Annotated in this window: 39 protein-coding genes (1 of these 39 only partly in view); 18 read left to right on the top strand and 21 right to left on the bottom strand. The window is 58.0% G+C overall.

The features are described 5' to 3' along the window. Positions 1-50 carry the 3' end of a glycoside hydrolase family 18 protein gene (locus VNL17_04060; protein HXI83248.1) on the top strand. 1111 nt of this gene lie to the left of the window's left edge, so the window shows 50 of its 1161 coding nt (coding positions 1112-1161); its start codon lies beyond the left edge, outside the window; it ends in the stop codon at positions 48-50. Here the strand turns inward: VNL17_04060 and bshA are convergent. The 7 genes from bshA to VNL17_04095 are packed head-to-tail and all read right to left on the bottom strand — an operon-like array spanning position 43 to position 7819. Continuing rightward, positions 43-1182 (bottom strand): N-acetyl-alpha-D-glucosaminyl L-malate synthase BshA, encoded by a 1140-nt coding sequence (gene bshA / locus VNL17_04065; GenBank protein ID HXI83249.1) that lies wholly within the window; start codon positions 1180-1182, stop codon positions 43-45. The genes VNL17_04060 and bshA overlap by 8 nt on opposite strands. Before the next feature lie 6 nt (positions 1183-1188). Then, positions 1189-1965, bottom strand: coding sequence for a hypothetical protein (locus VNL17_04070; protein HXI83250.1), 777 nt, complete (start codon positions 1963-1965; stop codon positions 1189-1191). After that, positions 1962-3677 (bottom strand): sodium:solute symporter, encoded by a 1716-nt coding sequence (locus VNL17_04075; GenBank protein ID HXI83251.1) that lies wholly within the window; start codon positions 3675-3677, stop codon positions 1962-1964. Before VNL17_04075 ends, VNL17_04070 begins: the two co-directional genes overlap by 4 nt. Then, entirely contained in the window at positions 3674-3805 is a 132-nt protein-coding gene (locus VNL17_04080) for a hypothetical protein (GenBank protein HXI83252.1), read from the bottom strand. Before VNL17_04080 ends, VNL17_04075 begins: the two co-directional genes overlap by 4 nt. After that, on the bottom strand, positions 3802-6294 hold the full coding sequence (locus tag VNL17_04085) for a PIG-L family deacetylase (GenBank protein ID HXI83253.1): 2493 nt from the start codon (positions 6292-6294) through the stop codon (positions 3802-3804). Before VNL17_04085 ends, VNL17_04080 begins: the two co-directional genes overlap by 4 nt. A gap of 37 nt (positions 6295-6331) precedes the next feature. Further along, complete coding sequence (locus VNL17_04090) at positions 6332-6901, bottom strand: DUF2911 domain-containing protein (GenBank protein HXI83254.1); 570 nt, start codon at positions 6899-6901, stop codon at positions 6332-6334. 30 nt (positions 6902-6931) lie between these two features. Further along, positions 6932-7819, bottom strand: coding sequence for a DUF2911 domain-containing protein (locus VNL17_04095; GenBank protein HXI83255.1), 888 nt, complete (start codon positions 7817-7819; stop codon positions 6932-6934). 172 nt (positions 7820-7991) lie between these two features. Between VNL17_04095 and VNL17_04100 the strand changes: the two genes are divergently transcribed. From VNL17_04100 to VNL17_04125, 6 genes are all read left to right on the top strand, one after another. Beyond that, a complete protein-coding gene (locus tag VNL17_04100; GenBank protein ID HXI83256.1) occupies positions 7992-8450 on the top strand; it encodes a VOC family protein in 459 nt (152 codons plus the stop codon). 107 nt (positions 8451-8557) lie between these two features. After that, a complete protein-coding gene (locus tag VNL17_04105; GenBank protein ID HXI83257.1) occupies positions 8558-10054 on the top strand; it encodes a choice-of-anchor tandem repeat GloVer-containing protein in 1497 nt (498 codons plus the stop codon). 853 nt (positions 10055-10907) lie between these two features. Next, positions 10908-13700, top strand: a complete 2793-nt coding sequence (gene ileS, locus VNL17_04110) for an isoleucine--tRNA ligase (protein HXI83258.1) — start codon at positions 10908-10910, stop codon at positions 13698-13700. A gap of 26 nt (positions 13701-13726) precedes the next feature. Then, a complete protein-coding gene (locus VNL17_04115; GenBank protein HXI83259.1) occupies positions 13727-14365 on the top strand; it encodes a TraR/DksA C4-type zinc finger protein in 639 nt (212 codons plus the stop codon). A 14-nt stretch (positions 14366-14379) separates the two neighbouring features. Then, the gene (gene lspA / locus VNL17_04120) at positions 14380-14862 is read left to right on the top strand and encodes a signal peptidase II (protein ID HXI83260.1); all 483 of its coding nucleotides are present in this window, start codon (positions 14380-14382) and stop codon (positions 14860-14862) included. Between the two features lie 16 nt (positions 14863-14878). Beyond that, positions 14879-15247, top strand: a complete 369-nt coding sequence (locus tag VNL17_04125; GenBank protein HXI83261.1) for a hypothetical protein — start codon at positions 14879-14881, stop codon at positions 15245-15247. A gap of 3 nt (positions 15248-15250) precedes the next feature. Here VNL17_04125 and VNL17_04130 read toward each other — a convergent pair whose 3' ends face one another. Then, entirely contained in the window at positions 15251-16054 is an 804-nt protein-coding gene (locus VNL17_04130; GenBank protein HXI83262.1) for a histidinol-phosphatase, read from the bottom strand. A 67-nt stretch (positions 16055-16121) separates the two neighbouring features. Between VNL17_04130 and VNL17_04135 the strand changes: the two genes are divergently transcribed. Next, positions 16122-16895: an alpha/beta fold hydrolase gene (locus VNL17_04135; GenBank protein ID HXI83263.1), complete on the top strand. Its 774-nt coding sequence runs from the start codon at positions 16122-16124 to the stop codon at positions 16893-16895. Positions 16896-16919: 24 nt separating this feature from the next. On the opposite strand, the gene VNL17_04140 is transcribed toward VNL17_04135, so the two are convergent. After that, entirely contained in the window at positions 16920-18350 is a 1431-nt protein-coding gene (locus VNL17_04140) for a glycoside hydrolase family 30 beta sandwich domain-containing protein (GenBank protein ID HXI83264.1), read from the bottom strand. A 155-nt stretch (positions 18351-18505) separates the two neighbouring features. Here VNL17_04140 and uvrB point away from each other — a divergent pair, with 155 nt between their 5' ends. Further along, the gene (gene uvrB / locus VNL17_04145; GenBank protein ID HXI83265.1) at positions 18506-20575 is read left to right on the top strand and encodes an excinuclease ABC subunit UvrB; all 2070 of its coding nucleotides are present in this window, start codon (positions 18506-18508) and stop codon (positions 20573-20575) included. Continuing rightward, positions 20572-21438 carry a carboxylating nicotinate-nucleotide diphosphorylase gene (nadC, locus tag VNL17_04150; GenBank protein ID HXI83266.1) on the top strand — a complete coding sequence of 289 codons (867 nt, stop codon included), beginning with the start codon at positions 20572-20574 and terminating at the stop codon, positions 21436-21438. Before uvrB ends, nadC begins: the two co-directional genes overlap by 4 nt. 209 nt (positions 21439-21647) lie before the next feature. Here nadC and VNL17_04155 read toward each other — a convergent pair whose 3' ends face one another. Continuing rightward, the gene (locus tag VNL17_04155) at positions 21648-22439 is read right to left on the bottom strand and encodes a hypothetical protein (GenBank protein HXI83267.1); all 792 of its coding nucleotides are present in this window, start codon (positions 22437-22439) and stop codon (positions 21648-21650) included. 151 nt (positions 22440-22590) lie between these two features. Here VNL17_04155 and VNL17_04160 point away from each other — a divergent pair, with 151 nt between their 5' ends. Genes VNL17_04160 through truA form a run of 6 tightly spaced genes read left to right on the top strand, consistent with a single transcriptional unit; the run spans position 22591 to position 27378 of the window. Continuing rightward, on the top strand, positions 22591-23568 hold the full coding sequence (locus VNL17_04160) for a biotin--[acetyl-CoA-carboxylase] ligase (protein ID HXI83268.1): 978 nt from the start codon (positions 22591-22593) through the stop codon (positions 23566-23568). Next, entirely contained in the window at positions 23565-24299 is a 735-nt protein-coding gene (locus tag VNL17_04165) for a type III pantothenate kinase (GenBank protein ID HXI83269.1), read from the top strand. The genes VNL17_04160 and VNL17_04165 overlap by 4 nt, the downstream gene beginning before the upstream one ends. A gap of 22 nt (positions 24300-24321) precedes the next feature. Beyond that, positions 24322-25131 (top strand): tryptophan synthase subunit alpha, encoded by an 810-nt coding sequence (gene trpA, locus VNL17_04170; protein ID HXI83270.1) that lies wholly within the window; start codon positions 24322-24324, stop codon positions 25129-25131. Position 25132: 1 nt separating this feature from the next. Continuing rightward, entirely contained in the window at positions 25133-26206 is a 1074-nt protein-coding gene (locus VNL17_04175; GenBank protein ID HXI83271.1) for a mannose-1-phosphate guanylyltransferase, read from the top strand. Positions 26207-26210: 4 nt separating this feature from the next. Continuing rightward, positions 26211-26648: a Holliday junction resolvase RuvX gene (gene ruvX / locus VNL17_04180; GenBank protein ID HXI83272.1), complete on the top strand. Its 438-nt coding sequence runs from the start codon at positions 26211-26213 to the stop codon at positions 26646-26648. Further along, positions 26608-27378 carry a tRNA pseudouridine(38-40) synthase TruA gene (gene truA / locus VNL17_04185; protein ID HXI83273.1) on the top strand — a complete coding sequence of 257 codons (771 nt, stop codon included), beginning with the start codon at positions 26608-26610 and terminating at the stop codon, positions 27376-27378. The genes ruvX and truA overlap by 41 nt, the downstream gene beginning before the upstream one ends. 54 nt (positions 27379-27432) lie before the next feature. Here truA and VNL17_04190 read toward each other — a convergent pair whose 3' ends face one another. After that, positions 27433-27759, bottom strand: coding sequence for a hypothetical protein (locus VNL17_04190; GenBank protein ID HXI83274.1), 327 nt, complete (start codon positions 27757-27759; stop codon positions 27433-27435). A 187-nt stretch (positions 27760-27946) separates the two neighbouring features. Between VNL17_04190 and VNL17_04195 the strand changes: the two genes are divergently transcribed. Both VNL17_04195 and VNL17_04200 read left to right on the top strand, forming a co-directional pair. Then, positions 27947-28429, top strand: a complete 483-nt coding sequence (locus VNL17_04195; GenBank protein ID HXI83275.1) for a tRNA (cytidine(34)-2'-O)-methyltransferase — start codon at positions 27947-27949, stop codon at positions 28427-28429. Beyond that, positions 28410-29390, top strand: a complete 981-nt coding sequence (locus VNL17_04200; GenBank protein ID HXI83276.1) for a nucleotidyltransferase domain-containing protein — start codon at positions 28410-28412, stop codon at positions 29388-29390. The genes VNL17_04195 and VNL17_04200 overlap by 20 nt, the downstream gene beginning before the upstream one ends. 417 nt (positions 29391-29807) lie before the next feature. On the opposite strand, the gene VNL17_04205 is transcribed toward VNL17_04200, so the two are convergent. From VNL17_04205 to VNL17_04250, 10 genes are all read right to left on the bottom strand, one after another. Next, complete coding sequence (locus VNL17_04205; protein HXI83277.1) at positions 29808-30113, bottom strand: hypothetical protein; 306 nt, start codon at positions 30111-30113, stop codon at positions 29808-29810. 7 nt (positions 30114-30120) lie between these two features. Continuing rightward, positions 30121-31719 (bottom strand): tetratricopeptide repeat protein, encoded by a 1599-nt coding sequence (locus VNL17_04210; GenBank protein HXI83278.1) that lies wholly within the window; start codon positions 31717-31719, stop codon positions 30121-30123. 598 nt (positions 31720-32317) lie between these two features. Continuing rightward, a complete protein-coding gene (locus VNL17_04215) occupies positions 32318-33742 on the bottom strand; it encodes a choice-of-anchor tandem repeat GloVer-containing protein (protein ID HXI83279.1) in 1425 nt (474 codons plus the stop codon). A 182-nt stretch (positions 33743-33924) separates the two neighbouring features. Beyond that, entirely contained in the window at positions 33925-35154 is a 1230-nt protein-coding gene (locus tag VNL17_04220; GenBank protein ID HXI83280.1) for a tetratricopeptide repeat protein, read from the bottom strand. Positions 35155-35252: 98 nt separating this feature from the next. Beyond that, positions 35253-35990 carry a hypothetical protein gene (locus VNL17_04225; GenBank protein ID HXI83281.1) on the bottom strand — a complete coding sequence of 246 codons (738 nt, stop codon included), beginning with the start codon at positions 35988-35990 and terminating at the stop codon, positions 35253-35255. Positions 35991-36105: 115 nt separating this feature from the next. Then, positions 36106-38484 carry a BACON domain-containing protein gene (locus VNL17_04230; GenBank protein ID HXI83282.1) on the bottom strand — a complete coding sequence of 793 codons (2379 nt, stop codon included), beginning with the start codon at positions 38482-38484 and terminating at the stop codon, positions 36106-36108. Positions 38485-38707: 223 nt separating this feature from the next. Then, positions 38708-39535 carry a 3-deoxy-8-phosphooctulonate synthase gene (kdsA, locus tag VNL17_04235; protein ID HXI83283.1) on the bottom strand — a complete coding sequence of 276 codons (828 nt, stop codon included), beginning with the start codon at positions 39533-39535 and terminating at the stop codon, positions 38708-38710. Continuing rightward, a complete protein-coding gene (locus VNL17_04240; protein HXI83284.1) occupies positions 39529-41133 on the bottom strand; it encodes a CTP synthase in 1605 nt (534 codons plus the stop codon). Before VNL17_04240 ends, kdsA begins: the two co-directional genes overlap by 7 nt. Continuing rightward, positions 41130-41891 (bottom strand): 3-deoxy-manno-octulosonate cytidylyltransferase, encoded by a 762-nt coding sequence (gene kdsB / locus VNL17_04245; GenBank protein HXI83285.1) that lies wholly within the window; start codon positions 41889-41891, stop codon positions 41130-41132. The genes VNL17_04240 and kdsB overlap by 4 nt, the downstream gene beginning before the upstream one ends. A 46-nt stretch (positions 41892-41937) precedes the next feature. Beyond that, positions 41938-42176 (bottom strand): DNA-3-methyladenine glycosylase I (locus VNL17_04250; GenBank protein ID HXI83286.1); only part of this gene is annotated, 239 nt, incomplete at its 5' end.

Here is a 42176-nt window from a genome sequence, read left to right on the forward strand (position 1 = left end):
CCGGTAAGCGTGACTTGCTCTTACAATCGGTGAAGCAAGGCGTCAGGTAGCCGTGCAGACGCGGCGATAGAGCGCTTCGTAGCGCGGCACGATGACTTCCGCGGAAAATTGCTTCCGGGCACGATCTTGCGCGGCGCGGCCCAACGCGGTACGGCGGGTCGAGTCTTTGATCAAACTCTCAACAGCCCCGGCGAAGGCCTCGGTGTCCAGTGAAGGCAGCAACAATCCCGAAACGCCATCTTCGACCACCTCCGGAACACCGCCGGCGCGTCGGGCTACGCTCGGGCAGGCAAAGCACATCGCTTCCAGAATGCTCAGGCAAAAGCTCTCCGATTCGGACGTGATCAATCCGATATCGGCGGCCTGTAGGTAGTCTTCGATGTCGTTGACGTTTTCGCGCACGACGACGCGATTTTCAAGGCCGAGTCGTCGGACGTCTTTGAGGAACGGTGTGAAATCCCCGCCGGCGAGGATGACCAACTTGAACGAATCTTGCGGACGTATGCGCGCAACGGTTTCGAGCAATAGATCGATGCGTTTCAATGGGCGAAGATTCGAGGAATGCAGGATGAGCGTTTCATCTTTCACGCCGAGTTCGCGGCGCACTTCTTCCCGCGATCGGCGGGGTGGGCGAGGCGAGAAGAAATTATGGATCACTTCGATAGGCTTTTTCACTGCGAGCAACTGCCGAGTTTCTTGCTGCAGGAAAGCAGACACCGTCGTGATGGCGTCCGAACAGGCGAGGGCGTGGCGGATCGCGGGACCGTAACCTGGATCGCGACCCAGTAGCGTGGTGTCGGTGCCGTGCAACGTGGTGACCACGCGCGGCTGTTCTTCGGGTGGCAACATCGACCGCGCAAGAATAGCGGCCGTCGCGTGGGGCACGGCGTAGTGAACATGCAGGACGTCCAACTGATGATCGCGGCTGACTTCCGCCATCTTGACGGAAAGCGGTAGCGTGTAGTCGGGGTACTTGAAGAGATCGTAGTCGTTGATAAGTACCGGATGGAAATGCAGACGGGGCGCGTCCACTGGCAAACGGAAGGGACGCTCGTAGCTGATGAAATGCACTTCGTGCCCACGCTGCGCCAACTCCTCGCCCAGGGCGCTGGCAAGGATGCCGCTACCGCCCACCGACGGATAACAGGTAATGCCGATTCTCAGTGGGCAGCCGGTCGTCATGGCAAATTACGATGGGATTTCGGTGTAGGCTTCATCGGAACGGTCAATATTATCACGTTTCACGAAGGTAATCTCCGGCGTTTCATCCGTGTGCAGATAGTCCTGTTCGCCGGCACCGGAGATGTAATGGGTGCAGTGGACAACGGATTGCATCCAGCGGAGACGGGTATCGCGCGTCGGACTGACTTGCTCCTTGGTGAAACTTGTCGCCGGTAGCGTTACGAAACGATCTCCACCCTCGTGAAGTTGGAAGGCGCCATCGTTGCAACGAGCGCGCACGATTTCACCCTCGTGGGGCACATCGACGAAGAACTCTTCGACGTCACGCGCCGCGCGCCGTAGCATGGAGTCGCTTGAGCGCACCACGCGGAGGCCGTCGAGCAGTTTCAATTGGCGGTACATCTCCAGACAAAAGTCAGCCGCATTGCCGGCGGAAGTTTCCCGGAAGATTTCGATGAAGCGGCGCTCAACGTAATTGGGTAGTTGAAGCACAGTGTGCGCGTGCCAGTCGACGGGAATGCGTTTGAGGTAGAGCGGGGAGAATTTACGTTGGAGTCTGTTCTCGAAGGTGAAATTGAGTTGGGCCGGTTCACCAGTTTTACGATGACGCAGTAGAGTCTTCGTCTCGCGCGGGTCGTGGTCGCTGTCGTGGTAGAAGAACACGATTTCGCCGCCGATCTCGGCTTGCAGTCGCCGGGCGGTCTGGATTTTCGCAACGAGGAATCGTTTCGGGAAGAACCCGCACGGCTGCTGGCCGAAGCAAATGATGGGCGACGCGCTCATGACGTGGCCAGTGCTTTTGCCGGCGGATTTGTGGGACCGAGCGCGGCCTGGAGGAGCAGGCTGAACAGCACGCAGGCGGCGCAGCCAATAAAGTTGTACCAGAGATAGCTGATGCCGAGCGAAAAATAGAGGATGAAAACCAGCGTTTGGGCCGCCAGCGCCGCCCAAAAGATCGCGGTGCCGCCGACCCATCGGAGAAAGAACGCCACCAGGAACAGCGCGAGGACCACGCCATAAAAGACCGACCCTACGATGTTGACGGCTTGAATCAGGTTCTCCGCCAGGTTTGCGAAAAGCGCAAAGGCGAGGGCAACCAGACCCCAAAGGAGGGTGAACCATTTCGAGGCGGTCACATAATGAGCGTCGGTCGCTTCCCGCTTGATGACGTGTCGATAAAAATCGATGGTGGTCGTCGACCCGAGCGCATTGAGTTCGGCGGCTTTCGACGACAAGGCGGCGGCGAAGAAGGCGGCCACCAACAACCCGATCACACCGTGCGGCAGCTGATGCAGGACAAAGGTGATGAACACGTAATCGGCGTCGTTGCTTTTCGCCTGTGGATCCACGGCCAGCAGGGTTGTCCTGGCCTCGGTGCGCAGGGCTTCGCTGCGATCAAGCGCCGCCAGCGCCTGCCCGCGAGCCTCGGCTTCGGCTTTGAGGTTGCCGGCGTGCCGGGCATCTAGCCAGGTGTGAATCAGTCGCTCTTTTTCGACGTGGATCGCGGCAAATCTTTGTTCCAGGGAATGCAGATGGTCTCCCGAGTCATCCTTGATGCCCGAGTTCCAGGCAGCCTGGTTGAAAAAAACCGGCGGACGCTCGAACTGGTAAAAGACAAAGACCAGGACGCCCAATAGCAGGATGAAAAACTGCATAGGGATTTTGAACACGGCATTGAACATCAGGCCGAGCCGGCTCTCGCGCAACGACGCGCCCGAAAGATAGCGCTGCACCTGGGATTGGTCGGTGCCGAAGTACGACAGGGACAGGAAGAGGCCGCCGAGCAACCCGGACCAGAACGTGTAGCGTTGTTTGACATTGAGCGAGAAATCCACCGCGTGAAGTTTGTTGAAGCCGCCGGCCACGGTGAGGGCATCGGTCAGCGAGAGGTTCGCAGGCAATCTTGCCAGCAAGACGACAAAGGCTGTCACCATTCCGCCGAAGATCACGGCCAACTGGTATTTCTGGGTGAGGGTGACCGCCTCGCTGCCACCGGAGACGGTATAAATGATAACGAGCAGCCCGCTGAGGACAATGGTGAGGTCCAATCGCCAACCCAGCATGGTGGAGAGGATGATGGCGGGCGCGTAGATGGTAATTCCAGCGGCGAGCCCGCGCTGTAAGAGGAAGAGAGCTGCCCCCAGCAGACGGGTCTTGGTGTCAAAGCGGTGGCCGAGAAATTCATAGGCGGTATAAACATTCAAGCGTCGGTACATCGGCAGGAATACCGCTGCGATGATGATGAGGGCGAGAGGCATCCCGAAGTAGTTTTGCACGAAACCCAGGCCGTCCTGAAAGCCCTGACCGGGAGTGGAGATGAACGTGATGGCGCTGGCCTGGGTGGCCATGACTGAGATGCCGATGGCAGTCCAGCGCACGTTCGGGTCACCCTTCAGGTAGGCACTCAGGTTCTGGCGACCGCGCGTGCGCCACATGCCATAGACGGCGATTCCCACCATGCTGCCGATGAGGACTACGAAATCGAGCGGGCTCATGAGAATGTGACCGTCAGCGCGACGAGGAGCCCCACCCAAATGACGAAGGAGACGAAAACGAAGATGTAAACAGCGCGCCAGGAGTTGAAACAGGGGAGGCCGGTCGCTTTGTCGTCCAGCGGCTTCATTTCCCGAGTGAGATCAGATTGGCGAAGAGACGGTAGGCGCCGGGCACGCCCTCCGGCAACTCACGGAACCAGGACAGCCCGGTGTAAACAAACCAGCCCTTACCATAATGCGCGACGAGGAGGCTCCCTTTCTTAGGCGATTCACCGGGGTCGTTGCAGGCAAGGAGCGGTGTGAAATGGTCATCCCATTCGCTCGCGAAATACAGTCCGCGCTCCTGCACCCAACCATCAAAATCGGCGGGGCCGATGCGGTTCGGAGTCGTAAATGCCGGATGATCGGGCACGAGCAACGTCATTGGCGCGTTTTCGTCCGTGACGCGGTCGTGCGAGAGTTTCAAATTGTAAGGTGCGAGACGCGTGTTCTGCAAACCATCGGAGGTATTGTATTGGACGATGACGTTGCCGCCGCCTTCGACGTAGGCGAAGAGGCCGGGGAGATTTGGGGTTAGATCCGTGCGCGTGTTGAAAGCTCGAATGCCAATGACCACCGCATCGAAGGCGCGGAGGCGGTCGGCGGTCAGGTCCGCACCCGTCAGAAGCGTAACCGCATATCCCATGCGTTGGATACAGTCGGCGACAGAGTCGCCGGCGCCCGGCAGGTAGCCAACTTGGTGGCCGCGAATCGCCAGATCGATGCTCAGCGCCTTGAACTGTGCGGGCGGCTGCAGCAAGAGTGCCGGGATGTGGTCGTGGCGAATCTCGACGCGCCGATTGTTGTAGGTCTTTCCGTCAATCTCTGCGGCGGCCAGAATCTTTGCGGTTGTAGCGTTCGTCGGGGCGGTGATGGTGAAAGTGAAACGCGCAGTCTCATTGTAGTTGGTCAGGGAGAAAGTGTACGACGCGGGTGTTACTTTCCAGTTCGCGGGCGTGTCCAGATGAAGGGTGCCGGTCGCGCCGGCGCGGGCGGAGGTGACTTCTACAGCTACCGGCTTGGCGGTGCCTGGGGCGAACAACGCGAGGTCTTCGGGGAAGTTGAGGGAAACAGGCGGGATGACTTCCAGACGCTGTCGAACCTCGCCTTTCACGCGATCGCCGATGACTTGCACGGGTTCGTCCGGGATGACCAACGTTTGGCCGTCGATCTCGAAAACGAATTCCACCGGAAACGATGGCGGATTTTCGGGGCGTCCGATGAGTGAAGGATCATTCACGCGGAACATTCCGATCGTGCCTTCCTCGCGCAACCAATAGGGTTGGCTTAATAGGGTGCTGGCCGGTAACGGACGGGACGATTCATGGTTTACGGGCTGGTTGGGTTTCAGGTTGTCGTTGGTGGCAAGTTCGTCGGTGCCGTCCGGATAACGAACAGCGGTCCAGCGCACCGGGAAATCGGTCCGCACGATTGCGCTGTGACGCATTTTCAGTGTTTCGCCGGGCACGGCTTCGGCCACCGGAATCGTCGTTTCGACATACAGGCCGAGGCAGCCCTGCAAGATGTGGTCGAGTTGGCGGCGCTTGTAATCGATGACGCTGTCCGGGGGCAGGGCGGCGAGGCGTTTTCGCAATGTCAGCAAGGCCGGGACACTGGCGGCGGGATTCTGCGGGTTGAACCGCGCGATGACATCATCAGCCAATGCGCCTACATCTGCGCCATCGGGGATGCGGTTCCAGGTTGTATCGACGCCATCGAGGATATCATTGGTGGCGGGCGCGCCGTCGAGAAGTTGAAAGGATTCGTTCGCGTTCCCGCGTGTGCCGACGCTACCGAAGCCCTGGGACTTGTGCATGGAGCGGCTTCTAGCGGCAATTTCGCCGTAGGATTCGCCGAGGAGGGGATTGTAACCGCCGATGTCGAGTTGCAGGCCGGGAGGCGTGTTGGTTCCGCTGTCGGTACCGCGGCCTCCGAATCCTCTCGGGAAACCATTCCAGAGAATGCGCTTCGGTTGCCAGGGCTTCAATGTTCCGAGTTGTTCGGGGAAAGCATTGGTATCGCCGGCGAGTTTGAAAGCTTCGAGCGCAAGAATGGCAGACGCGGTGTGGTGGCCGTGCGTGTTGCCGGGTTCGGTGGAGAAACGCGTGATGACGACATCGGGTCGGAATTCGCGGATGACACGGACGACGTCGGCGAGCACTTGTTGGCGGTCCCAGATGCGGAACGTTTCCTTGTAGTCCTTGGAAAAACCGAAGTCGAGGGCGCGGGTGAAGAACTGCTGGCCGCCATCGATACGGCGGGCGGCGAGCAACTCCTGGGTGCGCACCACGCCGAGTTCGGCGCCCAGCTCGGGGCCGATCAGGTTTTGACCACCGTCGCCGCGCGTGATGGAAAGATAGCCGGTGCGGTAGCCCCGACCGCGTGAGAGATAGGCGATGAAACGGGTGTTTTCGTCGTCGGGATGGGCAGCGATGTAAAGGACGCTGCCCATCTCGCGAAAACTACGGAGTTCCTGCAGAATTGCCGAGGCCGACTGCGAGTCGGCGGCGCGGGCGGTGGAGGAAAGACAGGCTGACGCGCACGCAAGTGTGGCCAGGAATCGAATTCTTACATTCATGCGCGATACTGATCGACCGAAAAATCCGCAAGCCCGGTTATTTTTTGACCGTGAACGGTACCGAGAACTGGGTGTTCTCCCACATCATCTTTAGTAGACCACCGCCGGACGGATTCTTCTCAATCGCCATCGTGAATTGATCGACGGGCTTGTCGAGGGCGTCTTTCTTCAGATCGATGCGCGCCACGTCGAGGGACTCATTATAGATCTCCTTCGAATCCCCATAAGTGGCGCCCCATTGGCCGATCTGTTTATTGATGACCAGCTTGGCTGTACCGTCTTCATTCGGAAGAGTCCAGAGCGTGTAGGCACCCGCGGGGATTGTCGTCTCGCCGAAGGCGATCGGTTTTTGCGTGATGAGGAGCGTGGCTTCGTCGGACCCGGTACGCCAAATCTTGCCATAGGGCACCAAGCCGCCCCAGATTTTGCGGACTTCGCCGGTCTTATGGTCCTTGGTGTAAGGACGCCCGTAAACAATCGTGACCCGATTGCCGTCGATGACGGTGCTGATGGTGTCGTGCGGGCTGACGCGTTTTTGCTGGGCCATGAGCGGCGAGGCGCTGAGGACGACGGCGGCGATTAGAAGCGTGGACTTGAATTGGTTCATGCTGGCTCCCCTGCGTTGGATGAACTTGGATTACGGTTTTGTTTGGAGGCTGGCGATCACGTCATTATTCAGTTTGACCCACGAACTGTTGGCGCCTTCGGCCTTGATGGCTAGTTCACTGGACTCTTTAGCGGCGGCGAGCGCGCCTTCCTTGTCTCCCTGTTTCGCGAGAATCTTGGCCTTCAGGTTGAGCAATTCGTAAGCGATGCGAGGTTTGTCGGCGAGGCCGGTATTCAGCCACGCGAGGGCTTTCTTCTGGTCGAGGTCGTGATTGAAGTAGAACGTCGCGGCTTGGAAACAGAATTGCGCTTGCGGCTTGTTCGTCGAGGCCATGGCGGCGTCGATTTGTGACACTACTTTGCCCACAACATCCAGTTCGAGGTTGATGGGGACGACGGTCTTGTCCCAAACCAGATTGATGACGGCGGATTCGTCCCGGATATGGTTGAATTCGATCACGAAGGTCTCAATGCTTGTGTCCGTAAGTTTCTTGGGCGTGCTTTTAAAGCGCACCAGATCCTCGTCGGGCTTGTACCCGAAGGCCCCAAAACTGTTGGTGTTCTTCGAGATGATGATCGTCCACTCGTCCTCGCCGGGGATGGTGAAGAGGGAGTATTTGCCCGCGGGAACCTCGTGGCCATTGAGTTTGACGGGGGTCGAGAAGGAAATCTTTGTCGAGGCGTTCGCGCCCGTGCGCCACACCTCGCCGTAAGGAACGAGGCCGCCGTAAATTTTTCGTCCCTTGACGCTGGGCCGGGAGTAGGTGATCTCGACATCGGTGAGACCGACGTGTTGCTTGAGGGTGGCGGTGGGACTGGCCTGTGGAAAATCGACCCTTGGCGTTTGCGCGAAGAGGGTGGTCGCGAGAACCGATCCGAAAACAACCAACAGAGAAGCGTAGCGTGCTTTTGAGTTCATGATGCGAAAGGCTAGCACAACCGAAACGGAATGAAAGCGGGAAGTGGAAGGCACGAATGGCACGAAGAAGACGCGAAGGACACGAAAGCACAACTGAAATGAAAACAGGCCAGGGAAGCGGACTCATTTCACGGCTTGATTTTTTGGGGTGCGAGGCGCAGAACAGCAGAGCATGAAGGCCAAACCAATCCCCGAAGATTGTCACTCGATCACTCCTTACCTGCTGGTTCCAGATGTCGGGCGGTTGATTGAGTTTTTGAAGCAGGCGTTTGGTGCAGTGGAGCGGGCGAAAATCGCGCGACCCAATGGCACGATTCTTCATGCGCAGGTGCGCATTGGGGATTCGATCCTGATGATTGGTGAACCGCAAAGCCCGTGGAAACCGCAGCCTTCGATGCTCTATCTTTATGTTGCCGACGTTGACGCCACGTACAAGCAGGCGGTCGCGGCGGGCGGGGTGTCCGTGAACGAACCGGTCGATATGTTCTATGGGGACCGCAGCGCTTGCGTGAAGGACGTAGCGGAAAATGCCTGGTGGATCGCGACGCACAAGGAGGAATTGACGACTGCCGAGATCCAGGAACGGGCGACGGAGTTCTTCAAGAAGATGGCGGCGAAGCCGAGGCAGTAACCCATCCTTTTGCGCGGGACGGAAAGGTTCGACTTATCTTTGCCGGATTGCTAAACTCGCTCAGCTAGGAAGCGCGTCTAGCAACGCCTCAAGGAGGAGCGTCGGCAATGAACAAATCGATTTATGTCGGGCTATCTACGGGGAAAACGCTCCATCTTATCATCACATTAGGTCTGGTGGTTTTGACGGGTCGAGCTTTCAATGCCGACGCACAGACAGAAACGATGCTTCATTCCTTTATCGGCTACCCCACCGATGACGGGCGAGATCCATCTGCCAAGCTAGTACAGGGCCGCGATGGTAATTTCTACGGGACAACCTACTTGGGAGGGTCGAGCAGCGTTGGCAGCGTATTTCGGATAACTCCTAGCGGCACCTCTACGACTCTTTACTCGTTCGCCGGCTATCCCATTGATGGGGATGGTCCAGGGGCCGAGCTGGTGCAGGGCAGCGACGGCAATTTCTACGGGACGACCTATTACGGGGGGACGGGTGTCTATTGTAACGGCAGCGGATGCGGCACAGTGTTTCGGATCAGTCCCAGCGGCAGCTACACGACACTTTACTTCTTTGCCAACTCCTCCAATAGTGGAAGCAATCCTTGGGGACTAGTGCAGGGCCACGACGGTAGTTTCTACGGGACGACCGAATTTGGTGGGGCGAACAACGCTGGCACCGTGTTTCGGGTTAGTCCAGGCGGCACTCATACGAATCTGTACTCCTTCGGCAGCCACCCCGCCGATGGGGCCAGACCATATGCCGGGCTGGTACAGGGCAGTGACGGCAATTTCTATGGGACGACCTATTTCGGCGGGGCGAGCACCAATTGCTCCATCGGATGCGGCACCGTGTTTCAGATCAGTCCCAGCGGCACCTACACGACTCTGTACTCGTTTGGCAGCTCCCCCACCGATGGATATGGGCCATTTGCCGGGCTGGCGCAGGGCAGCGACGGTAATTTCTACGGGACGACGTATTACGGCGGGGCGAGTACCAATTGTTCCGGCGGCTGCGGCACCGTGTTTCGGATCGGTCCCAACGGCACCTATACGAATCTTTACTCCTTTGTCGGCCCTCCCAACGATGGATACTATCCGTCAGCCGCGCCAATGCAGGGCAGCGATGGCAATTTCTACGGGACAACCGAAAATGGCGGGACAAACAATGCCGGCATCGTATTTCGGATCAGTCCCAGCGGCAACTACACGATCGTTTACTCCTTTATCGGCTCCGCCAACGATGGACGTACGCCAGATGCCGGGCTGGTGCAGGGTCGCGACGGCAGTTTCTATGGGACAACCACGGCAGGAGGGACGAACAACTACGGAACGGTGTTCAGACTGACCGTTCCTCTCAACCCGGCACCGTATCCGATCAATCAAATTACTGGAGTCCAGTTGTCGGGCACGAATATCGTTTTCAATATCCCGTCCATAGCGGCCGAAATATATCAATTACAGGTTAGCAGTTCGATGAACCCTACAAACTGGGTGAATGTCCCCGGCGTATCGGTGACCAACAGCATTGGGGCGCTGTTGACACTGACCAACTTCGGCGGGGCGTTGCAGCCGCAGGGGTTCTATCGGTTTGATATTACGCCGTAGGGCACGGCCGCGAGATTAGTGCCTTCTTTCCATCAGATCTGCGGTTGCCGCGACAACTACATCGCGGCGTCTCGTCCGACTCGGCTCATAGAAGCGCAGCTACAACGTCAGTCCTGGTGAGTGAGTGTATATCGCAAATCGATAATTCTACTCGACATGGCATGATGGGTTGTGTATGGTCAACATGTGAATTATGAATGGACGTTTACCGGGGTCAGAACCGCGCTTGCCAAGCGCGGCTATCCGCCTTCGACAGGGCTTCCGCCGTCGCTAAGGCTATGGCGGACGAGTCGAAGGCCAAGCTGCCCCCACCACGAGCGGCGGGGAGGAAGGGGGCCTATATATGTTTCTGCGAAACGAACCCATTTTATTTTTGAGGGAATTTCTCTGTATCATGCGGTGGCTGAATTTGTTGGGGGTTTGCAGAGGTCGGTTTGCAAATGGGTTCGTTTTGGAAAACGAACCCATTTTCAGGGGGTTAAAGGGTTGATTGACGCGGAAACTACAAAATGAAGCCAAATGGGAGTCGCGACGGGAACGTCCCTCCCACGTTGGCAGAGCGAGCAGAGACAACAGGACGCTAACGCTATGGGGTGCGGGTCGTTGGAATGGTGGAGGCGTGTGGTTGTTGGTCGGGATGACAGACCGGGGAGGGGCACGGCTCGCCGGGAGGCTCGCGCTCCCAAAGAATAATAATGCGTACGACACGATGAGGACAACCGATGACATGTTCGCGACGGTGACGTTCCTGCCACGTTTGCGTCCGAAATGGATTCAGGGTGGTCGGACGTGGCGCCCTCGTTGACACGGCCCTCGGTGCGTGATACTTTTGCCCGCTCTCGGCGGGGCGTACATGACTGAAACCCAGGCAAATTACAAAGACACGCTGAACCTTCCGCAGACGGACTTCCCGATGAAGGCCAACCTGCCGGTGCGCGAGCCGGAGATGTTGGCGCGGTGGGATTCTGCTGGGCTTTACGAGAAGATCATGGCATCGCGTGCAGGTGCGCCGCTCTTTGTACTGCACGACGGGCCGCCGTTTGCCAACGGTGATGTGCATGTCGGCCATGTGCTCAATAAGACGCTCAAGGATGTCGTGGTGAAGTACAAGACGATGAGTGGCCACTGCGCGCCGTACGTTCCCGGTTGGGACTGCCACGGGTTGCCCATCGAATTCAAGGTCACCCAGGACATGCGCAAGGCGGGCAATACCACGGCAGATCCGGCGACGATCCGTGCGGCGTGTGACACTTATGCGCGCAAGTACATCGACATCCAGCGGACGCAATTCAAGCGGCTCGGGGTGCTCGGGGACTGGGATCATCCGTACCTGACGCTCAACAAGGAATACGAGGCGGACGAACTGCGGCTGTTCGCGGACGTTGTGGAAAAGGGTTTCGTTTATCGCGGGAAGAAGCCGATCTACTGGTGCGCAACGTGTCGCACGGCGCTGGCGGAGGCTGAAGTCGAGTATGCCGACCACACTTCACCATCGGTGTATGTGAAGTTTCCGGTAAAAGGGAAGGACAAGGAATTTGCGGTCATCTGGACGACGACGCCGTGGACGTTGCCGGCCAATCTGGCGATTGCGGTGAAGCCGGATCTGACGTATGTCCGCGTGAAAGCGCCCAACGGTGAGACGTGGATCCTGGCGGAAGGACTCGTCGAGCGGGTGGCGCAGGCGAGCGGGGTTGAGTTGGTGGTCCAACAGAAAGTTCCGGTGGACGAGCTGGAAGGGCTGGTCACGCGTCATCCGTTTATCGATCGCGATTCGCCTTTTGTAATTTCGCCGTATGTGACGTTGGAGCAAGGCACGGGTTTGGTACACACGGCGCCGGGTCACGGTGCGGAAGACTACGAGATCGGCCAGAAGTATGGACTGGAAACGCTCGCACCGGTCGATGACGGCGGTGTCTTCACGAAAGAGGCGGGGCAATTCGCGGGTCAATTCGTGTTCAAGGCGAACAAGGCCATTGTCGACCATCTCCAGTCCATCGGGGCGCTGGCGGGATACGCGGAGGTTTCGCATTCGTATCCGCATTGCTGGCGATGCAAGAACCCGATCATCTTTCGCGCGATGGAGCAGTGGTTCGTCGCGCTCGATCACCTCAATCTGCGGCAACGCGCCCTCGAAGAAGTGCGCAAGGTGAAGTGGGTGCCGAAGTGGGGCGAGAACCGCATCGCGGCCACGGTCGAGCAGCGGCCGGATTGGTGCATCTCGCGGCAACGCGCGTGGGGCGTACCGATCCCGGCGTTTTATGATGCGCAGGGCGGACCAATTCTCGACGCGCAGATTGTCCGCAACGCGGCCGACTTGGTTGAGAAGCACGGCTCGAATGTGTGGTTTGAAAAATCCGTCGCGGAACTGTGGACGGCGCTAAAGCCGAAGGAGTGGAAAGGCCCCGAGGCAGTCACCAAATCCCACGATACGCTCGACGTGTGGATTGACTCCGGCTCGTCGTCGCGGGCGGTGTTGATGCGGCGGCCGGAACTGAAGCACACGGTGGCCGATACGAAACAGCTGCCCTGGCAGGCGGACTTGTATTTGGAAGGCAGCGACCAGCATCGCGGTTGGTTCCAGTCGTCGCTCCTGATGTCGGTGGCGGGCAACGGTGCGGCGCCGTTCCGGTCGGTGGCGACTCACGGGTTTCTCGTGGTGCAGGTTGCGGAAACCGGGAAGAAGCAGAAGATCTCGAAGTCGGCCGGCAAGCCGGCGAACTCGGAAGAGTACGTGAAGCGCTACGGGGCGGATGTGTTGCGGCTTTGGGTGGTCTCGGAGGACTACCAGGGAGACGTGCCGTTGTCGGAAGAGATTTTTGAGCGCGTCTCCGAAACGTATCGCAAGGTGCGCAACACGCTACGGATCCTGTTGGCGAACCTCTATGATTTCGACCCCGCGAAGCACGCGGTGCCGCACGAAAAACTGGCGGGAATTGACCGCTGGCTTGTGTCGCGTTTGCAGGCGCTGGTCGCTGATTTGACCGAGGCGTACGAGAACCTGGAGTTTCACCGGGTCTACCATTTGGTGAACGCGTTCTGCGCAGTGGAAATCTCGTCCTTTTACGTTGACGTAATGAAAGACCCGTTGTATACGCTTGCGCCCAATTCGGCGGAGCGACGGTCGGCGCAGACCGCCATTTTTGAGACGGTGGCGGTGTTGGCGAAGGTGCTGGCGCCGATCCTGCCGTTCACGGCGGATGAAGTATGGAATTGCCTGTCGGGACGGGAAACGGAGTCGGTGCATTTGGCGAAGTTTCCGGTGGCGGACGCGGAGCGGCGCGACGCGGAGCTGGAAACGCGCTGGGAACGTTTGTTGGAAGTCCGGCGGGTCGCCTCGCTGGAGCTGGAGAAGGCGCGGCAGAGCAAGACAATTGGGAAGTCGCTCGAAGCGCAGGTTGAAATTGAGGCGAACAACGAAGCGACGCGCGAATTGTTGGAAAAACTCGGGTCGGTGCTGGAGACGGTGTTGATTGTGTCGCAGGTTCGGGTGGCGGGAACGACGGGTGGCGAACTGCGCGTGAAAGTCAGCCCGGCTTCCGGCAGCAAATGCGTGCGGTGCTGGCGGTGGACGGAAGATGTGGGCGCGGACGCGGGGCATCCGGAATTGTGCGGGCGGTGCGCGGAAGTCGTGAAACAGCGGGCATAAAAAATGCCGTGGGATCAAAGAAGTTTATGAAGAAACAAGCCAGGAAAATCAAGGCCGACAAACCGAAAGCGATTGCGAAAAAGGGAACCATGGGGACAATTTCGAAAGCCAAGGCAGCGCCGAAAGAGAAGGTATCGAAGGCCGAAGCGAAGAAGCGGGCGGCGGAGGCGGCGCTTGCCGCGGAAGAGAATCGCCCGGCGAAGACGTTGAAACTTTCCAAGGATGACGCGACGAAGTTCAAGAAGCTGCTGCTCGATTTGCGCGATCATCTCATTGACGGCGTGAATTTTCTGGCCAGCGACAACCTCAAACGCACGCAGCGGGAGGCCTCGGGTGAATTGAGCGGCTACAGCCTGCACATGGCGGACGCGGGCAGCGATAATTTTGACCGCGAGTTCGCGTTGAGCCTCGTCTCGAACGAACAGGAAGCGCTGTATGAAATTGAAGAGGCGCTCAAACGGCTTGAGCACAGCACATACGGCGTTTGCGGCAACTGCGAGAAGAACATCATGAAGGCGCGGCTGGAAGCGGTGCCGTTTGCGCGCCTGTGTGTGAACTGCCAGTCCGACATCGAGAAAGACCATCGTCGGCCGGCGCCACAAGGGCCGATGTTCACCGAGGGCGCCGACGAAGACGGCGGCGAGGCAGAGGAGTCCGAGGAGTAACGTCGGGACGAGCCATGCAATGGGTCGCGCTCATCGCCGTGACGGTGGCTGTGCTCGATCAAGTGACGAAGTGGCTCGTGGTGCGCTCCCTCAGCGAGGAAGAGATTCGCGTTGTGATCAGCGGTTTCTTTAGCCTCGTCAATTGGCCCAACACCGGTACCGCGTGGAGCATCCTCAAGGACTGTAATCTGGTGCTGGCCGTCGTCTCGCTGCTGGCACTCCTGGGCATGTATCTTTTTCGTCACGCCTTTCAACTGAATCGCCCGGGTTCGCGTGTCGCGCTGGGGCTGATTACGGGCGGGATCATCGGCAATCTAATTGACCGCGTGCGCGTCCATCATGTGACGGATTTCCTTTACTTCTATGTCGGCCAATACCACTGGCCCGCGTTCAACGTCGCCGATAGCGCGATTTGCATCGGCGTGGGTTTGTACCTCATTCTCTCGTGGCGCAGCGATGTCGCAGCCCGCAAGAGCCAGTCGGCGATCTCATCTTAAAAGAGTGCCTAACAAAATGAGCGCGCCACCACTAGACACGTTTACGAAGGCGATGCTTGAGGAGTATAAGTTTCCTGGCACAGACGCCGCCGTAGTTTTTGTTCCCGAAGGACAGGATCCATCAACCGAAGTGGGAGAAGTTCTGAAGCGTTCAGGTCAACAACGCTGGTTCCCTGTTCCCGGTGGTCATAACGCGAAGGTGCCCTGGCATTTTTCAAAGGGTTATGAGTCATTCTTTGAACGAGAGAAAAAAGGATGGGATCACGAACACTGTAGTTTCTGCAATGCGCACGTTTACATTGGGGAGTTGTGCTGGACTACCGACTCCGGGCGGGGCATTTGGATCTTTTGCAAACAGTGTTACGAAAAACTGAGGGATGAATAAAACCTATAACGCGTACAACTCGCGCTTGCGTCGATCGAACTTCGCCAGCTGCCGGCAATTCTTCCGCTTCAGGAACGTCTCAACCTCGCGGAACTTGAGGCCAACTTGATCCGGCGCGTGCGCATCGGAGTTGACTGTCAGCGGGATGCCCAGCGCCAGCGCTTCCTCGACGATGGGGAGCATCGGATACGGTTGCGGCTCGGGCAGTTCGGAATGGCGATACCCCGAGGTGTTGATCTCCAGGCAGATTCCCGCCGCCTTGATTTCCTGGAGCGTGCGGGTGATGTCTTCGGCCTCGCGCGCGCCGGGCAGGTGACCGGAGCGTTTCACCACGTCAAGATGCGCGACGACGTCACACAGGCCGCTGCGCGCCAGCTGGCGGACGCGTTCGAAATAGCGGGTGTAAAGATTGTGACCGTCGCCGGCGTGCTGGCGCGGCCACGATGACTCGCGGCAGGCGTTATCGAGAAAGTGGATCGATCCAATCACATAATCCCACGGATGCCGGGTGAGTTGTTGCGCCAAATAATCTTCGAGGCCTTCGAGGTAATCCATTTCCAGGCCGAGCATCACGTCGATCTTCCCGCGGTAACGAAAGCGCAGCTCCGTCACGCGCTCGACGTAGTAGTCGAGTTCCTCTTCCGCCATGCGCACATTGCTGCTGCGACCGCCGGGCAGGGGATTATGGTCGGAAAAGCCGATTTCGCGCAGGCCGAGTTCAATGCCGCGCTGGACGTAGTCCTCCATCGGTCCCGCCGCATGTTTGCACAGGGGCGTGTGCATGTGATAGTCGCACTGAATGGGCATGGTGGTTGACTGTAGCGGCGGAGCGGCGCGTTGACAATGACTTTGGCCGCTTCTACTATCGCGCGGCATGGAAACACCCGTCGTTTTTGAATCCAAGGGCCAGCAGGTGGTCGGGATGCTGCATTTACCGGAAGGGCAGGGCCGTTTTCCCGCCGCGTTGTTGCTCCATGGATTCACAGGAACGAAGGTCGAACCCCACCGCATGTTTGTGAAGATTTCGCGCGCTCTGGCGGAGCATGGCATCGCCAGCCTGCGTTTCGATTTTCGGGGGTCTGGTGACAGCGCCGGCGATTTCGAAGACATGACGATCCGGTCGGAAGTGGCCGATTCGCTGGAGGCGATCAAGTTTCTCGCGCGGCATAAGCGCGTCAACTCGCGCCGCCTCGCGCTCATCGGGCTCAGCATGGGCGGCGCGGTCGCAGCCCACGTCGCGGCCCGCGAGAAACACCGCGTCAAATCGCTTGTGCTGATTGCCCCCGTGGCGGAAGGCGAGGGTATTCTGGATGAATTGTCCACGCCCGAGGCCGTCTCCTCGCTGGCGGAAACCGGCATTACGGATCACGATGGCAATCTCGTTGGCGTGGCCTTCATCCGCCAATTTGCCGATATGCGTCCGCTGCGCGAAGTGGTGAAATCCGCGTGCCCTGTCCTCATCGTCCATGGCTCGAAGGATCAAACCGTCCCTGCGCTGCACGGGGACATGTACGAGCGCGTGTTACAGGCGCACAAGCGTGTGGTCAAGAAAGTGATCATTCCCGGGGCCGACCACACGTTCAATAAGCATATCTGGGAAACCCGGGTCATCACCGAAACAGTCGATTGGCTCGGCGAGACGATGTGACGGGCGCTTGCCGGGAGTTTTCGATCACTTCCAGATGAGAGTCGTAACCGAGTCGGCGGGTAGGTCGACTTTGACCATACTTGATCCGTCACGTAGCTGCACGGTGGTCGGGGTTTTGCCGCTGTTCGTCAAAACAACGACGTACTGACCGTCGGGATTCACTGCCGCTACATGCTGCACACTGGCCACGTCTCCCTCTGACCCGATCACCTCGGCATTGCGTTGCATGGCGCGGGTAAAGTGGGCGAATGCCCAGAACTGTCCGCTGCGCGTGACTTCCCTGGTCTGGGAATTGATCGTTACCAAGCCAGCGCACTTGTAGGGGCCGATGTTTGGTTTGCCGGTTTCATCGAGGGCCATGTTCCAACCGATGATGCCGCGCATGCCATTGCGGAGGATGTCGGTGAACTTCGAACCCCACTTCGACCAGCAGGTTGCGTAGTCCTCATCGTCGAAGTGTTGGCCGCCTTCCGTCCAATACATTTCCGCATCCGGATGCACCGCCAGAACTTTCTCGACCCATTCCGGTTTGCCGAGGTATCCGTGCCAGGCGATGGCCTTCGTGTATTTGTTTACCTCAGGCTCGTCGAGCTCGGAGAGGGCGCGGCCCCAGAGATTGTAGTTGTGGTCAAGGAGCCAGATTTTCGTCTTAAGGCCGGCGCTTTCCAGGGCCGGTCCGAGGTTCTGGCCCACGTAGCGAACTTCAATTTCCTGCGGAAAGAGGCACGCCGGCATTTTGCTGTCCTGGTCGGTATCCACCTCGTTTTGCGAACTGACAGAATTGATTTCTACGCCTGCATCCTTGTACGCCTGCAGGAACTTCACAAAATAATTTGCATAGGCGGGGAGGTAATGCGCGCGGATCGTGCCGCCGAACATGGCATTATTGTCCTTCATCCAACCCGGCGGACTCCACGGTGACGCGAAGAGGTACAAGTCAGGGTTGATCTCCCGCGAGCGACGAACAATGGGCAGGATGTAGGCGCGGTCGTGGTCAATCGAGAAGCGCGTGAGTTCAGGGTCAGGATCACCTTCATCGAAACTGTACATGGTCTTCGCATAGTCGCTCGATCCGATACAGAGGCGGCAGAGACTGAAGCCCATTTGCTTCGGGTCGAACAACTCCTGAAGCAATTTATCGCGATCCGCCTCAGGCATCTGGTTGATCATGTAACAGGCGGCGTCGGTTAAAGCGGCGCCAAAACCGAGGATGGGCTGCTGCTTCCTGGCGGGCAGAATTACAATCGTGTTCGTGCCGACTTTACCGGATGCCCGGTGCCAGCGGAGTGGGTCAGCGAGGGCGTAACGCTTATCGGCGGCGGTGAGCCGCACGGTTATGCTTCCCTCGGGTCGCGGTTCCTTTGACTCCGCGAAAGCGGCTTTTCCAATCGGGAATAAAGCCATTGCGGAAGCAGCGATTACTTTCAGGGAGTTGCGCCGAATGTGGGTGAACATTTTCATCTCCAGAGCTTGCTCAAGTTTCAGTCGTGATGCAGCGTTCCCGCCGGCCCGTCTGACAAGCAGTGAGATTGCACCAAGATCGGTTTTGCCGCCAGCGTTTTCTGTAGACGATATTGCGGATCGCCATGGCTGTGTTAGATTCGTGTCCAATGTCTTTCGATCTCGTCAGCAAATACAAGCCGCGCGGGGATCAGCCGGAGGCGATCAGGGCACTGACTGAATCGATCCGGGCGGGCAACCGCTATCAGACGCTCCTGGGGGTTACGGGTAGCGGCAAGACGTTCACGATGGCGAATGTCATCCAGAACCTGGATCGGCCAACGCTGGTGATTTCGCACAACAAGACCCTCGCGGCGCAACTTTTCAGCGAGTTCAAACAGTTCTTCCCTCACAACGCGGTCGAGTATTTCGTCAGCTACTACGATTACTACCAGCCCGAGGCGTACATCCCGCAGACGGATACCTACATCGAGAAGGACTCGGCCATCAACGAGCAGATTGAGAAGTTGCGGCTTTCCGCCACGAGTTCGCTGTTGTCGCGGCGCGATGTGATCGTTGTCTCCAGCGTCTCATGCATTTACGGTCTGGGCTCGCCCGAGGACTACTTTGAAATGATGGCGCGGATCGAGGTGGGCAGTGAGATGGGCCGCGAGGATCTACTGCGCAAGTTTGTGGACATGCAGTACAACCGCAACGATGTCGAGTTCGAGCGCGGCAATTTCCGCGTGCGCGGTGACACGGTCGAGATTTGCCCCAGTTACACCGAAGATGCGGTACGGATCGAGTTCTTTGGCGACCGCGTGGAACAGATCACGCGCTTCGAGCCGCTGACGGGGCACAAGATCGAGACCAACAGTTCGGTTTCCATTTATCCCGCCAAGCATTGGGTACTGCCATACTCGAAGATCGTTCGCGCCTTTGATGCCATCAAGGCCGAGATGAAAGACCGTGTCGCGTGGTTTGAATCGCAGAACAAACTCGTGGAAGCGCAGCGCCTGTATTCGCGGACCACGTACGACCTTGAAATGCTCAAGGAGATGGGCTTTTGCGGCGGCATTGAGAATTATTCGCGCCATCTTAGCAATCGCGCGCCGGGCGAGCGACCGTTTACGTTGATCGACTTCTTCCCGAAGGACTACTTGCTGATTATCGACGAATCGCACGTCACGGTATCCCAAATCGGGGCCATGTATGCCGGTGATCGCTCGCGCAAGACGACGCTGGTGGAGCATGGCTTCCGTCTGCCCTCGGCGCTCGACAATCGCCCGTTGAACTCGACGGAGTTCGAGACCCTGGTCAACCAATGCACGTTCGTTTCTGCCACGCCGGGACCGACCGAGATCAGCCGCAGCACAGTGGTCGCGGAACAGATTATCCGGCCCACCGGCCTGATCGATCCGGCCGTGACGATCAAACCGCTCAAGGGTCAGATCGACGATCTTATCGAACAATGCCGCGCCCGGGCCGAGAAACAGGAGCGCGTGCTGGTGACGACGTTAACCAAGCGCACTTCGGAAGACCTCACCGACTACCTCCGCGAAGTCGGCATTCGCGTGAAATATCTGCACAGTGAAATCGACGCAATCGAACGTGTCGAGGTGCTGCGCGGATTTCGCGCCGCGGATTTCGATGTGCTGGTGGGCATCAACCTGTTGCGGGAAGGGCTCGATTTGCCGGAAGTATCATTGGTGGCGATCCTCGATGCCGACAAGGAAGGTTTCCTCCGCAGCGCCACGTCGCTCATCCAGACGGCGGGTCGCGCCGCGCGCCACATCAACGCGGCCGTTGTTCTTTATGCCGACGTGATGACCGACTCGATCAAGAAGTTTCTCCAGACGACCGAGTATCGCCGCACCAAGCAACTGGCGTACAACAAGGAGCACGGCATTACACCCAAGACGGTGAAACGCGAATTGCAACTCAGCCTCGCTGATCTCACGAAGGCGCGCGCCGTAGAAGCCTCGGTCGTCCGCGAAGCTCCTGGGGGCTACCAGACAGCGGAGTTGTTGCGGGAATTGGAAGCTGAGATGTTGGAAGCCGCCGAGAACCTGCAATTTGAAAAAGCGGCGATCCTGCGCGACCAGATTGATGAACTCAAGAAGAGCGAACCCGGCGGAGCTACCAAAGCACCCGAAGTCCCGGCCCGCCGTCAGTTGAAATACGACCGCAAGTTGAAGGTGAACGTGGTCAAGAAAAGTCGTCCAGCAAAGATGCGATGAACGCTTTGCCGCAAGAAATCGTCGATAACTTCGTGCGCGCTGCACTGGCCGAGGACATCGGCGCTGGCGATATCACGACGGAAATGGCGATTCCGGCGGACCAGCAGGCGGAAGCCTATATCGTCGCGAAGGAACCATGCGTTGTGGCTGGCTTGCCGGTGGTCGAAGCGGTCTTCACGCAGATCAATCGGGCAGTCACGGTAAAGCTGTTGGTGGACGAAGGCGATGTGGTGGAAACGGGGGCTCGCGTATGTGTCCTCAAGGGCCCGGCGCGCGCGATATTGACCGGTGAACGGACGGCGCTCAACTTTTTGCAGCGGCTGTCGGGGATCGCGACGCTGACGCACCAGTTCGTCGCGAAGGTGGCGGAGGCCTCCGTGCGTGTGAAGCCGAAGATTCTGGATACGCGTAAGACCACGCCCACGCTCCGCATTCTGGAGAAGTACGCGGTGGCGGTCGGCGGCGGCACGAACCATCGCGTGGGTCTTTTCGATGCGATGATGATCAAAGACAATCATCGCGTTGTGTTGGCCCGCCTTGGCTCGAAAGCCCTCGGTGATGCGGTCGCTTCAGTTCGTAAGAACCACCCGAATGCACCGATCATCATCGAGGCGGATAATTTGGAGCAGGTGGAAGAGGCTTTGGCGGCCAGTGCGGACCATATCCTGCTCGACAACATGACGCCGGATGAACTGCGGGAAGCCGTGATGCTCGTTGCAGGCCGTGCCAAAACCGAAGCCAGCGGCGGCGTCCGTCTCGACACTATCACCGCCGTCGCCAGCACCGGTGTCGACTACATTTCTGTCGGCGCGCTTACACATTCGGCGCGAGCGGTGGATTTTTCGCTGGAATTGGTGGATTGAAGTTATGACAATGCGTCAGCAGATAAGTGATGTGCTCTGGGGATTGGAGGTCGCCTTTCACGATGCGCGAGCCTACCGGGGCGAGCGAGCAGCGCTACATGATTTCTTATTCTGGGTAAGGGCGCCCGCAATGCACGATGGCGCGGCTCAAGCAAAACAAAAGGGACGGACAGGTGGTCCGTCCCTCCGAGGCCCTTCACCCAGAAGCGTTACGGCAAGGTTGTACTGAGGACGCTGTTACTAGTGCTGTTGAGGATCGCCAGATCGTGGATATCAAGGATGCCGGGGGCTCCGCCGGGCAGGTCGCTGATGTTGAGGTCGCCTTGCGTGTCGCTCGTCGCGCTCGACGCGATGTCGCTGTTGATGGCGAGAAAGTATGTCTGCGTTGCCATCAACCCTGATGCGTCGATGCGGAACTGGACGAACGAACCGCTGGCGTGGATCCGAAGCGCGGCGGCGGCGGAGTCTTCGACATGGTCGTTAGACATCGCGCGTTTCACGAGATACTGAAACTTGTCGGGCGCCGTCAGGTCAGCGCGAAGCACGTCCTGAGTGCTGCTGATGCCGATGACCAACTGGCGAATGTTGCTAATGGGTTTCAACGCATCCGGCAAGGGCGTGCCGGGGCCATGACCGTTGCCGCGGCTCGATCCCACATGTGAGTACTTGAAAGCGGCTGCCCCGTTGGCATCGGTGGTGAACGTCGTGACGTCGGTCAGGTTTGTGTCGTCACCGAGCACCGCGGAGAGAGTATACGTGGTGTTGCTATCCAGCTTACCCAGGCTGATGTTCAGTTTTTGATTGTCGGCGTGCCCCTGTTGATTGAGTTTGGCATCGACGCTGCCAACCGCATTAGGAGCAAGATCCGTGTTGGTGAACGTGGCGCGCAGCATCCAATGAAGAATGCTCGTACCGCCCTTGCTCCCGAATGTGGTCTGGCTCAAGAGGAGGCCAGCCGTGACGAAGCCAAGAAGCCCGAGAAATCGTGTTGTTGTTCTCATATACCCATGTTTCCCTTTGGGCATGAAGTCTAGTGAAGTGCCATGGGGATGTCAAGCCAGAAGGCAGTATTTTTAAGGGCTGCGTGGCGACTGGGCGGGGCCACTTATTGTGCTTAAGTTTTCCCGTATTTCCGTCTAGAGTGGGCCGCAGGTGAAGACCGGCACGGCGATTCTGGAGACATTTTATCAAGCGGCAGGGCAATTTGTCCGCGTGGATGATCTGGGGCGGCGTTTGAAACTGCCGGCGACGGCGGTGAATGCCGAGATCGCGGAGTTGGAGAAGATCGGCTACACGATCGAATCGCATCCACATTTTGGGTATCGCTTGCTCGGCACTCCTGACCGTTTGACCGCGGATGATATCAAGGCGCAGTTGAAAGCCCCGCTGATCGGTTCGGAGATTCTGGTATTCGAGGAAACCGCGTCAACGAACGAGGTGGTTGAGCACCTAGCAAAGTCGGGGGCGCGGGAAGGTTTGGTAGTGTTTGCGGAATCGCAGACGCGTGGGCGCGGGCGTCGCGGACGGGCGTGGGCTTCGCCGCGCGGGAAGGGACTTTGGTTTTCGGTCTTGTTGCGACCAACGCTGCCGACAAGCGCGGCCAGTCGCATCACAGTGGCCGCGAGCGTGGCTGTGGCGCGAGCGATTCGTCAGAATTGTGCCGTGGACGCGCGCATTAAGTGGCCGAATGACGTGATGGTGAACGGCAAAAAGCTGGCGGGCGTATTGACGGAACTACGGGCGGAGGCCGACGAGATCCTACTCGCGATCCTGGGGATTGGGATCGATGTGAATTGCCAGCGGGAGGATTTTCCGGGTGAGCTGGCGAATATTGCCACGTCCGTCGAATTAGAAACCGGGAGTGCGCAAGATCGGGTGGCGCTGGCGGCGCAGGTGTTGACCGCGTTGGACGAGTGTTATCAGGCGGCACTCACGGATTTCGAGACGGTTGTGGACGAATGGGCCAAGCTTTGCACGACGCTCGGACGGCAGATCGTGGTGACGATGGGTCAGCGTCGCATCGAGGGGTTTGCGCAGGCGCTGGACGGTGATGGGGCGTTGTTATTGCGGCGCGACAGCGGGCAGATCGAAAGAATTCTGGGTGGCGACGTGGTGGTGGAGCGCTCGTGAAGAAGGAACATCCTTTCCTGTTGGTGAACATCAACAACACCAACACCAGTTTTGCCCTGGCCAACGCCCGGCGCATACTGCGGGTCGTGAAAGTGCCGACGGTGTCGGTACGGAAGATTCCCTTTGGGGATGACAGGATTTCGGGAGTCGTGTTGGCGTCGGTTGTACCGAAGATGACCAAACGGGTCGGGCGCCTGTTGCCCATGCGGCCATTGGTCGTCAGTGCGAATATTGATCTGGGGGTTGGTGTTCGTTATCCCAACAAGAAACAGATCGGGGCCGACCGACTGGCAAACGCAGTGGGCGTTGCAGAACTCTACGGTACGCCGGCCATCGTTGTGGATTTTGGGACGGCGGTCACTTTCGATATTGTGAATTCTTCCCGTGAGTACGTGGGCGGCGTCATTGCGCCGGGGTTGGCGTCGGTGACGGATTATCTCTACCAGCGGACGGCGCTGTTGCCGCGGATCAAGCTGGCCGAACCGTCCTCGGCGATCGGCAGGAGCACGGTCGCCGCCATGCGTGTGGGCGCGGTCATCGGCTATCGGGGGTTGGTGAAAGAGATCCTGAGCGCCCTGAAGCGCGAGCGCGGCATGGAGAAAGCGGTGGTCGTGGCGACGGGAGGTTACGGCGGACTGATCGCGAAAAAGATCCGTGAAATCGACCGCGTAAATCCGTTGTTGACCCTCGAAGGTCTGCGGTTTATCTACCTGCGCAACCGCGCTGCGTAAAATTACGCAGGCGCTGACAATAATGAATCGAATCGATACCAAGTTTCGCGCGTTACGCGCGGCCCGCCAAAAGGGTTTCATCGCGTACATCTCTGCTGGCGATCCCAACCTGCGGGCGACGGCGGCACTGGCGCGTGAATTTGAACGCGTGGGCGTGGACGTGCTGGAGCTCGGCGTCCCGTTCAGCGATCCACTGGCCGACGGAGTTGTGAACCAGTTGGCCGCGGAGCGCGCATTGCACAGCGGTACGACGCTACGCGGGGTCTTGAAGATGGTGACTGCGCTGCGACGCGGTGGTTGCAAGGTTCCGATCGTATTCTACGTTTACTACAACGTGGTGCACCATTATGGGTTGAAGAATTTCGTTCGCGATGCTGTGGCGGCCGGGGTGGACGGCGTACTGGCGCTGGATCTGCCACCAGAAGAGGCGGATGCGTATGAAGCGGCGATGAAACAGGCGGGATTGCATCCGATTTATCTCGTCGCACCGACGACACCAGCGCAACGCATCCATAAGATTGCGCGGCATGCGAGTGGTTTCATTTATTATGTATCGCGCGAGGGCGTGACGGGCATGCAGAAGAAGCTCGCACCAGCCGCGACACAGCATGTCGTAACCATTCGCAAACACTCGAAGTTGCCGGTGGCGATCGGGTTTGGGATTTCGAACCCGGCGCAGGCGCGCGCGGCGGCTCACGCAGCAGATGCGGTGGTGGTCGGCAGCGCGATTGTGAACCAGATTGCGAAGCATGGTAAGGACCGTCAATTGGCGGCCAAGGTGGCGCGCTTCGTTGGGGCGATGGTGCGAGCGGTGAAGAAAGAGGGAAAGTGAAATGAATTGGGCAGTGGTCATGGCAGGTGGGTACGGCGAACGGTTCTGGCCGCGAAGTCGGCGCAGGCAACCGAAGCAATTGCTGCCGATTGTCGGCGATAAAACGATGATCCAGCAGACGGTTGAGCGGATACGTCCGCTGGTGAGCGACGCGCGGATCGTGGTGGTGACGAACCGGGAGCAAGCGGCGCTGGTGCTCAAGCAGCTTCCGCGTGTGAAGCATATCATTGCTGAACCCATGGGACGCAATACCGCGCCGTGCATCGGGGTGGCGGCGGCGGTGATTGGCAAGCAGGACCCGGACGCCGTGATGGCGGTGTTGCCGGCGGACTCGTACATCAAAGACACGGAGACTTATCGTCGTGTTGTTGGCGATGCGTTGAAGCTGGCAGCGGCGCAGGATGTTCTCGTTACCATTGGAATCAAGCCAACCGGACCACAGACCGGCTATGGTTATGTTCAGGTCGGCGAAGAACTTTCCAACAAGTCGGCGACGAAGTTCTGGAAGGCGCGGCGGTTCGTGGAAAAGCCGGACCGGAAAACGGCGGAGGAGTTTCTGTCCAGCGGCGATTATCGTTGGAACGCGGGGATGTTCGTCTGGTCGTTTCGCGCAGTGGCGGATGCTTATCGGCAGTTCCAGCCCGTGCTGTGGGACGCCTGCGGGCGGATTCAGAAGACCGCCGGCACGAAGACGTTTGCGCGAGCGCTAGAGCGGGAGTATCCCAAAATGGAAAAGATCGCGGTCGATTACGCGATCATGGAGAAAGCGCAGAACGTGGTTGTCGCGAACGGTGATTTCGATTGGGACGATGTTGGCGACTGGCCGGCGATTGGGCGTCACCACGAGAAAGACGCGGACGGCAACGTTGCGTGCGGTGAATTCGTGGAAATCGATTCGACGAATTGCATTGTCCTGAGTGACAAGAAGCATTTGGTGGCGACGGTCGGCGTGCGAGACCTCGTGATCGTGCACACCGACGACGCGACACTGATCTGCCACAAAGACCAGGCGCAGAAAGTACGCGACGTGGTGAAAAAATTGGCGGCGGATAAGAAGTACAAGCGACTGCTGTAATGAAATGCGCGTTCTCGGGGTTGATTTTGGAAACAAACGGATTGGGCTGGCGCTCAGCGATGAGACCGGCACGGTCGCGTCGCCACTGACGTATATTGACGGCGGCGGGATCGCGGCGGTCAGCCGCGAGATTGCGCGAATCAGCGCTGACCGCCGGGTGGGAAAGATTGTTGTGGGTGTTCCCTTGCGGTTGGATGGAACGCGGAGCGAGCAAACGGAGCACACACTGGCGTTTATCGAGGAATTGGAGCGCACGACGACGGTACCCGTAGCGAAATGGGACGAGCGGTTGACGAGTGTTCAGGCGAACCGCGCGTTGCTCGAAGGAAACGTCCGGCGCAGCGAACGTAAGCAGAAGATTGACAAAGTCGCCGCGCAAATCATGTTGCAGAGTTATCTTGATGCGACAAACCCGCCTTCAACCGAAGCCCAGACACTTTAAGCTGACGATCGCCTACGATGGGACGCAATATGCCGGGTGGCAGTTGCAGCCGAACGGCAAGACGGTTCAGGAAGTCCTTGAAGGTGCGCTCGCGAAGATTGACGGACGCGGCGTGCGCGTCCACGGGTCAGGGCGCACGGATGCCGGGGTTCATGCGCGGGGGCAGGTGGCGAATTGTACATTGCGGACGCAACTCAAGGTTCCAACTCTGCTGAAGGCGTTGAATGCGAATCTGCCCGAGGATGTTCGTGTGTTGCGGCTGCAGGTGACCGACGCGAAGTTCCATGCGCGTTTCTCCGCGAGGGGGAAGGAATACCGGTACCAGATCGATTGCGGCGCGGTCGCCGATCCCTTTCTTCGCGCGTACGCGTGGCATCATCCGTGGCCGTTGGATGTAGCGGCGATGCGGCGGGCGGCCGGGTTGTTGAGGGGTCGGCATGATTTTTCGGTGGTGTCGGCAAAGCCGCGGCGTCCCGTGGAGAACACGGTGCGGACGATTTCGAAGTTGTCGGTGACCAAGCAGGGCGATCTGATTACGGTCGCGGTGAGGGCGGATGGGTTTCTTTACAAGATGGTGCGGTCGATTGTGGGCGCGCTCGTCAAGGTGGGCGAGGGGCGGCTCACGATTGAGGAGTTGCAAGCGCAGTTGAAGGCGAAGAAGCGGACGGCGTTGGTCGAGACGGCGCCGGCGCATGGGTTGTTCTTGTGGAAGGTGGATTACCGACGATAACAGTGAAGGACTGGCGAGCCGCGCCGCAGGCAGAGAGTTCACTCGATTGAATTGTTAGGCGCTGGCATTTTTGCTGTTGGAGCCCCTGCGCGATTTGATGACAAGATAAAACAAGCCGGTAAACATCAGCCCCCCGACGAAGAACTCAATGCCCGTACCCACAACGGTGCAGACATTCGGTTCGTGCTCGGGATTGGACAACGCCCAGATGGGGGACGAGAGAAGCATACCGGGCAGATGCCAGAGCATAAAAAGAACGGTGAACACGTTGCCAGGGCCGCATGGCCCGATGCTGCCAAACGCGGTATTCATACCCACCAATACCCCTTCCGCCATACAGCCGAGGATCAATGCCAACCAAAATGAGGATAGTCGTCTCACGGCGCTGTTTTCCAACAGTAGTATGGGAACAAGGAGGGATGACAAGGTACAAACCTGTCCGACCGTGACGTCATGCGGAGACGGTACGCTGGGAGAATTGAGTGGTCAATCTGATTCACCGGCACTGCCCGGGGAGCAGAGAGATTCCTCGACAGGTTTGGAATGACAAACTAGCCTCCGGACTACGATGAACGTAGTGCTTGTTGAACCGGAGATTCCGCCGAACACGGGAAACGTGGCGCGGTTGTGTGCTGCGACGCAGTCGACGCTGCATCTGGTCGGGCCGCTGGGGTTTCGGCTGGACGACAAGACGCTGAAGCGGGCCGGGATGGATTACTGGGAGCAGGTGACGTGGAAGTGCTGGGAGTCGCTGGAGCAACTGCAAGCAGCGGCTCGGCGGGAGCCTCGCCCTCCCGTCTTCTACTATGTAACAACAAAGTCGAAACGGCCTTACACGCAGCCGCAGTATCGTGCGGATGATTATTTAGTGTTCGGACGGGAGACGGCCGGTTTGCCGAAGGTGTTGTTGGATGCGAATCCGGAGACGACGATCACCATCCCGATGTTCAACCCGCAAGCGCGCAGTTTGAATCTGGCGACGGCGGTCGCCATCGTTCTTTCACATACAATCTGGCAGATCAAATCAGTAGATGGGACTTGGCCGGAATGAAGGTGCGAAAGCGATCTACGCACGCCATAATGGTCGTAACTGCACAGTATCAGCTTACACGGTGTGGTTGAATGTGAAACAATTATCAGTCCAACAAAGAGAACTGGTTTCGTCGCTGGCGAAGCAACTCGGAGAGATCCAAGGGATAAAGGCCGTCGTGCTCGGAGGATCGCATGCGCGCGGACGTGCCCAGCCGGGCTCAGATATCGATCTTGGCCTGCTCTATTCTGAGGCGGTTCCCTTCTCCATTCAGAGCGTGCGCAAACTGGCCGAGAGCGTCAACGACACATCCCGGCCGGTAGTCACGAGTTTTTACGAGTGGGGCCGGTGGGTCAACGGTGGAGCATGGCTGACCATCGGCGGCCAGCGCGTCGATTTCATCTACCGCAGTCTCGAACAGGTGGAGCAAGTCATCGCCGAGGCCGAAGCGGGCCGCTACGAACTCGACCACAACCAGCAACCTCCTTTTGGATTCTTTAGCGGAACATACCTTGGTGAAATCGCGGTGTGTGTCCCCTTAGTCGATCTCGAAAAGAGACTGGGTTTGCTGAAGCGGAAGGTTGCGGATTATCCCACGTCCTTGCGTCAGGCCGTGATACAGGACTATCTCTGGCTGGCCGAGTTCGGGCTGACTGCTTTCGCGCCCAAGTTCGCCACCCGCTCCGACACCTATGGGACGGCTGCCTGTCTGACTCGTGCTGTGAACCATCTCGTGCTGGTTCTGTTCGCATTGAACCGCAAATATCTGATCAATGACAAGACGGCGCTCGAGGAGATCGCAGAGTTTGAGCGTGCCCCAGAGAAGATCGAGTTACGAGTACAAAGAACGCTTGGGCACTTGGGCTCTACGGCTACGGAACTTGCCAGCGCGGTCGAAAGCGTCGCACAGTTGTTTCAAGAAACCGTCGATTTGACAGATGGGTTGTACCAACCACGCTACGCACTGCGGAAGAGAGAGTGATCGACTCTCAACAGACCATACTGGTTTTGCGATCGCCTCCATTTCAGTTCGATTAGATGGGTCCGAAACAGAAGTGACCATCTTGATTGTGTTCTGATCACCGCGGTGTTGTTGTACTGCGCAATCTGGCAGGTCAAGTCAGAAGCCGGCGGTTGGCCGCCCTGAGTTCGCTGGCCTGCGCAGTCGGGCCATCGCAACTACCACAGTATCGGAACAAGCTTGCCTCCCGGCGTCTGAATCCTGAAGTCTGCAAGCAGTTCCTTCACGTCGGGTAAGTCGGAGATACGGATGAGAAGTCGGGAACCCGTGATTTCATGGTCTCCGGGCAAGGAGATGTAGAAAGTGCCCTAGGCTTCCGGCAACGATTCCACCACTGCCAGTTCAGCCGCATTAAGAACTGGAATCCTTACGAGAGAATCATTCTCTGGGTCCACTGATGTTATCTTTCCTCACGCTATTTGTGTGCCGCGCGGAGTTATCATCCTTCCGTTTCTGAATTCCTTTGTACCATGGTGTTTGCCAGTGAGGGATGGTGAATACCGTGACCAGGCCACCGATCACGCCGCAGAGGATCAACCAAAGAATCGGCCCGTGAACATTGTCATGGGAGAATCCCGCCAGAATGACTCGATAGGTGAAGAGCACGCAAGCCAGACAACCAATGAAGACGCCACCGATGAAGCGAATGGTAACGGTGAAAAGGAAGTCTGGCCACTTATTCATGGTGCGGTCAATTCTGCCTGTTCGGAAGCTCGCTTTTCAGGAATTGAACTTCGGCGGCGGCGCTTTGGTACTCGTAATGATCTTTGGCCCCGGTTTCCAGGCATTTGTTAAAATAGTCGGCGGCAGTAGATTTGTCGCCGTCGATCAGTCTTAAGGTGCCAGCATAGAAGTAAGCGTCGCACCTTTGGTTGCGCGTTTGCTTCTCATCGCCGCTGTCGGCTGCCTTCAGGAAGTCGCTTTCGGAAACATCACCAGTCAAGAACCGGGCGATGGTTGACGGCCAATCGTTGGGTTTGCCGACGGTCCGCCTTAGAAGATATTGTTTTAACTCCTCAGTTGCCTCATTGCGCTCGCCGAGTTTGGAGCGGGCCATCCAGATTCGGATGTGTGAGTAATCCGGCATCGTCCCTGATTTCGCGATCGTGGGCCCCTCTGTGGAGGCCTCGCGAAAATCGGCGAGGGCGTCGCTCCAGTTGCGCTCGTCGTAATAGATGACGCCGTGACCGTAGTGAGCGCTGGTATTTTTCGGATCCAATGCGATGGCTTGACTGTAAGCGGCGAGCGCGCCGTTCAAATCGCCTTTCATTCGCTTGGTGAAGCCACGACTGTTGTAAGCTGTAACAAATTTCGGATCCAATATGATGGCTCGATCATAATCGGCAAGGGCTCCGTCCAGGTCGCCTTTCATTCGCTTGGTGAAGCCGCGGTTTTCATAAGCGTGTGTGTATTTCGGATTTAGTTCGATGGCTTTGTCGAAATCAACAAGAGCACCGTCCAAATCGCCCTTGGCACCCTTTGTGGAGCCGCGGTTGGCGTAAGCATGGGCATATTTCGGGTCCAGCTCAATGGATCTATCGAAATCCGCGAGGGCACTGTCCAAATTGCCTTTGGCATGTTCTACGGATCCCCGGTTGTCGTAAGCCCGCGCATTCTTCGGGTCCAACTCAATGGCTTGGTTGATATCAACGAGCGCACCGTCCAGATCGCCTTTGAGCTGCTTGACGGCACCCCGGTTGTCGTAGGCGTGGGTATCCTTCGAATCCAAATCAATAGCTCGATTGAAATCAACCAATGCGCCGTCCGAATCACCTTTGTCCCACTTGGCGAGTCCTCGATCCGTGTAGGCGTGGGCGTATCTGGAGTTCAGTTCGATGGCCCGATCGAAATCAGCAATTGCGCCGTCCAGATTACCCTTGGTCCATTTGTTGTATCCGCTTCGGAAGTAGGCGGAGGCGCTATGTGAGGTTTTCCATAAACCGAAAGCAGCAAACATGACCAATACGACCACCAGAGTGACCACTGCACTCAACACGGTCCGCGTACTGTCCGAATCGGCAACTTTCGGTCGAGGCGCTTCCGGAGATGTGGTCTCCGGCGGAACGAAGTCATCTGAGAGTGGAGTTGCCTCTTGGTTATCCTGCAATACCTGGCGAGCCCGGTCGACGTCGGCGTCCTGCACTTGTAAATGGACTTCGCCGAAGATATTGCCGTAACCGATTGCGGCGCTATTCTCACCGGCAATGAACGCCGGGATGCCCGCCGCTTCGAGCAGGGACTTATCCATCTCGGCCTTCACCACATCCAAGTATTTCCGGAGCGTGGTCATCTTCGGCTGCGGACATGAGTATTAGCGTAGATTCGGCTGTGGGGCGACAGGGAAAAGTAGAGATGAAGGGGGGGAAGAAAGAACGACGGCAGACAGGAGCAACAGGCGAGACGCCTGTTCAGCGAGGAATTCAGGAGGGGGGTGAACGGGCGGGACGCCCGTTCTACGAGCGGGAGCCAGCAGCGTGGGCCGCGGTCGCGATCATGTATCGTAAAACGATAATTTTGCTGGACATTGTGATATGAGGGCGGTATAGTTCGTTCAGTTCTTTGAAAAAACGTGGCTACCGCGCCTTCTCCAAGGCTTTGGCGCTCCTGCGCCGTTGCTGCGGCTTCGGGGCGGAGCTATGTAGGAAAGCAGCGGTTGTGTAAAAACGGGTAGTTCAAAAACATGGTTTTTGCGAAACGAACCCATTTTGATTTCGGGGGTTTGTGGGCACATCCATCAGGATGAGAAGAGGTTGCAACTGTTCGAAAGCGTGTTTTTAAATGGGTTCGTTTTGGAAAAAGAACCCATTTGACACCACAAGACGGCCTTCCAATGAGCACCGGAGGCCCGGAATTGGGAACGTTTAACAAACAACTGAGCCGATTGTTTTCTACGGGGTGATGTCGAACCGGTAGAAGCCTTGCGGGAGCAGGGCACCGCCGAGGTTGGTCACGGTCAGGAGGCTGCCGCTGCTGGTGATGGAGCCACCTTGATTGATCCAGTTGGTGGGGGCCATCGCGCTGCTAAATTGCAATTGGTAGATTTCGGTCGCCACGGAAGGGATGGAAAGTACTGCGTTCGTGCCGGCCAACTGGACCGCAGAAATCTGGTTGGCCGGCGGGTTGAGGGGAACAGTCAGCCGGAACACAATGCCGACGCTGTTGGATCCGCCGGTTGTGGTTGTCCCATAGAACTTGCCGTCGATGCCCTGAATGAGCGCGGCATGGGGTTGGTGGCCATCGCTGGCGGAATTGCTAAAGGAGTACAAATTCGTGTAGTTGCCGCCCGGGCTGATCCGAAACACGGTGCCGACACCGTTCGCCCCGGCTTGTTCCGTCGTGCCGTAGAAATTGCCGTCGCTGCCCTGTAACAGACCGGCTCCTGGAAAGTTTCCGTCGCCGGGGGAGCTGCCAAAGGAGTACAGATTCGTATAGTTGCCGGCGGGACTGATCCGAAACAAGGTGCCGTCGTGGTTTGCACCGCCTTGTTCGGCGGTGCCGTAGAAATTGCCGTCACTACCCTGCACCAGCGCGGCAGTTGGTCCATTTCCATCGGTGGCGGAGCCGCCAAAGGAATACAGATTCGTTTCGCTACCGGCGGGGTTGATCCGAAATACGGTACCGAAGCCGATCGTCCCGCCGGCGATGGTCGTGCCATAGAAATTACCATCGCTGGCCTGTATGAGCGCGGCTTCTGGATTGGCGCCATCGGTGGGAAAGTTGGCAAAGGAATAGAGGTTCGTATAGTTGCCGGCGGGGCTGATGCGAAACACGGTGCCAGCGCTGCTCGCCCCGCCGATTGTGGTCGTCCCGTAGAGATTGCTGTCACTGCCCTGCACGAGGGCTGCAAAAGGCCGGGCACCATCGGTGGGAGAGCTGCCAAAGGAGTGGAGATTCGTGTAGATGCCGGCGGGAGTGATTCGAAACACGCTGCCGAGGCTATTGGTCCCGCCTTGATACGTCGTGCCGTAGAAATTGCCGTCGCTGCCCTGCACAAGGCCATTGGCAAAGTTCACACTGCCGTCGCCGAACGTGTGAAGATTCGTTTCGATGCCGCCGGGGGTGATTCGGAACACGATGCCGTGATTGTTCGTTCCGCCATTATATGTGGTGCCGTAGAAATTGCCGTCGCGGCCCTGGATCAACCCGGCGTAGGGCTGGTTGCCGTCGTTGGGGGAGCCGAGAAAGGTATAAAGATTCGTCTCCGTCTGCGCGTCAGCCGTGAGCACGCGGCCAACCAAAATCAACAAGATAACTACAACAATCAGGCGAGGCGTTCTTGCCTTCGCCGACCCGATCCCAAGCGGTTTGTTCATGCCCCTAGCTCCTCTCCCAGCCGTTGCGTGACAGCCATCAGCACACAAGCGGCACTCGCCATTTACCGTGGCGAGGCTAGCAGTTTGGTGGCGTTAAGTCGAGGTTTATCAAAGTGGTCATGGTGGCGGCGGGAGCAGGCGAGACGCCGGTTCAACGAGGGCGGGGAGATTGCGGAGACGCTTCATTGTTTCAGAAACTCGAGTTCGGCCGCGGCGCTTTGGTATTCGTAGTAATCTTCAAGGTGGGTTTCCAGACACTTTTTGAAATAGTCGGTGGCAGTGGATTTGTCGCCATCGAACAGCCTCAAGGCGCCGGCGTAGAAGTAGGCCTCGCACCGTTGACTCTGCGCTTGTTTCGCATCGCCGCTGTCGGCGGCCTTCAACAAGTCGCTTTCGGACACGTCGCCGGTCAGCGCGCGGGCGATGGTCGCCAGCCAATCGTTGGGCATGGCGGTGCTTCGTGTGAGAAGATATTGCTTCAACTCGTTCGTAGCCGCGTCGCGCTCGCCGAGTTTGGCGCGAGTCATCCAGATTCGAATCTGCGAGTAATCCTGCAAGGTTTCCGACCTGGAGTCCGCAGGCTTCAGGGCGGAGACTTTGTGAAAGTCCGCGAGCGCACCATTCCAGTCGCGTTTGTCGTACAGGGCGACGCCGCGGCCGTAATAGGCATTTCTGTTTTTCGGATCCAATTCGATGGCGCGGCCGCAATCAGCAAGGGCGCCGTCCAAATCGCCTTTCATCCGTCTGGCGAAGCCGCGGGTGCAGTAGGACTGGGCATTTTTCGGATCCAATTCGATAGCGTTATCGAAATCCGCAACGGCGCCGCCCAAATCCCCCTTGTCCTGCCTGGCGATGCCGCGGTTGTAGTAGGCGCGCGAATCATTCGGGTCCAACTTGATAGCGCTGTCGTAATCGGCGATGGCACCGTCCAAATTGCCTTTGGCCGACTTCGCGACACCGCGGTTGTTGTAAGCCAGTGTATACGTGGAATTCAATTTGATGGCTCGATTGTAATCGGTGATCGCGCTGTCCAGATCGCCCTGGGCCGATTTGGCGAGACCCCGATTGTTGTACGGGTTTGCATAACTGGAGTTCAGTTCGATCGCTCTGTCGTAGTCAGCAATTGCGCCGTTGAGATCGCCTTTGGTCTGCCTGGCGAGACCCCGGTTGTTGTAGGCGTAGGCATGCCTGGGGTTCAATTTGATGGCTTGATTGTAATCGGCGATAGCACCATCCAAATCGCCTTTGGCCTGCTCGGCGAATCCCCGCTGGTAATAAACGGTCGCGCTTGTGGTAGTCTTCCACAACCTGAACGCGGCAATCGCGCCAAATACGGCCACCAAAGCGACCACGACGTACAACACGACCCTTTTCGTTCTTCTCACATCGATGTATTGCCTGGGCTTGGTCATGCTGGCCAGTGGACACAAGTATTAGCGCAAATTGGTTTGGGATGCGACAGGCAACACAGGGAGCAGGGCAGGCAGGGTACCAGTCTCACCTTCCTGGATTATTTGTTATCCTGCTGCGGGAGAGCCTTCTTCAGGTTGTCGAACAACCCTTTCGTCTGCTCGGTGACGCCTTTCAGGGTCTCGCCGGCAGCATCGGTGACATTGCCGAGGCCTTTCTTTAGATCCTCCGGCTTGATGCCGATCTCCGGCAGGGGAACGTTGCCGGCGATGGTGAGAAGGACCAAGCGGGTGATATCGGTGGAGTCGCTGATGTTCTTGTAGGTGCGCTGGAGGTTAAGGGTGAGAGTGCGTTCCGTAGGCTTGGCTCGGCTGTAGTCCTTGATGGTGACGGTGCCGACCTGGATGCGTAGCTGGTCCACCTGGTATTTTGTGGAAGACTTGGAGCCGCCGCCCGAGGAGACGACGCCCTTGAGTTTCATTGCGTTCGAATCACCCTTATCGGTCTTCACAATGACGAGTTGCTTGATGTTGATGAGCATGTCGTTGATATGCGGCGCGCCGCTGAGCATGGAACCGAGGCGGTAATCGACATAAAGTTGGGGCATGTCGACAAACATTTTTTCCTGAAACTCTGGCGGGTTCATCAGCTTGAGGTCGCGGACATCCACTTTGCCGGAGAAAAGGCCGACATCGACGGAGCCGATCTCCAGGGGGAAGCCGGTGACTTTTTTGGCGCCGTACTCGACGGAGACGCGGGCGATGACATTGCGGGAGAGGAAAAGGACCACCAGAAGAATGACCAGCACAGCAGGCACGATCCAGAGAAGCTTTTTCATGCTCCAGTGTTAGCGTGTTTTACATGCGCAATCAAGCCGGTGGTTCCGTGCAGGCGAAAGAAGCCTGCGTCACCGCAGCCGATGGCGCAGGCCTACAATCTGTGAACGCTCGAACTCACTGACAGTTCGGAGACTGCCGGACACGATAGAATGCGCCCGGTTTGTTGGTAGCCCCGTTGCTGTCCGTTTGTGTGATAATCCCGCCGGTACCGGGAGTGAATCCCGTCACAGGCACCCAAACTGAATTAGTCGAGTAGTTACCCGTTATGCGCTCCACTCGGTAAAGTAGGTTCGTATTGTTCTCCGTCAGATAGCTGACATTGACGGCTGTATTGGAAACGCCGACGTTCGTAACGCGCATTTCCGGACCGACATAGAAGAAATGTTGGCCGGGGTAATTGCTCATGACGAGGAAGGGCGCCCAACTGTTGGTGGTTCTGCCGGGGCCCAACAAGCAGTAGGTCGGATCATTGGTGCCGAAGGAGCCAAGGATTTGGTCCGACAACTGCAGTCCGGTGTTGTTGGCGATGAACGTACAAATGGCAATCGTACCCGTCGGGCTGCCAAGAGCGGCCAGTGGGATGGCGATTTCAATGCCGTTGGTGACGGTCAGCGCCTGGGCAGCATTGCCTCCGGCTACGCCCGCACGGTTCGTGTAGCACCCCATGCTGGCGTTACCTGCGTCGACGCCATTCGTATTGCCGTTGTTGAGGGTGGCCTGGATGAGGAACGGATTCGTGCCGCCGACGAGCGTGCCATTGGTGGAGCCGGTCCTGCCAAGGAAATAGCCATTGGTAGCTACGCCGCTGGCGTTGGTACCACCGGGCCACAATTGTGCGTAGCTATAGAAGCTCGTGGTCGAGTTGCAATTCACGTCCATCCAGTAATTGGGCGCGAAGCCAGCATCAAACGTAAGACCGGGGCCCGGGCCGACCACGTTGGCGACACCATTCGTGGGGCCCATCCAACTCAGCACCGACCGGCTAGTAGTGCCACCCCCGATCGTGGTAACATCGACATTAGGGTTAACATTGGTGAGGGTGTTTTGCCCACCGGAACCGGTCATGAAGAAAATGTGCACCCTGTTACCGTTGGCCTGGATATTTCCCGCCAACACGAGGAATAACACATTATCCTTGATTAGCCCGTACGCCGCATCGAGTTCGGACCCGGTAGCATTGATAAAGTTGGTGCTGGTGTTCTTGCCGAAAGTGGTCGACAGCAGCTGCACGGCAACCGGGCAGCCGTAGCCCGGGTCGACCGTGCCGTCGATGATAATGCCGCTCAAGGGAGGCAAAACCAGACCAGCCTGGCTAATGGACACGGACGTCGCCGCGAACTGCCCGACAATGCTCAATGTCCCCGACCTTGCGTTGATCGAGGTGTTCGAGCTGACGGAGTAAGTAACGGTGCCATTGCCCACGCCACTGGCGCCCGACGTAATCACGATCCAAGGCACGCTGCTTGTTGCGTTCCAAGAACAGGCGCCGACATCGGCCACAGTCACATTACTTGCTCCGCCGCTACTGCCGTATGAAGCGCTGGCCGGACTAACCAGGAAGGCATTGCACGGGGGCACTGCCAGCGTGAAAGTATGCGTTCCCGGAAGCGCGCTGAAGTCGACCGAGCTGGCAGTGCCGAAGCTGCTCTGGCAATACGTCGGCGTGCCGTCCCAGATTGGACCGAGGACCTGATTGTACATGCTGGCATACTGATCGTCCGTGATGAACGCGCAGACGGAAACCTGCCCGGTCGGGTTGCCGATTGCCGCCAATGGGATGGCCAGCTCAACACCCGTCCGTACGTTTTGCGGATTGAATGGCGCTCCATTCACCTCGCAGCCCGAGAGATCCTGTTGGACGCCATTGGTATTGCTATTATTGAGGGCGGCGATAACACCAAATGCAGCATTCGTCAGAACGTTGCCGGGGGGGGAGTTGCTCACCGCGCCCAGGAAGGCGCCGGGGCAAAAGGCGCAGATCTGTTCGTAGTTCACGTTAAATTTCGGGCCTGCGCCGGCGGGGCCGACCGTAATGCCGATCCAGTAATTCGCCGCGAAACCGGTATCGAAGGTCAGCCCGGGGTCGCCATTCTGCTGGCTACCTCCGTTGATTCCCATATTGTTGATGTGGCCGAAATCAGCAGCGCCACTGTAATTGGTCCCAAGTGTGTGGTCACCACCGGGTCCCGTCATGAAGAAGATGTTGAGCTTATCGAAGGGATTGCTGGTCAAATCACCCGAATCCATGTTTCCCGCGAGTACCAGGTAGAGAACGCCGTTGGAAATGACTCCGTAGGCCGCGTCAAGTTCGGAGCCACTGGCTGAGTCGAAGTTTGTCTCGGTGTTCTTGAAAGTCGACGTCCCGAGTTTCTGTGTGACGATCGCGGATCCGTAATCCGTGTCCGCCGTACCATCGATCGTGAAGCCCCTTGCTACAGTAGCGACAAGCGCGAGCATCAGGGTGATGGAAACCGACCACTTAATTGTCTTCATGGATGCGTCCTTCTGTGTTCCTGCGTTTCGATTAAGCTTGATAAAACTAGGAAGCTACCAGCCCGGCCTCGTGTGGAAAGTATCAGAATCAGCGCTGCAAATCAAGAGAGTGCTACCCTTAAATGGGGACCAAGGTGTTGACAATTTCGGCCATTGCCCCGCCTTCCCCAGTAGAAATAGGGAGGCGCTGACTAACAAGCTAGAGGACGCCGTTCAGAGAGGTCTAACTTACTGCCGCACGAATGTCGCGCAGCGTTTTCAGCAGCGCTTTCACTTCGCCTAGGGGTAGCTGATTCGCCGCGTCGCTGCGGGCACGATCGGGATGCGGGTGCGTTTCCAGGAAGATGCCGTCACAGCCCGCCGCAACGGCGGCCCGAGCAAGGACCAGGGCCATGCGGCGGTCACCGCCGGTCACCTTACCACCTTGCCCGCCGCCTGGCATCTGGACGCTGTGCGTGGCGTCGAAGACAACCGGCCAGCCAAACTCGCGCAGCATCGGTAACGAGCGCATATCGGCGACAAGGTTGTTGTAGCCGAACGACGAGCCCCGCTCGGTGAGCAGGATATTCCGTCCGCCGACCGCTGTGATTTTCGAGATCACATTCCGCATGTCCCACGGCGCGAGGAATTGTCCTTTCTTTACGTTGACACAGCGCTTCGTGCGGGCGGCCGCTTGGATCAAATCGGTTTGACGGCAGAGGAACGCCGGGATCTGGAGCACATCCGCAACTTCGGCCACCGGCTTGCAATGCGCGATCTCATGCACGTCTGTCAAAATTGGAAGGCCGAATTGGCATTTCACCTTCTCCAAGATGGCGAGCCCGCGCTTCAATCCCGGGCCGCGGAAGCTGTCGCGCGCAGTGCGATTGGCTTTGTCGTAACTGGCCTTGAAGATGAGCGGCAGGTCGAGGTCGCTGCAAATATCGGCCAGGGCTTCGGCGGTCTGCAGCGTCATGTTTTCATTTTCGATGACGCAGGGGCCGGCGATGACAAAGAGCGGAGCGGGTTTGCTGCCGAGAGTGAGGTTGCCGATGCGAATGGTTTTCATGATGGTTTTTGCTTCAGCGACGCCTCGATGAAACCGCGGAAGAGGGGGTGGGCTTTGTTAGGCTTCGAGAGAAATTCGGGGTGGAATTGGCAGGCAATGAACCAGGGATGATCGCGCAACTCGATCAGTTCGACGAGATCGTACTTGGTATAGCGGCCGGCGACGATCATGCCCGCCTTCATGAGCTGGTCACGGTAGCCGTTGTTAAACTCGTAGCGGTGGCGGTGGCGCTCGGAAATCTCCTCGGCACCGTATAATTCCCGCGACTTGGTGCCAGCCACGAGCTTGCAGGGTTGCGCGCCCAGTCGCATCGTGCCGCCCTTCACCTCCACGCCCTTCTGTTCTTCGAGCAGGCAGATGACAGGGTGGGGGGATTTCTGGTCAAACTCGGTGGAGTTGGCGCCGGTGAGTCCGCAGGCATTGCGAGCAAATTCAATGACGGCGATCTGCATGCCCAGACACAGGCCGAGGTAGGGGATTTTGTTTTCGCGCGCGTACTGGGCGGCGAGGATTTTACCTTCGATACCGCGATTGCCGAAGCCGCCGGGGACGAGAATGCCAGCGACTCCCTTCAGGTACTTCTCCGCGCCATCCTTCTCGATATGCTCCGCATCCACGCGCGTGATTTCGACAGCGCAATCGAGCGCCGCGCCCGCGTGTTTGAGCGCCTCGTACATGCTTTTGTAGGCGTCGATGAGCTGGATATACTTGCCGACGACAGCAATCTGCACCTTGCGCGAGGGGCTGATCATCCGTTGGAGCATCTTCTCCCAGTCGGTCAACGGTTTGGCGGGAGCGTCAAGGCCGAGGTAACGGCAGACGAGTTCATCGACCTTTTCGCTACGCAGGTCGATCGGAACTTCGTAAATGGAATGCGCCACGTCGAGTTCTTCAATCACACATTCGAGTTGGACGTTACAGAACATGGAAATCTTCTGGCGAACTTCCTTGCCAAGCGCCTTCTCACTGCGGCAGATCAGGATCTGCGGCATGATTCCGATCTCACGCAGCTTCGCGACACTTTGCTGGGTCGGCTTGGTCTTGATCTCGCCCGCCACGCGGATGAACGGCACGAGGGTCACGTGGATGAAAAGTGAACTCTGGGGGCCGGCTTCGAGTGCAAACTGACGGATCGCTTCCAAAAACGGCAGTCCCTCGATATCGCCAATCGTGCCGCCGATCTCGATGATGACCACGTCGGCGCCACTCTTCTTGCCGACTTCGCGAATGCGATCCTTGATTTCGTTCGTGACGTGGGGGATGACTTGCACGGTCTTGCCAAGATAATCCCCACGACGTTCCTTCTCGATGATACGCGCATATACCTGGCCGCTCGTGAGGTTGTTGAGCCGTGAAAGTTTCGCATGAGTGAACCGCTCGTAGTGGCCAAGATCGAGGTCGGTCTCGGCGCCGTCATCGGTCACGTACACCTCGCCGTGCTGGAACGGGTTCATCGTGCCGGGATCGACATTCAGATACGGGTCGAACTTGGCGAGCGTGACCTTCAGTCCGCGATTCTCCAAGAGGGTGCCAATCGATGCCGCGGTCAACCCTTTGCCAAGTGAACTGATCACCCCACCGGTGACGAAAATGTATTTCATGTCTGAGTTCTCAGGATTTCTTCCACCAACTCGACATCTTCGGGCCGATCCACGCCGATCGAATCATAAGGCGTAACCAACACCTTGATCGAGAATCCGTTTTCCAACGCGCGCAACTGCTCCAGCTTCTCGGTCTTTTCCAACTCGCTCTGCGGCAATTGCACAAACCTCAACAGGAAATCGCGCCGAAACGCGTAGATCCCCAAATGTTTGTAAAACTTCGCCGCCTTCAACCACTCCAGCGCGTCGCCGGTCTTCGCGTCCCGAACGAACGGGACCCGGCTCCGGGAAAAATACAGCGCATTTCCGTTTTGGGCGAGCGCGACCTTTACCACGTTCGGATTGTCGAGATTGGCGGCGGACTCCAGCTTGCGGGCCAGCGTGCCCATGACGCACTGTGAATCGGATTGCATACCTTCGACGAGTTGGTCGATCATCTCCGGACGCATCAACGGCTCGTCACCTTGAATGTTCACCACCAGATCGCATTCGTAAGCACGCGCAACCTCCGCGACGCGATCGGTTCCTGTGGCGCAATCGGGGGAGGTGAGCATCGCATCGCCGCCGAACGCCTCGACGGCTTCGAGAATGCGGGTGTCTTCGGTGGCGACAATGACTTTGTCGAGGCGCTTCGCCTTGGCGGCCTGTTCGTAAACGCGCTGTACGAGGGTCTTATCGGCAATTATCGCGAGCGGTTTGCCTGGAAACCGTTGCGCGCCGTAACGGGCGGGAATCACCCCCAATGAGCGAATCTTCATTGGGATTGCAGTGTAGCACAACCCCGGCGCGTGACAAGGCCCGCGGTCAGCGTTGCACTTCGCGGTAGCGGAAACAGGTGACGAGATGATCGTTCACCAGGCCGGCCGCTTGCATGAAGGCGTAGCAGATCGTGGAGCCAACGAAGTTGAATCCGCGGGCTTTGAGGTCCTTGCTCATCGCGTCGGATTCCTTGGAGGTGGCGACGATTTCTTTCATCGACTTAACGCACGTAACAAGGGGTTTGCCGCCGACGAATTGCCAAATGTAACGGTCGAAGGAGCCAA

Source organism: Verrucomicrobiia bacterium, from assembly GCA_035577545.1.
Lineage (GTDB): Bacteria > Verrucomicrobiota > Verrucomicrobiia > Palsa-1439 > Palsa-1439 > Palsa-1439.

Bases quoted from the DNA above. Each gene is read 5' to 3' on its own strand.
- nadC (HXI83266.1), top strand. From the start codon at position 20,572: ATGAACGCTTTGCCGCAAGAAATCGTCGATAACTTCGTGCGCGCTGCA.
- VNL17_04175 (HXI83271.1), top strand. From the start codon at position 25,133: ATGAATTGGGCAGTGGTCATGGCAGGTGGGTACGGCGAACGGTTCTGG.
- VNL17_04225 (HXI83281.1), bottom strand. From the start codon at position 35,990: ATGAAAAAGCTTCTCTGGATCGTGCCTGCTGTGCTGGTCATTCTTCTG.
- ruvX (HXI83272.1), top strand. From the start codon at position 26,211: ATGCGCGTTCTCGGGGTTGATTTTGGAAACAAACGGATTGGGCTGGCG.
- uvrB (HXI83265.1), top strand. From the start codon at position 18,506: ATGTCTTTCGATCTCGTCAGCAAATACAAGCCGCGCGGGGATCAGCCG.
- ileS (HXI83258.1), top strand. From the start codon at position 10,908: ATGACTGAAACCCAGGCAAATTACAAAGACACGCTGAACCTTCCGCAG.
- VNL17_04125 (HXI83261.1), top strand. From the start codon at position 14,879: ATGAGCGCGCCACCACTAGACACGTTTACGAAGGCGATGCTTGAGGAG.
- VNL17_04205 (HXI83277.1), bottom strand. From the start codon at position 30,113: ATGAATAAGTGGCCAGACTTCCTTTTCACCGTTACCATTCGCTTCATC.
- VNL17_04100 (HXI83256.1), top strand. From the start codon at position 7,992: ATGAAGGCCAAACCAATCCCCGAAGATTGTCACTCGATCACTCCTTAC.
- VNL17_04195 (HXI83275.1), top strand. From the start codon at position 27,947: ATGAACGTAGTGCTTGTTGAACCGGAGATTCCGCCGAACACGGGAAAC.
- VNL17_04070 (HXI83250.1), bottom strand. From the start codon at position 1,965: ATGAGCGCGTCGCCCATCATTTGCTTCGGCCAGCAGCCGTGCGGGTTC.
- VNL17_04090 (HXI83254.1), bottom strand. From the start codon at position 6,901: ATGAACCAATTCAAGTCCACGCTTCTAATCGCCGCCGTCGTCCTCAGC.
- VNL17_04080 (HXI83252.1), bottom strand. From the start codon at position 3,805: ATGAAGCCGCTGGACGACAAAGCGACCGGCCTCCCCTGTTTCAACTCC.
- VNL17_04215 (HXI83279.1), bottom strand. From the start codon at position 33,742: ATGAACAAACCGCTTGGGATCGGGTCGGCGAAGGCAAGAACGCCTCGC.
- VNL17_04085 (HXI83253.1), bottom strand. From the start codon at position 6,294: ATGAATGTAAGAATTCGATTCCTGGCCACACTTGCGTGCGCGTCAGCC.
- trpA (HXI83270.1), top strand. From the start codon at position 24,322: ATGAATCGAATCGATACCAAGTTTCGCGCGTTACGCGCGGCCCGCCAA.
- VNL17_04140 (HXI83264.1), bottom strand. From the start codon at position 18,350: ATGTTCACCCACATTCGGCGCAACTCCCTGAAAGTAATCGCTGCTTCC.
- VNL17_04130 (HXI83262.1), bottom strand. From the start codon at position 16,054: ATGCCCATTCAGTGCGACTATCACATGCACACGCCCCTGTGCAAACAT.
- VNL17_04095 (HXI83255.1), bottom strand. From the start codon at position 7,819: ATGAACTCAAAAGCACGCTACGCTTCTCTGTTGGTTGTTTTCGGATCG.
- VNL17_04210 (HXI83278.1), bottom strand. From the start codon at position 31,719: ATGACCACGCTCCGGAAATACTTGGATGTGGTGAAGGCCGAGATGGAT.
- VNL17_04105 (HXI83257.1), top strand. From the start codon at position 8,558: ATGAACAAATCGATTTATGTCGGGCTATCTACGGGGAAAACGCTCCAT.
- kdsB (HXI83285.1), bottom strand. From the start codon at position 41,891: ATGAAGATTCGCTCATTGGGGGTGATTCCCGCCCGTTACGGCGCGCAA.
- VNL17_04200 (HXI83276.1), top strand. From the start codon at position 28,410: ATGGGACTTGGCCGGAATGAAGGTGCGAAAGCGATCTACGCACGCCAT.
- VNL17_04230 (HXI83282.1), bottom strand. From the start codon at position 38,484: ATGAAGACAATTAAGTGGTCGGTTTCCATCACCCTGATGCTCGCGCTT.
- VNL17_04155 (HXI83267.1), bottom strand. From the start codon at position 22,439: ATGAGAACAACAACACGATTTCTCGGGCTTCTTGGCTTCGTCACGGCT.
- VNL17_04075 (HXI83251.1), bottom strand. From the start codon at position 3,677: ATGAGCCCGCTCGATTTCGTAGTCCTCATCGGCAGCATGGTGGGAATC.
- VNL17_04220 (HXI83280.1), bottom strand. From the start codon at position 35,154: ATGACCAAGCCCAGGCAATACATCGATGTGAGAAGAACGAAAAGGGTC.
- bshA (HXI83249.1), bottom strand. From the start codon at position 1,182: ATGACGACCGGCTGCCCACTGAGAATCGGCATTACCTGTTATCCGTCG.
- VNL17_04135 (HXI83263.1), top strand. From the start codon at position 16,122: ATGGAAACACCCGTCGTTTTTGAATCCAAGGGCCAGCAGGTGGTCGGG.
- VNL17_04115 (HXI83259.1), top strand. From the start codon at position 13,727: ATGAAGAAACAAGCCAGGAAAATCAAGGCCGACAAACCGAAAGCGATT.
- lspA (HXI83260.1), top strand. From the start codon at position 14,380: ATGCAATGGGTCGCGCTCATCGCCGTGACGGTGGCTGTGCTCGATCAA.
- truA (HXI83273.1), top strand. From the start codon at position 26,608: ATGCGACAAACCCGCCTTCAACCGAAGCCCAGACACTTTAAGCTGACG.
- VNL17_04240 (HXI83284.1), bottom strand. From the start codon at position 41,133: ATGAAATACATTTTCGTCACCGGTGGGGTGATCAGTTCACTTGGCAAA.